Here is a 57,671-nt window from a genome sequence, read left to right on the forward strand (position 1 = left end):
TCAGTAGCTAAAATTTGGAAAGATGGAGTGCCAATTTCACTTAGTAATAGTAATTTAGACGAAATTGCAACTTCCGTATTTTTATACGGAGACGATGTTTATGCAGCAGGCACGGCTTCACAAAATTTATTTACATCAGCAAAAGCATGGAAAAACGGCATTGAAATTCCATTGCAAAACAGTCAAAATGCAGATGCAAATTCAATTTTCGTGTCTAACAATGATGTTTATATAACTGGAAATGAGAATACTGGCCAAAATATTATTGCTAAAGTTTGGAAAAATGGCATTCCAATAAGATTAACTGATAGTAACATAAATTCATATACAACCTCAATTTTTGTTAAAGGCAACGACGTATATATCACGGGGAAAGTATTTAATGGAGCCAAATATATCGCAACTCTATGGAAAAATGGAATAATTAATTCATTAACAAATGGTAACCAAGATGCATTGGCAAATTCAGTTTTTATTTCTGATAACAATGTTTATGTTACAGGTTACGAATCCTATGGAATAAAAAACATAACGAAAGTTTGGAAAAACGGCACAGTAATTTTATCTATTGATGGAACTTATGGAACATCTGCCTACTCAATTTTTGTAGATGGTAATGATATATATCTAGCAGGAAGAGAATTTACAGGTACTCATTACACCGCTCGAATTTGGAAAAATGGCGTCGCAACATCGCTAACTGATGGCAGTCAAGATTCAATCGCTTTAAGTGTTTATGTAAAAAATGGAGATGTATATGTAGCTGGAAGAGAGAAATTTGGCGCAAATAGTATGGCTAAATTATGGAAGAACGGTACAGAAATATTATCAACAAGTGGTAATCAAGCAGCAATGGCTACCTCAGTATTTGTAAAATAATAAAACTGTTAACGCGGATTTACAAACCGTTCACACAACAAGTATGCAAAAACACCCATAAAATTTTAGCAATTTATGAGAAAGATACAAAGTACCATTTCTCACATCTTAAACCAAACAGTAACCTAAAAACAAAAATGGATCTAAAAATTGCTACTGCTTTCAGATAGCGTTTTTTAGCGTAAATTGCTTGAAATAAAATTTTATATGCGATTATTACTTATTATTATCTGTTTGTGTTGTTTCAGTTGTAAAATTGAAAAAAATGTAAAAAATGCAGTACCAGACCTAACACTAGAAAAGAGCCTTAGGCCTGTGCATGATACGATTGGTTTTACAAAATACAATTGGCAATTAGATTCTATTTATAACCGTTTAGGGATTAAGGATTCTAAAAATAAGATGAAGTGGAAAGCAGCTATATGCCCGCATGACGATTATAAATACGCTGGACGTTGGTATTACGAATCGCTTAAAGGAATTAATGCCAACACGATTATTTTAATTGGTGTTGCACATCGCGCTCGAAACTTTAAACTTCAGGACAAAATCATCTTTGGAGATTTCACACATTGGCAATCGCCTTATGGTGATTTAAAAGTGTCTGATTTAAATGCTGAAATTATGGCGCAACTGCCAAAATCTTCCTACCTAGTTCATAACGATATGCAAGAGTTAGAACATTCTTTAGAAGCAATAGTACCTTTTTTACATCGCAAAAACAAGAACCTACAAATTATTCCAATACTGGTGCCGTATATCAATTACGAAACAATTGATAGCATAAGCGATGCACTTTCTGATGTGGTATCAAAAATTTTAAAAGAAAAGCATCTCAAGTATGGCAAGGACGTCGCAGTTGTCATTTCAAACGATGCAGTACATTATGGCAATGAAGAATGGAGTGGCGATTTAGCTCCTTTTGGAGTTGATGATGAAGGTACTAAAAAAGCTAGAGCTTTAGATATGGAGATCATTGAGAAGTGTTTAGTAAACGAAATTAATCCAGTAAAAGTGAAAACATTTACAGAATACACCGTACAAAATACGGATTACAAAGAATATAAATGGGTATGGTGTGGTCGTTATTCTGTGCCTTTTGGAGTGAGTTTTGCCAATAAATTAAACCAGGCATTATACAACAAACCTTTAACAGGGACTTTTTTAGGTTACGCATCAAGTATTGATCATGAACTTATAAAAGTAGAAGATTTAGGAATGGGAACTACAGCTATAGCCACTCAAAAACACTGGGTTGGATATGCAATTATAAAATATGAATAGAGCTGTAATTCTAAAGAGTAAAAACATCAATTAATAAAAATACGAACTGTATAAAAAAAATAGTCCCGACCGCACGAATTTTCAATCCTAGCCTCGAAAAGCATCCCTGCAAACACATAAATTTATCGTAAATGCTGTGCAAATGTTTCAGACTTTCAAAGATTTTTTAGTAAAAAGAATCCCTGTATTTATAACAAATGGATTGTATATCTTGTTTGAGTTATTTTTGAAAAAATAAGAAAACAACAACTTTTTTGTAAGCAAAATCGTTTATATTTACACACAAAGTTAGAATACTGTTTAATTCTAAAAAAAATATTATGAAAGAATACAAAGTAGAAAGTTTAATTTATTACTCTAAATTGACTCTAGATTCAAAGCATATTGCTAATGACTCAAAAAAAGAAATTCAGCAATTACTTGATAAATATGCCTCAAAAGGATACAGATTAACTACATCAACATCAACAAATTTTGGTTCTGCCATTTATATTCATTTGTATTTTGAAAAAGATGTTTAATTTAATTAAAGTAACTATATATTTTTCAAATTGATATCTGATATTATAAAGCCAATTCAAAGCATGCAAGCTTTAAATTGGCTTTATAATTGTAAAATAAATCCTTATTTTTAATCTAACTCTTTCTAAGGTTTTCCTCAAAATATCGCGCTTCGATTCTTATACTATCTTTAATTGAATTTTTAGCCCAAGCCAAACGCTTCTTCAAAATTTCAGTTTCGGATAAGTGCCAAACAATATTTGAATTGCGCAATCGATTCGTCAAGTTCTGAATGATGATTGCCGCCGAAACTGAAATGTTCAAACTTACGGTAAAACCAACCATCGGGATTTTAAGAAAACCATCGGCGCGTTGCAAAATTTCACTCGTCAACTATCAATATCTCGCTACACAAACAATAACACTATCGTAACGCAACCAAATCCTCTTTTTGATATCTTTATAAAAACATTTTGCAATGAAAAAAATAGTAGTTCTTATGTTGGTTTCATTTCTGTTCGTTTCCTGTTGGCCTACAACGGATTCCGGTGACTTTCCTCGTCAAGAATACAAACCGGTTATTATTACTCGGAGCGCCCTCGAAACCTCCATTGCTTTTCAAAATGCACAGCCTATTATTAAATCGGGAAAAATCTACATTAAGGACGATTTAATGTTTATCAACGATGTCAATAAAGGTTTTCATGTTTATGATTACACCGATCCTAAGAAACCTATCCGACTCCATTTTATAAAAGCTTCAGGCGCTACTGACTTAGCCATCAAAGGAAATACGGTGTACATCAATCAAGCAGTAGATTTAGTCACTGCCACTTTCGATCCTGCCACAAAAAAATTTACGGTTACTAACAGAAACAAAAATGTGTTTCCGCAAAAACAAGCTCCAAATGGTTCCGTGGCCAACACAAATCAAGATGAAATAATAATCGATTGGACTTTAACCAAGTAAAACATGAAAAAAATTATATCCTTAGTAATATTACTATTCATAATCGGTTGTTCACAAAGTGACAGCGCACAAAATGGCGACATAGGGCAAGGCGGTTCACTAGCTGTTTTTGCCATAAAAGGAAACTATTTATACGGTGTCGACCAGATGAAATTGAATGTATTCTCGCTAATTGACTCAGAAAAGCCCGTAAAAGTCAATGAGATTTTTATAGGTTTTGATATTGAAACCTTGTTTTCATACGGAGATAATTTGTTTATTGGATCTAGAAATGGAATGTTTATCTATTCGATCAGCAATCCTGAAAACCCAACAAAATTGTCAAGTGTACAGCACTTTACCGCTTGTGATCCTGTCATTGCCAATAGCACGCACTCCTATGTAACCTTAAATTCGAATACCACTTGCGGCAACAACACAAACGTTTTACAAGTTTATGACACCAAAGATTTAACGAATCCAAAATTAATTCATAGCAGAACACTCTCGCAACCTAAAGGCATTAGTTTTTATACCGCTGATTATTTATTGGTTTGCGATGATGTTATCAAGATATTCAATATTCAAAATCCTGCTGAACCTGTTTTAGTGCATGCCATTGACAAAAATTGCTTTGATTTAATTGTACGCGACAATACCTTATTTGCTATTGGGAACAACGGCGTATACCGCTATAAAATGAATCCGAGTAACATAAAAGACATACAACTGGAGAGTGAAACAACGTTTTAATGTTCCTCAAAATATCGCGCTTCGATTCGTTTAATATCTTTAATTGAATTTTTGGTCCAAGCCAAACGCTTCTCCAAAATTTCAGTTTCGGATAAGTGCCAATCGATGTTTGAATTGCGCAATCGATTCGTCAGGTTTTGAATGATGATTGCCGCCGAAACTGAAATGTTCAAACTTTCGGTAAAACCTACCATCGGGATTTTTAGAAAACCATCGGCACGTTGCAAAATTTCTTCGGATAATCCGTCTCTCTCTGTTCCAAAAAATAAAGCACTAGGTTTCGAAATATCAAAATCCTCCAACAAACAATCATTCTCATGTGGCGTAGTAGCTATGATTTGATACCCTTTACTTTTTAACGTATCTAGACAATTTGTAATGCTGTCGAAGGTATTGATGTCGACCCATTTTTGAGCGCCCATCGCAATTTCCTTGTCGATACTTTTCCCATAACGCTGTTCGATAACATTTAATTCCTGAATTCCGAAAATTTCACAACTCCGCATTACTGCGCTGGTATTGTGCATTTGAAAAATATCCTCCACAGCAATTGTAAAATGCTTGGTTCTGTTTTGCAATACTTTTTGAAATTTTTCTTTGCGATTATCGGTTAGGATATTTTCGAGGAAAGCGAGGTACTCTAAGTCAATCATTATGGATTGTTTTTTTGCAAAAATAGTGAAAATAAAAAATAGCCACAGATTCACTGATTTATCATTTGTTTAGTACAACATAAAAAAAGCAACAGAACAAAAATTAACCGCTAATTCGCAGATTTAATTGTTTGATTAATTTTAAAAAATCTTTAAGTATGTGGTAAAAAAAAGTGCAAATACTTAAATTCCCTGTTCTTTTTTAGTATTTTAACCTTCCAATATAAAGCCTAATTCAAAAATAATCTGTGAATCTGTGGCGAAAAAATATAACTATGAAAAAGAAATTAGTAGTATTGACCGGAGCAGGAATCAGCGCCGAAAGTGGCATAAAAACTTTTCGTGATAGTGACGGATTATGGGAAGGTCATAACGTACTAGATGTGGCCACGCCGGAAGGTTGGTATAAAAACCCGGCTTTGGTCTTGGACTTTTACAATCAAAGACGAAAACAATTGAAAGAAGTGGAACCTAATCTTGGGCATCTGATTCTGGCCGAATTAGAAATCGATTTTGAGGTGTACATAATCACACAAAATGTGGATGATTTACACGAACGTGCGGGAAGTTCTAATGTATTGCATTTGCATGGCGAATTATTGAAAGTAAGAAGCACTAAAAACCCAGATTACATCATGGATTGGCTGGACGATTTGAATTTTGGTGATTTTGACGAAAACAAGAATCAATTGCGCCCACATATCGTTTGGTTTGGCGAAGAAGTTCCTGCGCTTGATGAAGCTATAACACTTACTGAAAGTGCCGATTATTTTGCGGTAATCGGTACTTCTTTGCAAGTCTATCCTGCGGCTGGACTTATTGATTTCACACGTCGGGAAACACCTATTTTTTATATTGATCCAAAGCCAATAAAAATCCCAAATCTCAGAAATCCATTGGAGGTTATTCCTGAAGTGGCTTCAAAAGGCGTTGAAATCATGAGGAAGCATTTACTACATAAATTGCAATGAGAATGGCAATAGCAATGAAAATGGCAATGCCAATGCCAATGGCAAAAAATCAATTATAAGGGCAATAAAAGTCTATACTTATACTCCATTACTTGTAACTTATAACTATTTTTGTGACTTTCGAACAAACAACTAAACAATGACTACTTTAAACGAATTGAATGCTATATCGCCAATCGACGGAAGATATAGAAACAAGACTATTTCGCTGGCTCCCTTTTTCTCTGAAGAAGCCTTAATCAAATACCGCGTATTGGTTGAAATTGAATATTTCATTGCTTTGTGCGAGGTGCCTTTGCCTCAACTTGCAGGAGTACATTCGGATTTATTTGAAAGTTTACGCAACATTTATAAAAATTTCTCTACGGAAGATGCCCTTTGGATTAAAGAAACGGAGAAAGTAACCAACCACGATGTAAAAGCGGTGGAATACTTCATCAAAGATGCTTTTGAAAAATTAGGATTATCAGAATATAAAGAGTTTATCCACTTTGGATTAACATCTCAAGATATTAATAACACGGCGATACCGTTATCTACAAAAGAAGCTTTCGAGAAAGTGTACATGCCTTCTTTGATTACTTTGACATCAAAATTGAAAGATCTAAGTATCGAATGGAAGGACGTTCCAATGCTTGCACGCACGCACGGACAACCGGCTTCTCCTACTCGTTTGGGGAAAGAAATTGGTGTTTTTGTAGAACGTTTAGAGGAACAAATGCGTTTGTTGTTTAATATTCCTTTTGCAGCTAAATTTGGTGGAGCAACTGGAAATTATAACGCACATCACGTAGCGTATCCACAAATTGACTGGAGAAATTTTGGAGGGAAATTTGTGGAAGATATTTTAGGATTGCACCACTCCTTCCCTACTACACAAATTGAACACTACGATCATTTCGCAGCCTTTTTTGATGCGTTGAAAAGAATAAACACGATCATCATTGATTTAGACCGAGACATTTGGACCTATGTTTCGATGGAGTATTTTAAGCAAAAAATAAAAGCAGGTGAAATAGGATCATCAGCCATGCCGCATAAAGTAAACCCAATTGATTTTGAAAATTCCGAAGGGAATTTAGGAATTGCAAATGCGATATTCGAACATTTATCGGCTAAATTACCTTTGTCAAGATTACAACGTGATTTAACAGACAGTACGGTTTTAAGAAATATTGGTGTACCAATGGGACATACCTTAATCGCTTTTGAAGCTACTTTGAAAGGATTAAACAAATTGTTGTTGAACGAACCAAAATTTCACGAAGATTTAGAGAAAAACTGGGCAGTTGTAGCTGAAGCAATCCAAACGATCTTGCGTCGGGAAGGATATCCTAATCCGTATGAAGCCTTAAAAGGATTGACTAGAACCAATGAAGCGATTGATAAAAACGCCATTCACGGGTTTATTACAACCCTAGATGTTTCGGACGAAATAAAAGCAGAATTGATGCAAATTACACCTAGTAATTTTCTTGGCATATAAGTTTTAAGAAATTATTCAATTGAATTAAATCCCTTCGAAAGGAAGTCAAATTTCTTTCGAAGGGATTTTTTATTATCAAAAAATCGTAAAAACGAGGAGGAGTATCCTAAAAAATGAATACTATTTTATACCTTTCAATACACTTTTAAATTGAAGTAAATTGTTCGCCAAATTGATTACCTTATTTCTTGTTTAAAAATAAAAAGACAAATAACATTTCATGCCAAAAAATAAAATCTTAATCCTGTTTTCACATCCATTGTTCGAGAAATCACATGCGAACAAAGCGTTAGTGAATCATATTCCCGATTCAGAAAATATTACTTTTCATGATTTATACGAACAATATCCAAATTTTGATATTGACGTAAAATTCGAACAAGATTTATTGAGCAAACATGACATCATCATTTGGCATCATCCTATGTATTGGTACAGTTGCCCTCCTTTAATGAAGCAATGGATTGATATGGTTTTAGAACACAATTGGGCTTATGGAAAAAAGGGGAAAGCATTACAGAATAAAATAATTTTTCAAGTCATTACAACAGGTGGCGATAAAGAAAATTATTGTGAAACTGGCAGCGATCGCTACAGTATTCTAGAATTGCTAGAGCCCTTTAACCAAACCGCAAAAGTGTGTAACATGATTTATTTACCTCCTTTTGTGGTGCACGGAACACATAATATGAAGAGTGAAGATTATGAAAAAAATGGTTTGATTTATGGCTATTTTTTAGAGTATATAGAAAATTACGATTTAAATACAGATGAAATTTTGCAATTCCATTATTTGAACGAATGGTTTGCAACAATACAAACCTAATATGGATACTAATTTTTTACTTCAGGCTATTATCTACCTAACAGCATCTGTAATTTGTGTGCCAATTGCAAAAAAATTAGGCTTAAGTTCCATTCTAGGCTATTTGTTTGCTGGAATAATTATTGGCCCTTTTGTTCTTGGACTGATAGGTCAAGAAGGCCAGGATATAATGCATTTTGCAGAATTTGGAGTAGTCATGATGCTTTTTTTAATTGGTCTTGAACTAGAACCCAGTAAGTTTTGGAAAATGCGAAGGTTCATTCTTGGTATGGGTTCTATGCAACTAATAGGCACAACAGTACTAATGTTTGTAGGATGTCTCATTTTTATGGACTGGAAGTGGGAAAGTGCCTTGGCAATTTCGCTAGCACTCGCACTATCGTCAACAGCTATTGTCTTACAAACATTGAAAGAAAAAGGGCTGTCGAACAGCTCTGTAGGGAGTTCTTCTTTTGCGGTTTTACTTTTCCAAGATATTGCTGTAATCCCAATATTAGCCTTTTTACCACTACTATCCTCGGTCAATCTTGAGCTTAGCAATGACGCGCCTCAATCATTAATCACGGGTTATCAAAGTTGGTTGCAAACGGTAATTGTTTTCGGAATTCTTGCGACAATCTATTTTGCAGGTCGCTTTTTGTTTGTTCCGTTGTTACAAATCATTGCAAAAACGAGGTTGCAAGAATTGTTTACCGCTTCGGCATTATTGCTCGTTGTAGGTGTTTCCTATATGATGCAATTAATTGGCTTAAGTCCTGCACTTGGCGCATTTATGGCAGGTGTCGTACTGGCAAACTCTGAATTCCGTCATGAATTAGAAGGCGATATTGCGCCTTTCAAAGGACTGCTTCTTGGTTTGTTCTTTTTGGGAGTTGGTGCCTCAATCAATTTCCAGTTAATAATTGACAATCCGCTATTTATTTTTGCTTTTGGAGCCATTCTAACCATAGTGAAATTTATAGTTTTGTTTTTTACACGTCGATTTTATAAAAAAAAATTGGATCAAAATTTACTTTTCGCTTTTGGCTTAAGCCAAGCAGGTGAATTTGGTTTTGTGATTATGAGTTTTTGCATGCAATTGAATATCATACCTAATATTTTAGCCAACCAGATTATGGCTGTCATAGCGATGAGTATGGTTGCCACACCTTTTTTATTATTGATCAATGAGCGAATAATCTATCCCAACACCAGAACTAAAGAAAAGGAAACCAAAAAAGAGAATGATTACATCGATGAAGATAATCCAGTTATCATAGCAGGTTTTGGACATTTTGGAAGCACGGTTGGCCGACTGTTGAGAGCTAATAAAATAAAAACAACTATTTTAGATTATGATTCAGACCGTATCGATTTACTCCGAAAAATGGGTTTTAAAGTGTATTATGGAGATGCAACCCGATTGGAATTATTGAAAGCCGCAGGTTGCGAAAATGCGAAAGTTTTTATCGCTGCTATTGATAATCCTACTGTCAATCTCCAAGTAATTGAGGTATTAAAAAAACACTTCCCAAATTTAAAAGTATTAACTCGTGCTCGAAACAGAAATGATGCCTATGAACTCATCGATCATAAAGTCAAACATATTTATCGAGAAACCTTATACAGTGCTGTCAATATGGGTGTTGATGCGTTGGTAGAATTGGGACTTCGAAAATATACTGCAACTAGACAAGGGCAACAATTTATAAAATACGACGAAATTACGACTCGTAAATTAGCTGAAAAACGCCATGATAAAATGGCCTATATGATTACTGTTAAGGAAGAAATTGAGTTGCAAGAGCAACTACTTAAAGCCGACGTTTATTCTCAAGTGGCGGCAACAAACCACAGCTGGGACAGTCAGCATTTAAAAGACAACTTAGCAGATGTATCCGAATCAACTGAATCGTAGCACTACACTTTTTACCAACAAAAAAAGCATAATTACCATCCAAGAAAAGGAAGTAATTATGCTTTTTTTTATGATTTTGAAATAGGATTATCTCGAATAATTCGGTGCTTCTTTTGTAATAGTTACATTATGAGGGTGACTTTCATTAATTCCGCTTGCAGTAATGCGCACAAAACGTCCTGTATCTTGCAAAGTAGGAATATCTTTTGAACCACAATAGCCCATACCGGCACGAAGACCGCCAATGAACTGTTGCATACTTTCGTTTAATTCTCCTTTGTAAGGAACGCGACCCACAATTCCTTCTGGAACAAGTTTTTTTACATCATCTTCAACATCTTGAAAATAACGGTCTTTTGATCCTTCTTGCATCGCTTCAACAGAACCCATTCCGCGGTAGGATTTGAATTTTCTTCCTTCAAAAATAATTGTTTCACCGGGAGATTCCATTGTTCCAGCTAGCAAAGAACCTAGCATCACACAATCAGCTCCAGCAGCAATTGCTTTCGGGATATCACCAGTATACCGAATTCCACCATCTGCAATTACAGGTACACCTGAACCTTTAATGGCAGCAGCTACTTCAAGAACAGCAGAAAACTGAGGAAAACCTACACCCGCAACAATACGAGTAGTACAAATAGAACCTGGACCAATTCCTACCTTTACACCGTCTGCACCATTTTCAACTAAAAATTTAGCGGCCTCCGGAGTAGCGATATTACCGACGATAACATCTATTTGTGGAAATTTACTTTTAACTTCTTTTAATACATTGACAACACCTTGCGTATGCCCATGAGCAGTATCGATAATAATAGCATCAACGCCAGCATTTACCAAGGCTTCCGCTCTAAGAACAGCGTCACCTGTTACGCCAATAGCTGCAGCTACACGTAGACGACCAAAAACATCTTTATTAGCGATAGGTTTCTGGGTTAATTTAGTGATATCTCTAAAAGTAATTAAACCCACTAATTTGTACGACGCGTTTACGACTGGTAATTTTTCAATTTTATGGCCTTGCAAAACTACTTCTGCTTGTTCTAATGATGTACCTTCGGCAACAGTCACTAAATTTTCACTAGTCATTACCTCTACTATAGGTCTTGTATTATTTCTTTCAAAACGCAAATCCCTGTTGGTAACAATTCCTTTCAATATTTGGTTTTCATCTACGATTGGAATACCTCCAATACCAAATTCCTTCATTGCATTTTTAGCATCTGCAACTGTAGAAGTCAATGGTAAAGTAACGGGATCAATGATCATTCCTGACTCTGCACGTTTCACTTTACGAACCTTAGCAGCTTGTTGTTCAATAGTCATGTTTTTATGCAAAACACCTATTCCGCCCTCTTGTGCCATAGCAATTGCCATTGCACTTTCTGTTACTGTATCCATAGCAGCAGATACGATTGGAACGTTTAGCGTAATATTTCGAGAAAATTTAGATTTAATACTCACTTCGCGCGGAAGTACATTAGAGTAATTTGGGACTAATAGAACGTCATCGTAAGTTAATCCTTCGCCGATAATCTTGGTGTTGTGTGCGATCATTGCAATTGTAGTTGGAGTTTAATTGCGTGCAAATATAGACAATCTTAACCAAAAAAACGAGCATTAAATGCAATAAAGTATAAGTCACATCTGGAGCTATTCTTGCAAATCCTTAATTACTAAATTAATACTCAACTCATTGCGCTACGAAAGTCTAAACATCGTATAACACTAGAAAATTATGTTTCAATTGTACTGAGTTAAGTACTAGTTTTCATCACGTTATTTGTGAAAAAATTATAAAATTTTAGAACGAAACAGAACCCATGAAAGCAAACCGCTATTTTTTCTTATCCTTAAAAATAACATTAAGCCCCAATTGAAAGGATGCACTATTGGCTTTTGTGACATCCTTATACTCCAAAAGATTGTCCGCAAGTACATAAAAATTAACAGGTCCAATCATACTCGAAATCCCCAAACCAATATTTTTATAAGAATAGGAGTCAATAGTATATGTAGCCTTCATATCCAAGCCATCGAAAATTCTTCTTCGGTAATAAGTGGTCAATGCAAGCAAAGGGGTTTTAGGCGTTGACATTACAAATAATTGAGCACCGAGAGCGCTTTTATAAATGCTTTCGTTACTACTATTTGCGCAATTACAATCTTCAGCAACGTCTTCTTCAAATGAGTATTGGATCGAACTATTAAACTTGGTTGGGCGCCAAGTTGTGTATTTAGTGTATAAAGTATCTAAAGGAATCGCATCTTTAAATTCTTCAAAAACATCACCTACAGAACCTCCAGAGCTAAAACTTGGCGTTACTCCTTCGTATTTGTAGCTTCCTTTTAACGTCAAGCTTTCTACTTCTTTACTATGTTTTATAAAACCAAAATCAATTATACTTGCAGTAATCTGTAGGTTTTTTTTGGGGTAATACGTAAAACCTGCATCTAAACCCAAACCTAGATTACCACCTAACAACGCTCTTTTGGTAATGTCTTTGACCACATTAGGCTCATAATTGTCATCGTTGTAATTTGAAAGTCCAGAAGTGTTGAGTTCCAAGTTAGAAAAAATTTGCTGTTCATAGACACCTTGAGTTGATGGAACGGTATAAATGTAGCCTGAATTATTAACAGAACTAACATTATAAATACTGGAATAAATTTTTCCTCGCACACCCACAATCAATTTATCACTCACATTTTTATGAAATCCCAGATGAAATACGGATAGCATTTCTGCTTTAACATTAATATCTGCTAAACTAAAAACTTTACCTAAATAATCTCTATTGCCGTCTATAGCCAAAATTGCCAAATCCTTCGGCATATAACTTAAAAAATCAAATTCCTGATACATACCAAACGACACATACGAATCACTTTCTTGTCCTCTTAACTTAAAGCCTCCGCTGAATAATTCCAGCTGTTCGTTGACCGCAACATTGTCTTTATTAGTGGAAGATAATATCACATTACGCAGTTTTACATTAAAATCTACACCATCATTTGCCAGTAAATCATAAGCCGAAAAACCGCTTGAACCAACATTCGCAGAAATAGCAGACAAAAACGGAACCCCAAAATACCAGTTGTACTTGACATCGGCACCTGGATTAGTCATTAACGTCTGTGGGATCGAAGTGAAATTATAAAGTAATTGTTTATTTTGTGAATAGCTGATTGCCGTTAGCATTAGCACAAAAACTAAAATATTTTTTCTCATTCTACTACAAAATAAGCAGTTACACCTGAACGCAATTTCAAACTACCTGGACTATTTTCATTCAATTGTGGTCCGGACATCATTTGTAATATGAATGCAATTTTTGTAGTTCTTTTTAATAAATCAAGTTGCGTATTTTCGAATATTTCAGTTTTAGTTACTTTGTTTTCTGAACCAGAATACGGTGGTATAGTAAAGTTTGAAGTATAAAGCTGTTGATTGTTGTTATCTAGAAAAACTAAATCAATAGTATATCCCCTATTGATTGTATTGCTCACTTCAAAAAAAAGATCAACTCTTCTTAATTTATCTGTGAAAAATTTTTCAGTAAATATGTTTGTAGTTGATACATCAAAAAAAACGGGCTCTTCTATTCCGCCAGTTACAAATTGATTAGCTGGGACATCAAAATACGCCAAATTCGATACTAATACAGGTTCTAATTTCACATTATTCACTTGATCATAATCCAAATCACTCGCACATGAAAACGAAATTAAGACCAGTAAAATTGAACCTAAAATGCTGTAAATAGGTTGTTTTTTATGCATAAAAAGTAGTTTATAGGAGAATTAGTGACCGTTTATAGTTAACGTTCTAATCATAAATTTATTATTTTTAAGTTGAATAGTGCATCAATTATTTTGTATTAATTTTAATGAAATTCCCCAAATAATTTAGAAGCCTCATTATAAGCACTTTCAAAACTCATCGGGCTCATATCTGTCTTTTCTTTTTGTGCAGTAAAATACGATAATAACTTCTCAGTGGGCATATTCCCTGTTAAATGATCTGTCGCCATTGGGCATCCGCCAAAACCTTGAACAGCACCGTCAAATCGGCGACAACCGGCTTTATATGCTGCATCAATTTTTTCAAACCACTTATCCGGTGTGGTATGCAGGTGAGCGCCAAATTCAATTTCTGGGTACTTCGGAATCAAATTTGAAAACAAATAAGAGATTACTTCCGGTGTTGAAGTTCCTACAGTATCCGAAAGTGATAAAATTTTCACTCCCATAGAAGCTAATTTCTCCGTCCACTCTCCTACGATCTCTGTACTCCACAAATCGCCATAAGGATTGCCGAAACCCATTGAAAGATAGGCCACAACTTCTTTATTACTTGTATCAGCTATTTCTAAAATTTCTTGCAACGTTAGCAACGACTCTGCAATTGTTTTATGTGTATTCCGCATTTGAAAATTTTCAGAAATCGAAAATGGAAAACCTAAATATTGTATTTCAGCATGTTTTGAAGCCAAAGTAGCTCCTTGTGTATTTGCAATAACAGCTAACAATTTACTTGTTGTTTGTGATAAATCAAGTTGTGCTAAAACTTCTGCGGTATCCTGCATCTGCGGAATTGCTTTGGGAGAAACGAAACTTCCAAAATCGATAGAATCAAATCCTACACGCAATAAAGATTGGATATATGCTACTTTTCTTGCTGTAGGAATAAAAGGTTTTATGCCTTGCATGGCATCTCGTGGGCATTCGATAATTTTTATTGCTTCCATAGAAGTCCAAAGATAGGTAAAATCAGATTTCACGAAATCGTTTTTTAATAATTTTTCAAATCCAAAAAATATTCCACTTTTTAGGAATAAAAAATATTATTCCATATTTATGGAATAAATTAAAATATTCCACTTTTATGGAATATTTAAGCGAAAATTATTTTCTGATTCATTTTTTAATTATATTTGAAAAATGATAGGTATAATTACAGGAGATATCGTCAATTCAAGGAAACTGTCATCCGAAATATGGATGGATGGTTTGAAGGAATTATTGAATGTTTTTGGAGAAAACCCAACCGAATGGGAGATTTACAGAGGAGATGAATTTCAATTAGAAATTAAAAATCCAGAAGACGCGCTGCGAATTGCTTTGCGAATAAAAGCCTATTTTAAAACTTTGAAACTCGATGCTCGAATGAGTATTGGTTTTGGAGACAAAACATATACAGCAAATAAAATTTCTGAAAGTAACGGAACTGCTTTTTTGCGCTCGGGCGAAGTTTTTGCAACTTTAAAGAAACAAAAAATCAATTTAGCCATAAATTCTAGTGATGAAGCGTTTAATGCCGAAATCAATATGATGTTGCGATTGAGTCTAACTTTTATGGACAATTGGTTAGTGCAACAAGCAGAATTAGTATTAATATCTATAGAAAACCCATCACTTTCACAAGAGGAAATTGGCATAAAATTAGGGATTAACCAAGCAGCAGTTAGTAAAAGACAAAAACGTGCTCAATTTCATTTGGTGATGGAAATGGAACGTTATTTTAGAAATAAAATCAAAACCATCAACACATGATTATTTTTGTAAAACTGCTTTTGGCGCATTTATTAGGTGATTTTTTATTGCAACCTACTTTATGGGTTTTAGATAAAGAAAGTAAAAAACACAAGAGCAAATACCTTTACATCCATACTTTTTTACACGGAATAGTAGCTTGGATTTTCGTTGGAGAAATGGAATTTGGATGGTTTGCATTGGGATTAGCCTTAACACACGGAGGCATCGATTTGATGAAATTGCAATTCCAAAACAACAAAACAAAACGCACGTGGTTTGTGCTCGATCAAATTTTGCATTTAATATCCATTGCCATAATTGTTGGACTTTATAAAAATTTATCTGTTGACTTTACCGCTTTTAACATTCAATTTTGGGTACTGATGACCGGAATTTTATTGCTAACAAAACCCACTTCCATAGTAATCAAAAATGTCATTTCGATTTGGACACCCGAGAGCAAAAACAACAACGACGATTCGCTTGAAAATGCTGGAAATTATATTGGTATTCTGGAACGCCTATTTGTTTTTTGCTTCATACTGACAGCACATTTCGAAGCCATTGGCTTTTTATTGGCCGCCAAATCCATCTTCCGTTTTGGAGATTTGAAAGAAGCAAAGGACAGAAAACTGACAGAATACGTACTTATCGGTACACTGTTGAGTTTTGGAATCGCACTATTGACTGGCTTTTTAATACAATATGGATTACTGCATTTTAGCTAAAATCTTTTTATTTATGGCTTTCACCAAAGCGGGACCTTCATAAATAAAACCTGTGTAAAGCTGCACTAAACAAGCGCCTGCCTCTAACTTTTCAATCGCATCATCAGCAGAATGAATTCCACCCACTCCAATGATAGGAAAGGCTTTATTACTTTTTTCAGACAGGAACCGAATAACCTCAGTAGCTCGTTTTGCTAATGGTTTCCCGGATAATCCACCCATTTCTGTCTTATTTTCAGACTGCAAGCCGTCACGAGAAATAGTCGTATTTGTAGCAATTATGCCAGCTATTTTAGTTTCCTTAATAATATCAATAATGTCTAACAGTTGCTCATTGGTCAAATCTGGAGCAATTTTTAACAAAATTGGCTTTTGCTTTAGCTTAGCTAAATTTTTATTCTGCAACGTTTGAAGCAATTGTGTAAGCGGTTCTTTATCTTGTAAGGCGCGCAGATTTGGTGTGTTTGGAGAGCTGACATTTACCACAAAATAATCAACATAATCATACAAGGCATCAAAACATATTTCATAATCTGAAGTGGCCTCTTCGTTTGGCGTCAACTTATTTTTTCCAATGTTCCCACCTATCAATACGCCATTGTTTTTTTTCAAACGCTCAACAGCTGCAGTAACTCCGCCGTTATTGAATCCCATTCGGTTAATGATAGCGCTATCTGATTTCAAGCGAAACAATCGCTTTTTTGGATTCCCGTCTTGACTTTTTGGTGTTAATGTTCCTATTTCGATAAAACCAAAACCAAAATTGGACAGTTCTTTATACAACTTAGCATCCTTATCAAACCCAGCAGCTAAACCAACCGGATTTTTAAATTTCAATCCGAAGATTTCAGTCTCTAAACGGGGATCATTGCATTCATATAAAAATCTGAAAAGGAATGTAAATCCTGGGATTTTTGAAAAAAAGCGAATCAAAGAAAAAGTAAAATAATGAACTTTCTCTGGATCAAACAAAAAAAGGAAAGGACGAATAAGTGATTTGTACATAGTTGTTGTGTTGTTGTTGCAAAAATAGAACTATCTCAACAATAATTAAATACTTATAAAAAAAATACACAACATTTTTAACTGGGTAACCACTAAAAAGGCAGATAAACAGTTGCTAAATAAAACTTTAAAAAAACAAAAAAATAAAATACATTACACTGTTTTATAGTATTTTATGATTTTTAAATCCTACTTTAAAACTTCATCTAAAATAATAGGAGATGCTTTTCTCAATCATTTTTAGTACCTTGTACAAAATGATTAAGTGTAAAAAGCACTACATACAAATCTTAAATCTATGATCATGAAGAATAAATTAATTTTTACGGCAGTATTACTTTGCAATTTTCAACTTTTCTATGCACAAGAAACTAAATCAGACTCTACAAAAGTTGCCACGAAAACAACAATTACTACAGTTACAATAATTAAAGACACTGTTCAAGTTGCCGCTAAAGTCACTCCTAAAATAGCCACAGCTGCCGAAAAAGAAGCACTGGCAAATGAGTCTAAGGCACTACGGGATAAAATGAGGCAAGAAAAAAAAGCATTGAAAGAAGCCAAAGAAACTGAAAAAGAAAAAAAGGATTTTGAAAAAAAACAAAAAGCGTTCAACAAGCGCCAAGATAAAATCCTTTCTGGTGAAAAATCAGTAAGCAAGATCAAAACAAAAATATCCAACGAGGAAAAAAGTTTAATAAAACTTAAAGAACGATTTGAAGGAAAAAAAGCAAAAGGGAAATTAAGTCCGATACAGATTGAAAAAGAAAATATCAAAATCAGCAAAAGTCAAATAAAATTAAATAGACTAGAAGAAGATCTAAATAAAGCCGAAGCAAAACTCGCAAAAACAAGAGATTAATGCAAACCACCTTCGGGTGGTTTTTTTATTAGAAAGAGAGGATATCAAAGTATTCAAATAAAACTCAAGCCAATTAAACCCCATATAAAAAAACAAATTGGCGGTCATTTAGTTGCTGCTCTATTTCATAAAACCTCCTAAAAAAAAGTTTATATTTGCATCAAAACAAATCACAATGCAACATATAATAGACCGTTTCATAAGTTACGTAACAATTGATACAGAATCTGATGCTAGTTCAGAAACTACACCTAGCACAAAAAAACAATGGGATTTAGCCCATAAATTAGTTGAAGAACTTAAAACAATAGGATTACAAGACGTTACTATAGATGACAAAGCCTATATCATGGCAACTTTACCCAGTAATGTCAGTCATGAAGTTCCAGTAATTGGGTTTATTTCGCATTTTGACACCACACCAGATTTTACCGGAGCCAATGTAAAACCTCAAATCGTCTCCAACTATGACGGGAATGATATTGTATTAAATGCTGAGAAAAATATTATTCTATCTCCAAGTTATTTCAAAGATTTATTGCAGTACAAAGGGCAAACCTTAATTACAACTGACGGAACTACACTCCTAGGTGCCGATGATAAAGCAGGCATTACCGAGATTGTTACTGCAATGGAATTTCTTGTAAACAATCCCGATATCAAGCACGGGAAAATCAGAATTGGCTTTACACCCGATGAAGAAATTGGACGTGGTGCGCATCATTTTGATGTGGCTAAATTTGGAGCAGACTGGGCGTACACTATGGATGGCAGCCAGATCGGCGAATTAGAATATGAAAATTTTAATGCGGCTGGAGCCAAAATTACTTTCAAAGGAAAAAGCGTACATCCTGGCTATGCCAAAGGAAAAATGATCAATTCGATGTTGATTGCTAATGACTTTATAAATGAATTACCGGCTGGCGAAACTCCAGAAGAAACCAAAGGATATGAAGGTTTCTTTCATGTACACCACCTGACTGGAAGTATAGAAGAAACTGTTTTGGAATTAATCATTCGCGATCATAACAAGAAAAAATTTGAGAAACGCAAAGAACTAATCGAGAAAATTACTCGTAAAATCAATAAGAAATTTGCGAAACAATTTGGTGAAGATATTGTTATTACGGAAATTAAAGATCAGTATTACAATATGAAAGAAAAGGTACTTCCTGTAAAACATATTGTTGATATTGCCGAAAAAGCAATGAAAGAACTCGGAATTAAACCGCTAATAAAACCTATTCGTGGCGGAACAGACGGTTCTCAATTATCCTACAAAGGATTGCCATGCCCAAATATTTTTGCTGGTGGACATAATTTTCATGGCAAATATGAATACGTTCCCGTAGAAAGTATGCAAAAAGCAATTGAAGTAATTGTGAAAATTGCCGAATTAACTGCGATAGAAGATACATTAATAAAATAGTACATTGGAATCCATCAAACAAAGCCATTCGTGGGAGAAAACAACAATTGATTGGAAGAAATAGGGTTTCTAAAATTATATATTAGAAGCAATTGCCAATGAAAAGCCTGGAAAGAAGACTAAGCCTCAAAAAATGAGGCTTAGTTACTAAACTGCTTCAAGAAGAATTAATACAGATCCTAATTTAGCACAAGCATTTGAAAAATTCTCCTCTTCAAAACAATATGAATTCTTAGAATATATTGAAACTGCTAAACTGAAAGAAACCAAACTCTCTCAGATTGAGAAAATTAAACCAATGATTAAAGAAAGCATTGGTTTAAATGATAAATACCGATATAATTAAGTCCCAACTCTGACGCTCAGATTTGGGACTTTTTTTATGTAAAAAATCTTGACAAAATGCTTCTTACTTTAATCCAATTTAACTTCGTTCTATCTAGAAGTATTTAATAATTTATTTAAAGTGTTATCAAAATTACATCCGTTTTAACAGATAATTATTTAATACATTAAAAAACTTAACATTGGCCGATTGATAAAATCATTACATTTACTTACAATGAAATAACAATTTCATAACATTAAAAAAAATACAAATTAAATATTTATAAAAACTACACTAAAAATACATCTTATGGCACTAAATGAAGAACAAGACACAACACCATCGGCTCCGCTACAACCTGAGATCAAGAAGCCCACACGAGCTAAAAGAACAGTAGTGGCAAAACCAACGGTTTCGGAACCAGTGGAAATAACACCACCCGTAATGGAAGAAGTACTGCTCGAAACTATAGAAATAGCGACTTTTACCTTAGATAACAACAGTGATGACAATGCCGACTTAATACAGAAAAAAAGTAAAAAGGAAACTAAAAACAAAGTAAAAATGAAAGACAAAGACAAGAAAAAGGCTAAAAAAGCCGATGCAAAAGAAAAAGCGAAACAAAAAGCAAAAGCAAAAGCCAAAAAGGCTAAAAAAGCCAAAAAAGATAAAGCGAAGAAAGAAAAATTAAAAACAAAGATAAAAGCTAAAAAAGCCAAAGCAAAATCAAAAAAAGCAAAGAAGAATAAAAAAAATAAAAAATAGAAATCCTATTTTTAAGAAAAAGTCCCAACTTGAAAGTTACAAGTTGGGACTTTTTTTATACTGAAAAAGTTAAATTATTTTTTATTCAAGGCTGCACTCATTTCCATTGAAATAGCAGAACGCTCCATTTTTAATTTACCTGACATGGTTTCTACCACTACAGTAGTCTCTGCTAGTTCAGAAACTTTTCCGTGAAGACCACTTTTTGTGATGATTTTATCACCTACTTTCAAAGCGCTTTCAAATTCTTTTTCATTTTTAGCTTTTTTCTGTTGTGGTCTAATCATAAAAAAATAGATGACTACAAACATTAATAAAAACGGTGCAAATTGAGTTAATTGTTCCATGATTTAATTTATTTTTTTAATTGGTTATTACATTAAACCACGACCGGCTTTAATGATTCTTTTGTTGGCCTCTAATTCTTTTACTAAATTATCTAAAATTCCGTTGATAAAAATACTGCTTTTAGGCGTAGAATATTCTTTGGCAACTTCTAAATACTCATTCAATGTTACTTTTACGGGAATGGATGGGAATTTCAAAAATTCACAAATGGCCATTTTCAGGATTATAGTGTCAATCTCAGCAATACGTTCTGTATCCCAGTTGGGTGTTTTATCCAAATATTCTTTGGCCAAATCTGCTTCGTTTAAAACCGTTTTCCGGAACAAATCCTTAACAAAATCCTTATCCTCATTGTCTTTGTACAACTTTGGCACTCTAAAATTATCGTTCTCTCCAGATTTAATGGCTTTCAATTGCTTGATGATGTGCGTATTCACTACTGGAATATCATCTACCCAAGTCAATTTGTCGTCCTCTAAATATTCGTATAATTTTTCATTAGGAACAATTACTTCCATAAATAAATCAACGATGAATTGTCTATCTTCTTCAAATGTATTTACTGAATTGCTCATGTAATTTGTATACAAATCACTCGCTTTCACATCATTCAAAAGCAATAAAATATAATCATCGTTTAAGGACCAATTATTGATTTTACGATTTTCAAGCGCAATACTTAGTGAATTGTTTTCGGAAAGAATTTGAAAAATTTGATTTTTGATAAACTTTTCGTTGGGTTTACGTTCCTCAGGAGTTGCAAGATGCTTTAAACTTGATTTGTGCAAAAAGATAGTTTCTGTTTTACATATTTCAATCAAAGACGAAAGCATAATAAGGTATAAATCTTGAATGTTATCGATGCTGTAAAAAAGGAATTTTTCTTCTTTTTCCAGATTATCTGAACCACTTTGATGCATTGCATAAATGGACTGCATAACTTTAACGCGAATGTGTCTTCTATTTACCACCTTGTAAGAACTTTTTTAATTAGGGCGCAAAAATAAGAATTTCATTTTTTAAAATAAAATATATAAATGCTTATTTTAAAAAGTTATCAGTATTCAGCCTGAGTTTTCAGCACTAGCTGAGCCCTTCGACTGAATACTGAATACCAACTATTTTCTATTTATTCTCTAATTTTCTTTGATCAATTCTGTTTTGAGCTATCGTCAAAGCTGCCTGATGTGTTGTTATTTTATTGGCAAGTGCAAAATCAAAAATTTCTAAAGTTGTATTGTAAATATTTTCTGTTTTACGCATGATTTCTGCTCTGTCATAATGCGCTAATTCAGCATAAACATTTATAATACCCCCAGCATTAATCAAGAAATCAGGTGCATAAAGTATGCCTCTTTCTTGTAGAATGGCTCCGTGAACATTTTCATCTGCCAATTGATTATTAGCAGCACCAGCTATTACCTTTGCTTTTAATTTGTAAACAGTATCATTATTGATGGTAGCCCCCATAGCACAAGGCGCATAAATATCAACATCAGCACTGTACAAATCGTCCCCTCTAAAAATTTGGGCATTGTATTTTGTACCTACTTCATTCAATTTCTCCTCATTGATATCGGCAATAGTGACTAGCGCACCTTCTTTAGTCAAATAATCGACTAACGTTTCTCCCACGTGACCTATTCCTTGTACTAATACTTTTTTTCCGCTTAAAACATCCGAACCAAATTGTTGTTTTGCAGCAGCTTTCATACCTACATACACACCATACGCTGTGACAGGTGATGGGTTTCCAGCTCCACCTCTTTCCTCTGAAATTCCAGTAACATAAGGGGTAACATCTCTTACAATATCCATGTCTGCGGTTTCCATGCCTACATCTTCAGCAGTAATATATCTTCCGCTTAACGAATGTACAAATTCACCAAACTTGCGCATCAACTCTGGTGTTTTTTGTGTTTTAGCATCACCAATGATTACCGCTTTACCTCCACCAATGTTTAATCCAGTAATTGCTGCCTTATAAGTCATACCCCTAGAAAGACGCAAAACATCATTTAATGCTTCCCATTCATTGGCATAATTAAACATTCGTGTACCGCCCAAAGCAGGCCCCATTACCGAATTATGAATACCAATAATTGCTTTTAAACCTGTATCTTTGTCGTTGCAAAATACAATTTGTTCGTGATCATCAAATGATAATTGACCAAAAACGGGATCCATTTTTTGAAGTTCCTTTCCAGTTGTGAAAGCTGCATTCATAGTATCAGTTTTTATAGTTTTAAATTATGAATTTGTCAAAAAGACATTTCAAATTTACATAAAATTTAAATATACACTAATGATTTGTGTAAAATTCATTAAATCAATAAAATACATACTTAAGGATTTAGTAATCAAAATATTAAAATTAAAGATTTATCCTAAAATAAAAATAGTTCAACAAAGCATATCTCAAACAAAATGAAAGAATTACGTTATTTAAATAAATACTTCGTTAAATACAAATACAGTTTTCTCTTAGGAATTATTTTTACAATTATCGCTCAAATCTTTATGCTTTTCACGCCAAAGTTGATCAGCAAATCGTTTAAAGTTATTGAGGCTTTCGCCAAAGACAATACAGTATCCAAATCTGTTATTCACGAAGAATTATTATCGAATATCTTGTTGGTCATTGCCACCACTATTATCGCTGGTTTTCTGACTTTTTTGATGCGACAAACTTTGATTGTAATGTCACGCCACATTGAATTTGATTTGAAAAACGAAGTATTTCGTCAATATGAAAATTTGTCTCAGAATTTCTATAAACAAAATCGCACTGGTGATTTGATGAACCGTATTAGCGAAGACGTTTCAAAAGTAAGAATGTATGTAGGTCCTGCGGTAATGTACACAATAAATACTGTCATTCGATTTGCTATCGTAATAGTGTATATGTACAATGTCTCGCCAATATTAACTTTATACACGCTGCTACCGCTTCCTATTTTATCCTATGCCATTTTTAAATTGAGCTCAGAAATCAATGTACGAAGTACTATTTTTCAGCAATATTTATCTAAAGTGTCTAGTTTTTCTCAAGAGATATTTTCCGGGATCCGGGTAATAAAAGCCTATTCACTCGAAAATCAACATCAAAATAACATGGTTGCTTTAGCCAATGAAAGCAAAAGTAAAAGCTTAAATCTAGCCAAAGTACAGTCTTTATTTGGACCTTTAATGCTTGCGTTGATAGGAATTAGCAACTTAGTGGTAATATATTTTGGTGGTTTAATGTACATCAACGGTTCTATAAAAAGCATTGGAACAATTGCTGAATTTATTTTGTACGTTAATATGCTCACTTGGCCTGTTGCCTCTTTAGGTTGGGTTTCGTCTATGGTTCAGGAGGCCGAAGCTTCTCAAAAAAGACTCAATGAATTCCTTAAAATTGAACCGGAGATAAAAAATCAAAACCAAAACAAATCAGTCATTGAAGGGTCTATTTCTTTCGAAAATGTAAAGTATACCTATGAAGACACAAATATTACCGCCTTACAAAACATTTCTTTTACCGTAAAAAAAGGTGAGACTCTGGCCATTTTAGGAAAAACAGGTTCTGGGAAATCAACGATTTTATCTTTGATATCGAGAATGTATGATGTAACCGAAGGAAAAATTACCATTGACGGGAACGAAATAAGCAGTGTCAATCTTTTTGATTTACGAAATAGTATTGGAATAGTGCCACAAGATGCTTTCCTGTTTTCGGATAGTATTAAAAACAATATCATGTTTGGCAAAGAAAATGCAACTACTCAAGAAGTGGAATCAGCTGCTAAAAGTGCCGTTGTTCATAATAATATTATGGGCTTCAACAAACAGTATGAAACAATTTTAGGAGAAAGAGGAATCACACTTTCTGGAGGTCAAAAACAACGCGTTTCTATTGCCAGAGCGATTATCAAAAACCCACCAATTTTACTTTTTGACGATTGTTTATCAGCAGTAGATACTGAAACCGAAGAAACTATATTGAATAACTTATTTGAAATTTGCAAAGACAAAACTACTATAATTGTAAGTCATCGTGTCTCCTCGGCTAAAAATGCTGATCGAATTATTATCATAGAGAATGGTCAAATTATACAACAAGGTTCTCATAATCAATTGATAAATGAAGAAGGCTACTATGCTGCTTTATACTTAAAACAACTTTCAGAAAAAGAAATGCTTTAAATGTTGGAAAATAGATATTTTTTATAGATTTTTGATTGCTAGTTAACAACCATAAATTGAAAGAAAGGATTATGAGAGAACATGACATGTTAGAAAAAGAAGAGATTTTTTCGAAAGTTTTAAGAGCTGGAAGAAGAACCTATTTCTTTGATGTAAGAGCGACCAAGGCAGATGATTACTATATTACCATTACTGAAAGTAAAAAATTTACAGAAGAAGATGGCTCTTTCCATTTTAAAAAACATAAAATCTATTTGTACAAAGAAGATTTTGTAGCTTTTGCAGAAATTTTAGGTGAAATGACCTCTTATGTATTGAACCACAAAGGAGAAGAAGTAATTTCAGAACGTCACCAAAAAGATTTCAAAAAAGAATACGCTCAAGAAAAATCAGACGATGATGAGATACCACAAACCTCAACATTTACAGATATAGAATTTGACGATATTTAATGTAATAAAACAACCTACTTAAACGAAAGTTAAAAGCCTGAAATTCAAATGAGTTTTAGGCTTTTTTCATTATTTTTAATTCAATATTAAAAATATGACAGAAACTAAATCATTGTCCGACATTGTTTACGACAAACTTTTATCTGAAAAAACGAAAAAGAAAACTGAAATCTTCTTTATATCGTTGGCTATAATAAGTTTCATATTGCATTTGCTAATCATTACATTAGTTGATCTCAAAATAATTCTTATCAATGATTACTCTAAATTATTGAACGACCCAATATCTGCTATTTACACTCCCTTTTCCTTTATTTTGATTTATGAAGTGTATCTTCTAGTGTACTATTTGCCAAAATCAACTACCATATACATTGGCAAACAATATGAAATCATCACTTTAATCATTATTAGGAGAATTTTTAAAGACTTAACAAAATTAGAAATCAATTCCAATTGGTTTAATGTTAAGACCAATGTGAATTTTACACTTGACATCTTGGCTACTGTCATTTTATTTTTCCTGATTTTTTTATTTTATAAGCTCAACAGACAAAATGAAATCAATCAAGCCAAAATTCAAAAACATATAGAAGTAACTAAATTCATCAATCTTAAAAATATTTTTGCCATCGTACTCATTCCAATATTTCTGGTATTATCGATATACAGTTTGGGTCACTGGATTTACGAAAGTTTCTTTTCATTGAAAGAGATAGTAAACAACATTAAGGATATTAATAAAATTTTCTTCGAAAAATTTTTTACAATTTTAATCCTAACAGAGGTGCTTTTACTATTATTCTCTTTTTTTCTTTCGGATAAATTCAATAGAGTCATCAGGAACTCCGGATTTATAATTTCTACAATCTTGATCAAACTTTCTTTTGGAACAGAAGGAATAATGAATACAATCCTTATTGTAACTGCTGTTTTATTTGGCGTTATCATTCTAGCAATTCACAATAAATACGAAACATTAGAAGTAAAAAAAGAGAGCACTTTAGTGCCCTAATTTATCCAATTCGCAATCCGTTCTCGATTTTAAAATCGGGTGCCAATAAAATCACATCGCCTTCTGCACCTACTGCTCCAAGTACGAGACATTCACTCATGAATTTACCGATTTGTTTTTTTGGAAAATTGACAACTGCTACAATTTGCCTCTGGAGTAAATCTTCTTTTTGATACCGTTTTGTTATTTGCGCCGATGTTTTTAGAATTCCAATTGCAGCACCAAAATCAATTGTCAATTGATAGGCAGGTTTTCTCGCTTCTGGAAAATCATTTACTTCAAGTATCGTTCCTACGCGCATTTCTGCTTTTTCAAATTCAGTCCAAGTAAGGTTTTCCATAGTTAGTTTTATAAATAAAGTATTGAATAGCAAACCTCTAAATTATACAAATATTTGCACTAATTCTATAATACTATTTTTAGTTTATGATGTTAATTTTACAAAAGAGGAATAGTAAATTCATCATTTAAATAGTAAATATCATGGAAATGAATCAGATAAACAGCAGCGAATCAAGAAAGGAAAATAATACTGGATTAGACCTGTACATTGAAACAGCACCAAATGTCAAATTATATGTTAAAGATTATGGCGAAGGAAAACCTGTAATACTTATTCATGGATGGCCACTATCTAATGAAATGTGGGAGTATCAAATTGATACTTTAATTCAAAATAATTACAGAGTAATTGCGTATGATCGTCGTGGTTTTGGTAAATCCTCACAACCTTGGGATGGTTATGATTATGACACTTTAGCAGACGACTTAAAGGCAATTATTGACCAATTGGATTTAAATAAAGTCACTCTTGTTGGATTTTCAATGGGAGGCGGAGAAGTAGTTCGCTATTTCAGTCGTCATGGCGGAAAAGGAGTTTCTAAAGCGGTTCTTATCGCTTCAGTTACACCATTTCAACTGCAAACAGACTCCAATCCAAAAGGTGTTCCCCAAGAAAAGTATGATGGTATGGCAAAGCTAATTAAAGAAGACCGAATCAGTTTTCTGGATAATTTTGGGAAAACTTTTTTCGGTGTGAGCTTTATCAGCAAACCAATCAGTACTCCTTTATTAGACTATTATAGAATGCTATGCTCTTTAGCATCCCCACGTGCTACTTTAGAATGTGCCAAATCATTTTCGGCAACCGATTTTCGAAGTGAAATGGCTTCTGTAAATGTTCCTACATTAATTATTCATGGAGACGAAGATAAAACGGTTCCCATCGAAATCACTTCTGAGATAGCAGCTAAACTAATACCAGACAATAAATTTATTGTTTATGAAGGAGCTCCTCACGGTTTATTTTACATTGAAAAAGATAAATTAAACAAGGATTTGCTTGAATTCTTACATTCATAAATTCGAAATTAACACCTTTTATAAGCCACAATTTATTCTATACAAAAAATCCCAAAACTTTCGTTTTGGGATTTTTAAATTTTATTGGTTCTATAACTAGTTCTAGACTATTTAACCTCCATCAATTCTACGTCAAAAATCAAAGTGGCATTTGGTGGAATTGCTCCTCCTGCACCACGAGATCCATATCCTAAGTGAGAGGGAATCACAAAACGTGCTTTATCACCAACTTGTAGCAATGCAATTCCTTCATCCCAACCTTCAATAACCTGACCTTGACCTAATCTAAATTCGATAGGTTTTTTTCTTGGGTAAGAGGAGTCAAAAACTTTACCATTTTCTAATGAACCTTCATAATGAACAGCAACTGTTTTTCCGCTTTCTGCTTTTTTACCTTCACCTCTTTGGATGAATTGGTAACGCAAACCACTTTCTGTTTTTTCAAACCCAGCAGCTAACTTTTCCATTGCTGCTTCGGCGTCGGCTTTTAGTGCAATATCACGTTTGTTTCGCGCTCCTTTGAAAGTGATAAAAGCTTCAATTGCATTCCAATTTGCAGCTTCATCTCCTTCTCTAATAATTTCAATAGATTCTAAAACATCTCCTTGCTCGACTGAATCAACAATATCTTGTCCTTCCACCACGTGACCAAAAACAGTATGCTTATTATCCAGCCAATCCGTAGGAATATGTGTGATGTAAAATTGTGAGCCATTTGTTCCAGGTCCTGAATTAGCCATTGCTAAAACTCCCGGACGATTGTGTTTTAAACTTGGGTGAAATTCATCATCAAATTTATATCCAGGATCTCCAGTTCCTGTTCCTTGTGGACAACCACCTTGAATCATAAAATCAGGAATTACTCTGTGAAATTTTAGACCGTTATAAAATTTTGTTCCTTGAGGTTTTACTTTATTCTCTATATTTCCTTCTGCTAATCCTACAAAATTCCCAACCGTTCCCGGCGTCAAATCGTGTGTAAGTTTTACTAAAATAGCACCTTTTGCAGTATTGAATTTAGCATATATTCCGTTTTCCATGTGTTTTAATTTTTATTGAATTGCAAATTTACAAATTAAATTTATTTCAACCTATTGCATCAAACTTTTGATTTGCAAATGAAAAGTTAAATAAGTATGCAGTTTGCAGCCAGGCAGACAATAATCAAATTTCCATTTATAGCAACTGAAATATCAAAAAAAAGAACAATTTAATAAAATAGCATCTATTTTTTAACAGCAAAATACTAAAATGGCAATACAATACTTTTTATATTTACACCTCAAACTAATACCAAACCACATGAAATTAATGTATTCCTTTTTGCTATGTATTCCTTTTTTGAGTATTGGGCAAAAAATGTCATTAGATTATTATTTACCTCAAAACGGTAGTTACAATACAAAAATCCCAACACCAAAAAGCATTCTTAATTTTGAATTGGGAGAAATGCATACCGATCATACTCAAGTTGTCAACTATATGAGGGAAGTTGCAAAAGCATCGGATAGGATTCAAATTGAAACCACAGGCTATACGTTTGAAAATCGCCCGTTGCAATTATTGACTATTTCTAGTCCAAAAAACTTGGCTAACATTGACGAAATTCTTAAAAGACATGCCGCCATTACTGATGCTAATGCTAATAATAGTGATTTATCAGACTTACCGATAGTAGTTTATTTAGGGTATTCCATTCACGGAAATGAGTCTAGCGGTACAGGTGCTGCAATCGCTTTGACTTATTATCTTGCAGCAAATGATAGTCCTGAACTAATGAAAACATTAGATAAAACGATAATATTATTGGACCCTTCCTTTAATCCAGATGGCTTGCATCGTTTTTCGACTTGGGTTAACAGTAATAAAAGTGCCAACTTAGTAACTGACCCTAACGATCGCGAGTTCAATGAAGTCTGGCCAAGAGGACGTTTTAATCATTACTGGTTTGACATGAATAGAGATTGGTTGCCAGTACAGCTACCGGAAAGTCAGGCACGAATAAAAACCTTTAGAAAGTGGATGCCAAATGTCCTGTGTGACTTTCATGAAATGGGAACAAATTCTACCTACTTTTTCCAACCAGGTGAACCCACTCGAACCAATCCGCTTACTCCGGAACTAAACCAGGTGTTAACTCGTAAAATTGCAGGATACCACGCCAAAGCATTAGATAAAATAGGCAGTTCCTATTTTGTTGAAGAAAACTATGACGATTTTTATTACGGCAAAGGATCCTCCTACCCTGACATCAATGGTACCATAGGAATATTATTTGAACAAGCCAGCTCTAGAGGACATGCGCAGGAAAGTGCTAATGGTATTTTGACGTTTCCATTTACGATCCGAAATCAATTTACAACCAGTTTATCAACCTTGCAGGCAACAACTGAAATGCGTGAAGAGCTACTGGCATACCAAAGAGATTTTTACAAAAATGCTAAAACAGAAAGTAGTAAAAGCAAAGTGAAAGGCTATGTTTTTGGTGATGAAAAAGATGCTTCAAGAGTACATGAATTAGCCAAGATTCTAAGTCAGCACAAAATAAAAATGCAAGAATTAAAAGAGGATGTTATCATCAACAAAAAGAAATTTTCTAAAAGTTTAAGTTATTTTATTCCCGTTGCACAACAAAACACCAAATTGATAAATGCGATTTTTGACCGTCAATTACAATTTAAAGACAGTTTATTTTATGACATTTCAGCGTGGAGCTTTGATTTGGCTTTTAACCTCAACTTTGAAAGCGTAAATATACTAGACAATGCCGGTAATGATTATGAACCAAATCTGAAAAAAGGTTTTGTTTCGAAGAAAAGTGACATTGGCTATTTGATGGAGTGGACAGATCATAAAGCTCCAAAATTATTAAACCAATTACTTGCTAAGGGATTGCGTGTAAGAACTACCAAAAAACCATTTACGCACATTGGAAAAACATTTTCATATGGTTCTTTATTTATTCCTGTCCAAAATCAAGAATTAAGTAGTCAAGAAATTTTTAACTATTTGAATCAAATTATTACTGATTATGCTATCGAAATTACAGCCGTAGAAACTGGCTTAACGGACGGTATCAATTTAGGCAATCCAAATTTCGTGACATTGACACCACCAAAAGTCGCCATTATTGTAGGACAAGGTGTCGATCCCGCTGATGCTGGAGAAATATGGCACATGTTTGACCAAAAAGCCGCGATGCCATTGACCAAAATTGACATGGAGCAACTTGAAGGTGTTACCTTAAGTAAGTACACCACTTTAATTTTAGTAAATGGTTCTTATTCTAAAATTTCAGATAAAACAGCAACTAAAATTGGGCAATGGGTGCAAAACGGCGGGACTTTAATTGCTTATCAAGACGCCATTAAATGGCTGAATAAAAATGAGTTAACCGCATTGACTCTTAAAGATTCTAAGCTGGAAGCTAAGGAAATTACATTCGAGCAAACAGATGACTATAAAGGAGCGCAAGAAATTGCAGGAGCCATATTTGAAACTAAACTAGACTTATCGCATCCTATCAATTTTGGAATGCCTCGCAATACGTTGCCTATTTTCAGAAATACTTCAATCATGATTGAACCCAACAAAAATAGTTATAACAACCCTATTCAATACACGAAAACACCACTGATTAGTGGTTATATTTCTAAAGAAAAACTCGCACTTTTAAAAGAAACAGTTCCTTTTCAATCCATTAAAAAAGGAGATGGAAACATAATTGTATTTACAGACAACACCAATTTTAGAGCATTTTGGTTGGGAACTGAAAAGCTATTGTGGAATGCTATTTTCTTCGGTATATTGATGTAAAAAGTGCTGATTTCTCTCGAACAGGTTAAGGCCCAGGGTAAGTAATGATTCTCGACTTCGCTCGAACAGATAAGTGTTCATAAAAAATCTAGTATAAAATCAGCTCTAAAAAAAAATGACATTCTTTCGAATGTCATTTTTTTTAAAATAGAATCAAACTTTATTATTTTTCTAGCAAGCCAGCGTTTCTCAAGTACGGTTCGATTTGCATATCGTGCCCAATGAAATCTTTGAAAGCTTTGTTCAAATCCACACTGTTACCCACTGATAAAATGTACTTTTTAAAACGTTCACAATTGGCTCTTGTCATACCACCATTGGCTTGCATCCAGTCAAACGCGTTATAATCTAAAGTTTTAGACCAAGTATACGCATAATATCCCGCAGAATATCCTCCGCCCCAAATGTGAGCAAAATATGGCGTATGGTATCTGGTGGGAACCTCATTTACTAATAATCCGTATTTAGTAAGTGCTTCTTTTTCAAACTCTAAAACGGGTTTAAAATCAGATTCCTTAGTAACACTATGCCAAGCCATATCAAGTGTTGCTGCAGCCAAAAGCTCTGTTACAACATATCCTTTATTGAAAGTGTCTGCTTTTTTAATTTTATCAATCAATTCTTGTGGAATGGCCTGTTTGGTTTGATAATGTATGGCATAATTTTTTAAAACTGCTGGATCTAAAGCCGCGTGCTCGTTGATCTGCGAAGGAAACTCTACGTAATCTCTAGGCACAGCCGTACCAGAAAGCGTTACATACTGCTGATTTGCAAACAACCCATGTAACGTATGCCCGAATTCATGAAACAGTGTCGTCACATCATCAAAACTGATCAAAGACGGGTTTCCCGAAGTTGGTTTTGCAAAATTATACACATTCACAATCACTGGTTTTTGTTTTAAGTAGTGCGACTGACTGACAAAATTACTCATCCAAGCGCCGCCATTTTTGTTGTCTCGCGTATAAAAGTCCAAATAATAAATCGCAATTGATTTTCCATCAGTATCATATACTTCATACGCTTTTACATCAGGATGATAAACCGGTAAATCATTTCTCTCTTTAAATGTTAGTCCATACATTTGCTTTGCAGCAAAAAATACGCCTTTTTCCAATACTGAGGAAATTTCGAAATACGGTTTTATTTGACTCTCATCTAAATCATATTTGGCTTTGCGAACTTGCTCTGAATAAAAATCCCAATCCCAAGGTTCTAGTTTAAAGCCTCCGTTTTGAGAATCGATAAGGTCTTGTATTTCTTTGGCTTCTTTTTTAGCTTTAGCAACAGCCGGTGTAGCAATTTTTGCCAACAAATCCATTGCAGATGCTGGTGATTGTGCCATTTGGTCTTGCAACTTCCATTCGGCAAAACTCTTTTTACCCATCAAATTTGCTTTTTGCAAACGCAATTTTGCCATTCGCTCAATTACGTCTCGAGTATCTCCATCATCATTTTTTTCTGCACGGTACCACGATGCTTTGAATATTTTTTCTCTACTAACTCTATTGGTAAGACTTTTTAATACGGGTTGCTGCGTGGTGTTTTGTAATCCTATTACATATTTTCCATCTTGACCTGCCTCTGTCGCTTTTGCTTTAGCAGCAGCAACTTCGGCGGCATTTAAACCTGCTAGATCATTTGCATTCTCAAAAAAAACAGCTCCATTTTTTCGAGCAATTAAAAGTTTATTTCCAAAAAGTGTGCTTAAAGTTGCCAGCTCTTCATTTATTTTTTTCATTTTTACTTTATCCGCTGCTGATAAATTGGCTCCAGCCAACTCAAACTGCTGTAAGTAATACTGTGTCAATTTCTTATCCTCTCCTTTCAAAGTTGCTAAATTAATTGCTTTAAAACGACTGTAAAGTTTGCTATTCAAGTAAATTTTATCATTGTGTCCTGAAAAAATAGGCGCATACTCTTCATCAATAGCTTGCAAGGTTGGATTGGTATTCGACCCTGTTAAATTGTAAAAAATACCTACTGCTCTATTAAAATCTACTCCACTTGTCTCTAATGCCAAAACTGTATTTTGGAAAGTAGGCTTAGAAGGATTATTGGCAATCTTGTCTATTTCTTGATCGTGCACTTTTAAACCATATTCAAAAGCAGGCTTAAAATGTTCGTCTTTAATCAAGTTGAAATTGGGCGCCTGATATTGCAGCGTACTTTTTTGTAGAAGCGGATTTGTCATCTTAACCGATTTATTTTGTGCATATCCTGTTTGAGTTTGCATACCAGCTACTAAAAACAGCGAACTAGCAACGATTATTTTCGAAAAAATTTGCATAGTAATGTGATTTATTTTTGAGGTATAAAAGTAGTCGAAAAAAGTGTGGTTTGAAAAAGTATCTAAAATTAGTAATGCTTCTGAAAAACAATTCGACACTACAAATCCAAAAAAAGTTTTTATCCAAGATTAACTTATTTGAAAACGGAATCAACTTTGTACCTTTGCTCCCGAATCCTCGGGATTAAAACCTATAAAAGAAATGATGCGCATCGATATTGTTACCGTTCTCCCAGAATTATTGCGAAGCCCCTTTGAAGCTTCAATTATGAAACGTGCTATCGACAAAGGATTGGTGGAGGTTCATTTTCATAACCTGCGTGATTATACGACCAACAGACAGAAAAGCGTAGACGATTATCCTTATGGGGGCGGGGCTGGCATGGTCATGACCGTACAACCTATTGACGCTTGCATTACCCATCTGAAAAGTGAAAGATCCTATGATGAAATTATTTACATGTCGCCTGACGGAGAAACTTTGAACCAGAAAATGGCAAATACGATGTCGATGTATGAGAATATCATTATCCTTTGCGGACATTATAAAGGAGTAGATCAACGGGTACGCGATCATTTTATTACCAAAGAAATCTCTATTGGAGACTATGTTTTAAGTGGTGGAGAACTGGGTGCATTGGTTTTATCAGATGCTTTAATCCGATTGATTCCTGGGGTTTTGAGTGACGAAACTTCTGCGTTAACAGACAGTTTTCAAGATGGATTATTATCGGGTCCCATATACACCCGTCCAGCAGATTACAACGGTTGGAAAGTTCCTGAAGTTTTAACGAGTGGAAATTTTGCCAAAATTGATAAATGGCGCGAGGATATGGCATACGAGCACACTAAAAACAGACGCCCTGATTTGCTGTCTTTCGACTCCGCTCAAGATGACATGTAACACAAAAGCACCATTTTTAAATTATAAGTGACTCATTATAAGCCATCAAATAATTCATAATTTATAATTTATAATTCAAAATAATTACATACTTTTGCGCCCACATTAAGTTAACCTCTGGCGAGATCCGTGAATGTTGATTTAATACAAACCATAATTAAAAAATATCATGGCAGATTTAATGAAATTCGTTCAAGACGAATTCGTAACAAGAAAAGAATTTCCAGTTTTTGCAGCTGGAGACACAATCACTGTTTACTACGAAATTAGAGAGGGTGAAAAAACGAGAACACAGTTTTTCAAAGGTGTTGTAATCCAAAGAAGAGGTTCTGCTAACACAGAAACTTTTACAATCCGTAAAATGTCTGGTGCAATTGGAGTAGAGCGTATCTTTCCAGTAAACTTGCCAGCTTTACAGAAAATTGAAATCAACAAAAAAGGTGCAGTTCGTAGAGCTAGAATTTTCTACTTCAGAGAACTTACTGGTAAAAAAGCTAAGATTAAAGATAAAAGAAGATAGTCAACTATCTTTTTATCACAAAAGTCCCAACAATGTTGGGACTTTTTTTTGTTTGTATTTTTACTTATAAATTCCTAATTTAATAGTATTGACCCCTTAAAACTAACAATTTAGAAATAAGAAGTTCAGAATCCTAAAATTAGCGCTTTTCTCTGTTAAATCCACCTTCTTTTACATCTGATTTTCATATATTTGCCCGCCTTATTTCAGGAAAAAAAGCCTTGAATAAGCTACATTTAACGCGATTCGATTATAAAAATAAAAAAATGACACAGAAATCAAAAATTTTTTACACGCTTACTGATGAAGCACCTTTATTAGCAACCTATTCATTTTTACCTATTGTACAAGCATTTACAGGAACTTCTGACATTGAAATTGAAACTAGAGATATTTCTTTAGCCGGAAGAATCTTATCCAATTTTCCAGAATTTTTGACAGAAGAGCAAAAAACTGGCGATTCGTTACTTGAACTGGGACAATTAGCAACAACACCAGAAGCTAATATTATAAAATTACCAAACGTTTCGGCATCTGTTCCCCAATTAAAAACAGCAATTGCTGAGTTGCAATCACATGGTTACAACTTACCAAACTTTCCAGAAGAACCTCAAAACGATGAGGAAAAAACGATACAAGCCAAATATTCTAAAATTTTAGGTTCAGCTGTTAATCCTGTACTACGCGAAGGAAACTCCGATCGTAGAGCACCAAAAGCGGTTAAAAATTATGCTAAAGCAAACCCACATGCTATGGGCGCGTGGTCAGCTGATTCAAAAACACACGTAGCTTCTATGGAAAGTGGCGATTTTTACGGAAGTGAAATATCCCTTACTGTTACTGAACCCACTGATGTTAAAATCGAATTCATAGCAAAAGATGGAACAACAACTGTATTAAAAGAAAGTACCCCACTAAAAGAAGGTGAGATCATTGACAGTTCTGTCATGAACTTAAAAGCTTTAAAAACGTTTGTCGCTAAAACAATTGCAGAAGCTAAAAAATTAAATGTACTCCTTTCTGTTCACTTGAAAGCGACGATGATGAAAGTATCGGATCCAATTATTTTTGGAGCTATTGTCGAAGTATATTTTGCAACCGTTTTCGAAAAGTATGCTGTCCTATTCAATGAATTGAATATCGACACCAGAAATGGTTTAGGTGATGTGTATGCTAAAATTGCTGGACACCCTATGCAAACTGAAGTGGAAGCAGCATTAAATGAAGCCATTGCAAACGGACCAGCATTGGCTATGGTCAATTCAGAAAAAGGTATTACAAACCTTCATGTTCCATCGGATGTTATTGTAGATGCATCTATGCCCGCTATGATTCGTACCTCAGGACAGATGTACGATAAAGACGGCAAACAACACGATACTGTAGCCATGATCCCGGACAGATGTTATGCCGGTGTGTATACTGCAACTATTGATTTTTGCAAAAAACATGGCGCTTTTGACCCAACTACAATGGGAAGTGTTCCAAACGTAGGTTTGATGGCTCAAAAAGCCGAAGAATACGGTTCGCATGACAAGACATTTCAAATAGCTGCTGAAGGAATTGTTCGTGTAGTAGATGCTAAAGGAACTGTTTTGATGGAACAAGACGTTGAGACAAATGACATTTTTAGAATGTGTCAAGCAAAAGATGCGCCAATTCAAGACTGGGTAAAATTAGCAGTAAACAGAGCACGTTTATCTAATACACCTGCTATTTTCTGGTTGGATAACAACAGAGCACACGATAGAGAGCTAATTTTGAAAGTCACTACATATTTAAAAAATTACGACACTACTGGTTTAAATATTCAAATTTTAAATCCTGTTGAAGCGACCAACTTCACTTTAGATAGAATAGTAAAAGGACTCGATACCATTTCTGTAACAGGTAATGTTTTGCGTGATTATCTTACGGATTTGTTTCCAATTCTTGAAGTAGGAACATCAGCAAAAATGTTATCTATCGTTCCGTTAATGAATGGTGGAGGTTTGTTTGAAACTGGTGCTGGCGGATCAGCTCCAAAACACGTGGAGCAATTTATCGCAGAAGGCTACTTGCGTTGGGATTCTCTTGGAGAATTCTTAGCTCTTGGAGCATCATTAGAGCATTTAGGACAAACCTTAAAAAATCCTAAAGCAATGGTTTTGGCTGAAACCCTTGATGTAGCTACCGAGAAATTCTTAGCAACAGATAAATCACCAGCACGTAAACTAGGCGGAATAGACAATCGTGGTTCCCAATTTTATTTGGCAATGTACTGGGCAGAAGCATTGGCAGCACAGCATAAAGAAATAGCTTTGAAAACCATTTTTACTCCAATAGCAGCTGAATTATTAGCGAATGAAGCAATAATTAATACTGAATTGATCGCTGCGCAAGGGAAACCACAGCATATCAATGGTCATTACCAACCTGATCCAAAATTAACAAGCAGCGCCATGCGTCCTAGTAAAACTTTCAATGCAATCCTTGCGAAAATCAATGCTTAGATCAACTGCAACATAATGAATACTAAAAGACAACCTTCATCCGTTGTCTTTTTTTTATCTTAGCAATACCTTAACATCTGTTGTAAGTCATTAACCATTCAATTTGAAGTACTTTGCACGTTTTTATTTTGATAAACTGTAATCCATGAATTCAAAAAAAGTTATTCCTCTTTTAATCCTATTTTTTTGTTCAATAACACTCTTTGCACAAGAAAAATTCACACTCAGTGGTACTATCATTGACGCCAATAGCAACGAAACCTTAATTGGTGTAAATGTGGTACTACCAGAACTAAAAACTGGTGTAACCACAAATGAATACGGGTTTTATTCCATAACGCTTCCAAAAGGCGTGTACACCGTGCAAATCAGTTATTTGGGTTATCAAACTTTACAAGAATCCATAACATTGGATCAAAATGTAAAAAACAACTTTAAATTATTCAGTAATGAAACTGCCTTAAAAGAAGTTGTTATCACAGATAATAAAACCAAAACCGATATCAGAAAACCAGAAATGAGTGTCAACAAACTCTCTATTTCGACTATAAAAAAAATGCCAGTAGTCTTGGGTGAAGTCGATGTTTTAAAATCAATTCTATTACTTCCTGGAGTTACCAATGCTGGCGAAGGAGCTTCCGGATTTAATGTACGGGGCGGTGGAGCAGACCAGAACTTAATATTACTAGACGAGGCAACCATTTTTAATTCCTCACACGTTTTTGGTTTTTTCTCGGTTTTCAATCCTGATGCTATCAAAGATTTAAAATTGTACAAAGGCGGAATTCCAGCGCGTTACGGCGGTCGTGCCTCTTCAGTTTTAGATATTTATCAAAAAGACGGTAACAGTAAGGAATTTCATGTCAATGGTGGAATCGGATTAATTTCCAGTAGAATTTTAGCCGAAGGTCCGCTAGTAAAAGACAAAGGATCATTCCTTATTGGTGGTCGTAGTTCGTATGCACATTTATTCCTAAAACTTTCAGAGGAACAAAAAGACAATTCGGCATATTTTTATGATTTAAACACCAAGCTGAGTTATAAATTAGACACCAACAACAGTTTGTACTTATCCGGTTATTTTGGTCGAGACGTTTTTAGCCTAAGCAAAAGCTTTACTAATATATATGGTAATGCTATTGTGAATTTACGCTGGAACCACTTGTTTTCAGAAAAATTATTTTCGAATTTATCGCTGATCTACAGTGATTATTATTATGGTTTAGATTTAGATTTTGTAGGGTTCAAATGGGATTCTGGTATAAAAAATTACAATATCAAGTACGATTTTAAAAATTATATTTCAGACAAATTCAAGCTAAATTATGGGGTAAACGGAATTTACTATGAGTTCAATCCGGGTACTATCAAGCCATCTGATGAAAATTCCGGTATCAACTTTGATCAATTGGATAAAAAATATGCTTTTGAATCGGCACTTTACATCAATGCCGATCATGATATATCCAATAAAATAGCGCTTTCTTACGGATTACGATATAGTATGTTTTACCGCTTAGGACAATCTACGGTAAATATTTATGAAAATGATAATCCAGTGTTTTTCAATTCAGATTTACAGATTTACGAAAAAGCAACTCCCATAGACACCAAGTTTTATGACCGAAACAAAGTGATGAAAAGCTACAACTATCTAGAACCTCGCCTATCAGTTGCCTACCAAATCAACGATGATCAATCTATAAAAGCGAGCTATAACAGAATGGTGCAGTATTTACAACTGATATCAAATACCTCATCGCCTACTCCGCTTGATGTCTGGACGCCAAGCGATCGTTTTATTAAACCACAAATTGCAGATCAGGTGGCTTTGGGATATTTCAAAAACTTTAAAGACGATATGTATTCCCTAGAAATAGAAACGTACTACAAAGAAGTCCAGAACCGATTGGATTATATTGATGGTGCAAATTTAATAGCCAACAAAGCCATTGAGCAAATCATTCTAAACGGCCAATTGCGTTCCTATGGATTAGAAATACTTCTCCGAAAAAACGAAGGAAAACTGAATGGTTGGATTTCGTATACATTATCCAAATCTGAGCAACAAACTCCAGGAAGAACGGCACAAGAATTAGGAATTAACAATGGTCAATGGTACAATTCTGTATATGATAAATTGCATAATATTGCCATTACAAGTTCGTATAATCTAAATGAAAAGTGGTCGTTTGGGGCTAATTTTGCTTTACAAACTGGTCAACCCGTCACCTATCCAGTGGGTAAATATGAATACTTAGAAATGAGCGTTCCTAGTTACGGACTGCGAAACGAAAATCGCCTTCCTACCTACCATCACTTGGATCTAGCAGCGACATTAACACCCACAAAAAACAAGAATAGAGATTGGAAAGGCGAATGGGTTTTTAGTATTTACAATGTGTACAATCGAAAAAACGCTGCTTCTATCAGTTTTAGACAAAACAATGACACAGGCAGTAACGAAGCAGTTAAGACTTCCATTTTTGGTGTGGTTCCTGCGGTGAGTTACAACTTTAAATTTTAAACCTTTTATCTTAAAGAGAGGAAATAAATAAAACATCATGAAAAAAATAACACTTTATCTGATAGCAATCATCGCATTTTTTACAACAAGTTGTGAAGATGTGATCGACGTAAATTTAGAAAATGCAGCACCAAAACTGGTTATTGAAGCGGCTATCAACTGGAGAAAAGGCACTGCTGGAAACCAACAAAAAATAAAACTAACTACTACTTCTGGATTTTACAGTACTGAAATCCCAAAAGTATCAGGCGCAACTGTATCTATAAAAAATAGCGCCAATATTGTTTTCAACTTTGTTGAAATTCCAAATACAGGCGAATATGTTTGTTCAAATTTTGTCCCAACGATCAACGAGAAATACACACTCACGGTTATCAGTAAAGGCAATACCTACACTGCTTCAGAAACCTTGCAGGCTGTTGCTAGTATTACTAAAATCGTTCAAAACAATCAAGGAGGCTTTACAGGAACTAATAAAGAAATCAAAACATATTATCAAGATCCCGCTGGTGTAAGCAATTATTACCTTTATAAATATGTCTATTCCAATAGAAAAAAATCAGATTTTTACGTAGATGAAGATGAGTTTTTTAACGGAAACGAATTCTTTAGTATATCACAAAATGACGAGCTAAAAAAAGAGGATACTATCGAAGTGAGCCACTTTGGAATTTCAAAAGCCTACTACAATTACATGAGTATTTTAGTAAGCATTGCTGGTAATAGCGGCGGCGGACCCTTTCAATCACCGTCTGCAACAGTTAGAGGAAATATTGTCAATATTACAGATTCGGCTAATTATCCACTGGGCTATTTTTCCCTAAGTGAAGTCGATGTTAGAAATTATACTGTTCAATAATTGGGAGCTTATCCAGCTGTTCACTTCAACAAAAACAGGTTTTAAACAGTTTTTTAGTCCGTATAAGGAGCTTCCTTTGGTCGCTCTTCTACAGTCAAAAAACTAAAGTTTACAACCTGTTTTTGGTTTTCATTCCCATCTGGGCTAAAGTGAAGTTGCCGTTTCCTGTTTACATATTTTAACTAACTTTAAAGTCAAAAATTTATCGTGTAAACGTACCAGAAAATCAAAATTCAAAATTCATAAAATATAAATTCTCATGTCTTCACACCATATCGTACGCGACGATCAAGAACCTGCATTAATTATTGCCAATGGTGCTTCCTGTAATCCAGAATTATTAGGGCAGCTTTTAGAATGGTCTCCACTCGTTATCGTTTTGGATTCAGCGATGGTTCGCGTGATGGAATTAGATATAAAAGTCGATGTTCTTTTAGGCGATTTTGACAGAGGATTTGATCCTGAAATTTACAAAACATCGCAATATCCTATTGAAATTATTCACACGCCTGATCAAAACAAAACCGACTTAGAAAAGGCCTTTGATTATTTAATAGAAAGAAAAATCCCGGCAGTAAATGTAGTTTGGGCAACTGGCCGAAGAGCAGATCACACGATTACAAATCTCACCAACATTACCAGATACAGAAATCTATTAAAAATTGTCATTCTAGACGATCATTCTAAGGTTTTTTTATTACCCAAAAAATTCGAAAAATGGTATACTGCCAATACGCCTATTTCGTTAATTCCAATTGGTAATGTGACGGGCATTCATTCTGAAAATTTATTTTATCCATTAAAAAACGACAGCCTAACTATAGGATATCGCACAGGAAGCAGCAACCACGTTGCACAAGATGGACTCGTTACCATATCACATGATGAAGGAGATTTATTGATGATGGAATGTCTGGATTAGCATCTACTCTAGTTTCAATAATGCATTTCTCACTATTTCATAATGACTCCACGGAATAAAATGATTGGCCTCATCAATAACTATGGTATCAATTGATTGGGCTGCTACAAAGCTTTTTTTCATGTAATCCACATTGCTAAACGGCACTAAAGCATCTTTGGTTCCATGAATAATTGTGACAGCACTTGTTATTTTTTTCAAGTCAGGCGCTAAGCTAAATAAATCTTTTTTTAACCACCACAATTCATCATTTGAAGGGCGCAAAGCACCAGGGATTAAATATCGCAGCGGAACTGATTTCACGACCGTGCGCCATTGCTCTGGGTTTTCGGCCTTAGGGTCTAATGATCCAGAGAGTATCACAACATGTTTATACCATGAAGGATGATCCGCAGCTAGCTTTGCCACCATTGGACCACCATAGCTATGTCCTACAAGAATAATCGGTTGTTTATTATCGATTTGTTTGATGAAGGAGCCTATTATTTGAGATTGCTCAGTTAAATTTTGAGCATCCCCAAAATCACTATACCCAAAACCCGGCCGATCAATAGCAATCATACGGTATTTCTTCAACAAGGTGGTGTCCTGTAAATATTCTTTAAAAGCATTCCAACTTCCTGGCGATCCGTGTACAAAAATCAACGTGGGCTTTTGAGCATTACCCGTTTCTATATAATGTAGATTGTGTCCGTCAACTAGAGCATTCTTATCTAAAAAAACGGTTTTCGAAGCTCCAAAAAAGGCAATCGTTTCCTTACTGGAATAGCGCATCGTCATACAAGCTTGACACATTATGATATAAAAGACCAAAAAACTATAAACGATGTAGCGTTTCTTGAAACGAAATTTTGCAGGAATAAAAACCATATTTACTGATATTTTTTATAAAAGTAACCGTTTTTAAGCTTCAAAAAAACCACGTTGTTTTATTTTATGATTTATTTCTGAGCTATTTATCGTGTCAATATAGCCTTTAAGCATTTACAACTTTGGAATCCCTATATTTGCATCGAAATAAAGAAAATGAAAGCGAAAACGATTACCGAAAAGACGAATTTACACCCAAGAAATCTTGATAAATTTGGATATGATTTTGAGCAATTAATCATAAAATCACCAGAATTAAAAACTTTTGTCGCTGTAAATGAACACCAAATAGAAACCATCAATTTCAGTAATCCTGATGCTGTAAAAGCACTTAACAAAGCGTTGTTATTGTACCATTACAATATTCAAAATTGGGATATCCCTAAAAACTATTTGTGTCCGCCAATTCCAGGAAGAGCTGATTACATTCACTACTTAGCAGATTTATTGGCTTCAAGCAACAACGGAAACATTCCTCAAGGCGAAACCGTTCAAGGATTAGATATTGGTGTAGGTGCCAACTGCATTTATCCTATTATAGGAAATTCAGCTTACGGTTGGAGTTTTGTGGGAACCGATATTGATGTGCTTGCTATAGAAAACTGTAGCGCGATCATTGAAGAAAATCCAAAATTAATTGATGCAATCAGTTTGCAGCAACAAACGGAAGCTCGTTTTATTTTCAAAAATATAATTACGCCCGAGGATAAATTTACCTTCACGATTTGTAACCCGCCTTTTCATGCGTCACAAGATGAGGCTACCAAAAGTACATTGCGAAAAATAAATAATTTAGAATCCCAGAGTGCTGCTACTAAAACAACTAAACCTATTTTAAATTTTGGTGGTCATAATGCCGAATTGTGGTGTGAAGGTGGCGAATTGGGTTTCGTGACTCAGATGATATATGAAAGTGCCAAATATCCAATGCAATGTTTGTGGTTTACGACTTTAGTCTCAAAAAAAGAAAATCTCTCTAGTCTATACAAAACATTAAACAAAGTCAGCGCTGTCGAAATTAAAACCATTGATATGGCTCAAGGCCAAAAAACAAGCCGAATTGTAGCTTGGACTTTTTTAAGTGCAGCACAGCAAAAAGCCTGGAAATTCGAATAAAAACGCCTTATCACCTGAATATTTCATCCCACCAATCATATTTGATAGTCTTGAAAATCAATTTGTAACGATACATTTTCTAATTATTCATTTAAAAGGAAGCCCTTTAAAAACTTCTATTTTTAAATCAATATTTAAATTTTCCAAAATTTATTTTCCAAAAAAAAATAACTATTCCTAAATAGTTATTTTTTTTTACAATATATTAAACAAAAATCAATTATTAACATAATTTTAATTAGATTTGATACGTATTTATTTAAATAATTATAAATACATTTCTATAACGATGCATCAAAAAGACAACTAAAAATCACACTATTACACCTAAAAAAACTTAAGTACTCTTTTAAGATTATTTATTTTAAAAAATGATCTAAATTAAACTAAATGGTAGAAAAGCAACTATTACTTACCGAAATACTTGATGATTCCACACTTTGGAACATCCTGAAAGAAGGGAATAAAGATGCGTTTTCAGTACTTTTTAAAAGACATTATTCTCATTTAGTACGGTATGGAAACTCCTTATTTCCTTATCCTGAAAAAGTACAAGACTGTGTGCAAGATGTTTTTACAGATCTATGGATTTACAGAGACAAATTGAGTGATAAAGTGGTTGTAAAAGCCTACTTATTAGCCTGTGTTCGCAAGCGAATTACCAGATCACAAGAACGAGATCGTATTTTTAGGCTAAGCTCTTCTGTAGATACGATTGAATTTTTATTTGATTTTTCAATAGAACACGAACTTATTTCTGATGAAACTACAGCTTCTAAAGTGTCACATCTCAATCAACTGATTAATGATTTGCCTTCTCGACAAAAAGAGGCTTTATACCTTCGTTACACCCAAGAACTCTCAGTAGACCAAATTGCTGATACACTTAACATTAATTATCAATCAGCAAACAATCTTTTGCACCGGGCACTGTTAAGCTTACGCAAAGATTGGAAAGGAACAATCTGTTGCATTTTAATGCTGTTTTCATTGGCGTTCTAGTCTTCCAAAAATAAATCCAAAAAAAAATACCATTTAGTGAGTATCAATTAAAAAAATTGTCCTCTATATAATTGTAACCCTTTTTTTGATGCAACACCGTAATAATTATACCGAGATAGAACACTTTTTAGCTGATGAATCATTCCGATTATGGGTGTGTTTTAAAGACGACCAACTAGAATGGGAAGAATGGACTTTAGAAAATTCCAGTCGTGCTAAATTGGTTGAAGAATCCAGATTATGGCTTTTAGCGATGAACGTTCCTAATGATGATTTAGCTGAGGATGACGTTCAATATGCTCTAGAAGCTACTTGGGGAAAAATTGAAAGAACAGAAGGAAATAAAAAGGAGAAACCAGTTCTTAAACTTTTGAGAAAAAGATGGTTTAATGGAGTAGCCGCAGTTTTGATTATAAGCCTTTTAACAGGCTGGCTATACAATCAAAGCAACACTTCTGAAAACGCTGCACTGACATACAGTGAACTTATAAACGAAAATGACGAAGGTTTGGTTGAGCAAACTAACAATTCAGACAAACCACAAATTATAACATTATCCGATGGTAGTTCTGTTTTACTTCAACCCAACAGTAAACTAAGTTATCCTAAAATATTTGTGGGCAATGAAAGAAAAGTATACCTCTCTGGTGAAGGTTTTTTCGAAATCAGTAAAGATCCTAAAAAACCATTTTTCGTCTTTGCGAATGAAATAGTTACAAAAGTAGTAGGAACCAGTTTTAAAATAAAAGCATACGCTAATCAGCCGAATGTGGAAGTGGTGGTTCGAACTGGAAAAGTAAAAGTAAGATCTAATGAATTAATCTCCAACCCAAAAGACCAACTGATTGTTTTATTACCGAATCAAGCTTTGCGATTCGTTCGAAAAAGCTTAAGTTTTAATAAGATTACTGACATCACACAGGATGAATCATTGAGTCGTTCCACAAGTAATATAGAGCAATTAGGATTTGAATTTACAGACATTCCTGTTTCACAAATTTTCAAAACTATTGAGCAGGCGTATTTAGTGAAAATTGATTTCCCTCAAACAAAATTAAATAATTGCTACCTCACTACCTCTTTAAGCGATCAGCCTTTACCAGAAAAATTAAAAATCATTTGCAAAAGCATTGGTAACAATACGAGTTATGAAATGAATGGAAACCAAATTAAAATTATATCTGACGGATGTAACGAATAGCAACTCGCCAATGAATTAAAACAATACAATAAAAAAGCGCCGAAAATGCTGTAACATTCTCGACGCCTAGAATAAAATCAATTCGCTCTCTGTAAAGAGTAATTGCAGTGTTCTATCAATACCCTAACTAACAAATATTAATAAAAACAGACCAAAACTATGAAAAAAACCGTCCTTAAACAACGACTACTAATTCGAATTATGAAAATAACCTTATTTCAATTTGTTTTAGCGCTTGTCTTTTCAAGTGTAACAATAGCGAACAATATCAGAGGTCAAAAAAAACTGGACACAAAGGTAACTATTACCGTGACCGATTTGAACTTAAATACTGCATTGACTAAACTTGAAAAATTAGCACATGTGAAATTTTCGTTTAATTCGAGAATGTCACAATTGAACCAAAAAGTGAGTGTTTATGCTAATAATGAAGCATTATCAAGTGTACTAAATCGCATTTTAAAACCATTAAAAATTAATTATACTGAAGTTAGCAATCAAATTATTTTACAAAAAGAAGAAATTGCTAAAACAGGAAGTAATGGAGAATTTATCTCAATTTTAAATCAAAACGCAGTGGTTGAAATCATTAAAGGCCGCGTTGTTGATGAAAAAGGAGAATCTTTACCTGGCGTAACCGTTCTTGTAAAAGGAACTAAAAAAGGCACAACAACAGATATCGATGGGAGTTACACCATCAATGCTGAAATTGGAGACGTTTTGCAATTTTCTTATGTGGGATTAGAAACTAAATCCGTAACCGTAACCGGAACAACATTAAATGTTACTTTGACGGGAAGTGGAGAAACGTTGCAAGATGTTGTCGTAATCGGTTCCCGGAATGCCGCCAGAACAGTAACAGAATCTGCAGTGCCAATTGATGTTATCAGCATGAAAGAGATCGCTTCACAAGGTGCTCAAACGAATTTGAATCAGATTTTAAATATGGTTGCGCCTTCTTTTACATCAAATACAACCACTGTAGCTGATGGAACAGATCACATTGACCCTGCGCAATTAAGAGGTTTAGGTCCAGACCAAGTTTTAGTTTTGTTAAATGGAAAACGACGTCATACCTCTTCTTTAGTAAATATCAATGGATCACCAGGTAGAGGTGCTGTAGGTACCGACTTGAATTCCATTCCTGCTTTTGCTATCGAAAAAATTGAAGTATTAAGAGATGGGGCTTCAGCTCAATATGGCTCAGATGCTATTGCTGGTGTAATCAACATCAACATGAAAAAAGACACTAAAAAATTAGAAATAAATCTTTTTGGTGGGAGTCATTTTTCTAAAAATGCTAACGACCATACCGGTGGAAATGATGGAAACAACATCCAAATTGACTTGAACTACGGAACAAATTTAGGAAAGGAAAAAAGTTTCATTAATGTTACGGCAAGTGCTCAGTTAAGAGGTCAAACAAGTCGTGCTAAAGAAGTTACAGGAAATTTATTTAACAGATACAATGCTGTTGAAGAAAGAGCCAGAATTGCAGGTATTAACATTAATAGTTTGTATGCAAATACGTTAAACCCTACCCCTGGTTTTTACAACGGTTTGCTGAACACAATTAATACGTATGCGCAACAAGTAAGTTATTTTGATGCAGCAACAAAAACTGCAATCCAAAATGCTGCTACATCAGGGAATTTACCGGGAATGAGAACTTTATTAGGAATTGATGCCACAACTGACGAACTAGCCTTTAGAGGTTTAGTACGAAATGGTTTTAATATGCGAGTAGGTCAATCATCACTACAAAGCTCACAATTCTTTGTTAATGCTGCTTATCCAATAAATGACAAGCTAGAGCTATACGCTTTTGGAGGTAGCAGCTATAGAACTGGTGAAGCTGCTGGATTTTACAGAAGACCAAATCAAGCCAGATCGTATACCGGTTTGTATCCAAATGGTTTTTTACCTGAAATCCATTCTACAATTAACGACATTTCAGCAGCAGCAGGGTTGAGAGGTACTATCTTTGGTAATTGGAATTTTGACTTAAGTAATACTTTTGGTAGAAACAGTTTTGATTATGGCGTTGAAAATACCGTCAATTCTTCCATGAGAGAAAACTCTCCAACTACTTTTGATGCAGGTGGATTAGCCTTTAACCAAAACACAACTAATTTTGACATGAATCAAAAATTTGGTGATTTGAACGTTGCTTTTGGAGCTGAATACCGCAATGAAAACTATAGTATTAGTGCAGGACAACCAGAATCATATAATTTATATGATATAAACGGTAATGTAGCTTTACCAGGAGTAACTCCTGCTAATTTGATCGTAACTGATTTCTTTGGATCTATTAGAGGAAATGGCTCCCAAGTATTTCCAGGTTTCAGGCCAGCAAATGCTGTTGACAAAGGTCGTAACAGTGCCGCTATCTATGGAGATCTTGAATATGATGTTACAGAAAAATGGTTAGTGAACGGAGCCGTTCGTTTTGAAAACTATTCTGATTTTGGAAACACTACTAATTTTAAAGTTGCCAGTCGTTATAAACTAACAGACAACATTAATGTGCGTGGTGCCGTTTCCACTGGTTTTCGCGCTCCTTCTTTACATCAAATAAATTTTAACGCTACCGCGACACAATTTGTTGGTGGTGTACCATTTGAAGTAAGTACATTTAGTAATGATTCCCCAGCAGCTAAAGCCCTTGGAATTCCGCAATTGAAACAAGAAGAATCTAAAAGTGCTAGTATTGGTTTTACCGCTAAGATTCCAGAGGGAAACATTACTTTGACTGCCGATGCTTATATTGTAAGAATAGATGACCGAGTAACTTTGACGGATCAATTTTCTCGTCCATCGGGCACATTTGCTGACGGAACACCACAGAGAGAACTTCAATTACAATTTGATCTCGCTGGAGCAAATGCGGCAACCTTTTTTGCCAATGCTATTAGTACAGAATCTAAAGGAATTGATATCATTATAACACATAAACTAAATTTAGGAGCCATAGTGATCAAATCTGATTTAGCTACTACTTTTTCTCAAACAAGACAAGTAGGTACTATACAAGGATCGCCTACCTTGGTTGCTAATGGTCAAATAAACCGCTATTTCTCTGAAATGAGCAGAATCTATTTAGAAGAAGCCATTCCAAGAGTTAAAGGAAATTTAACCAACTCATTTACATACAAAAAATTCGATTTCTTTTTGAGAAATGTATATTTTGGTAAAGTGACAGACCCAAATACTGTTGATGTCAATGGTGACGGATCCGTTGGAGCAATAGTGGTAAATGGAAGAGCAGTAGAAAACGAGCATCCTACTTGGGCAGCAAAAATCATTACTGATTTATCTGTAGGCTTCAAAATAACTGAGGCAGCGAAAATTGTAATTGGAGCTAATAATATTTTTGATATTTATCCCGATATGAATTTAGGTCCAATTTCAGCAAAAAGACCTACAAACATTGCAAATCCTAATTTAACTGGTTTGGATTCAAATGGTAATGTTGCCTATAATCCAGCTACTACAATCGATTTATCAAATGCAAATCAATTTGCATATTCAAGAAACACCTCTCAATTTGGTCAAAACGGAAGATTTCTTTTCGCTAGGTTAAGCTTCAGTTTCTAATAATTTATATTTCTCTAATGAAACCATCCTGTGATATCGGGATGGTTTTTTTTTGGCAAAAAGTTTAGAAAAAAAAGAATCCAAACTTTGTACCTTTGTATCTCTCTTAACCTTTGTCCCTTGTTTTAAATGAATTTCCAAGTAGTATCTGATTACCAGCCAAAAGGCGACCAACCGCAAGCCATCGCCAAATTAGCACAAGGAATAGTTGATGGAGATCAGTTCCAAACGCTTTTAGGAGTTACAGGATCCGGAAAAACATTTACGGTGGCCAATGTGATCCAAGAAGTACAAAGACCAACATTAGTTTTGGCACATAACAAAACTTTGGCAGCACAATTATACTCGGAATTCAAGCAATTTTTCCCGAATAATGCTGTCGAATATTTTGTTTCATACTACGACTATTACCAACCCGAAGCTTTTATGCCCGTTACAGGCGTTTTCATTGAAAAAGATTTATCCATCAATGAAGAGCTGGAAAAAATGCGAATGTCAACCACCGCTTCACTACTTTCTGGACGTAGAGATATTTTAGTGGTAGCATCGGTTTCTTGTTTGTACGGTATTGGAAACCCGATAGAATTTCAAAAAAATCTAATTCCAATTGAGAAAGGCCAGATTATTTCTCGTACCAAATTATTACATCAATTGGTGCAAAGTTTATATTCTAGAACTGAAGCCGATTTTAATCCTGGAAGTTTCAGGATTAAAGGAGACACTGTTGATGTGTACCCTAGTTACGCTGATGAAGCCTACCGTATTCATTTTTTTGGTGATGAAATTGAGGAGATCGAAAGCTTTGACACCAAGAATTCTCAAGTACTTGAGAAATTTGAAAGACTGACTATTTATCCCGCTAATATGTTTGTGACTTCGCCAGATGTATTGCAAAATGCAATTTGGGAAATCCAACAAGATTTAGTCAAACAAGTGGATTATTTTAAGGAAATAGGAAAACATCTAGAAGCGAAACGTTTGGAAGAACGTACCAATTTTGATTTAGAAATGATCCGAGAATTGGGGTATTGTTCGGGTATCGAAAATTACTCCCGTTATCTTGACGGACGTTTGCCTGGAACTAGACCGTTTTGCTTGCTAGACTATTTCCCAAAAGATTATTTGATGGTGGTCGATGAAAGCCATGTAACGCTTTCACAAGTAAGCGCTATGTATGGCGGAGACAGAAGCCGAAAAGAAAATTTAGTTGAATATGGTTTTCGACTTCCTGCTGCGATGGACAATCGTCCGTTGAAGTTTGAAGAGTTCGAAGCCATGCAGAATCAAGTCATATACGTATCCGCAACGCCAGCTGATTATGAATTACAGAAAACCGAAGGAGTGGTTGTCGAGCAGGTAATTCGTCCTACAGGTTTATTAGATCCCATTATTGAAATTCGACCAAGCTTAAACCAAATAGATGATTTAATTGAAGAAATTCAGGTTCGAGCCGAAATTGACGAGCGTGTTTTAGTGACGACTTTAACCAAAAGAATGGCCGAAGAACTAGCCAAATATTTAACTAAAGTCAATATTCGTTGCCGTTACATTCACTCTGAAGTAGATACTTTGGAACGAATAGAAATTATGCAAGATTTACGAAAAGGAATTTTTGATGTGCTAATTGGTGTCAATTTACTTCGTGAAGGTCTGGATCTACCGGAAGTTTCGTTGGTGGCCATTTTAGACGCAGATAAAGAGGGTTTTCTAAGAAGCCATCGCTCGCTTACACAAACCATTGGCCGTGCTGCGAGAAATTTGAATGGAAAAGCAATTATGTATGCTGATAAAATTACCAATAGTATGCAAAAAACGATTGATGAAACTACCTATCGCAGAACCAAACAGATTAATTACAATACTGCAAATAATTTAACTCCGCAGGCTTTAAACAAAAAGATAGAAAGTGCCTTTACAAAAAACCCGCTAGTGGATTACGAGTTAGGAAACTCCTTGAACGCTGCCGCAGAACCAGAAAACCTATACCTATCAAAACCTGAAATTGAAAAACTGATTCGTGAAAAAAGGAAATCAATGGAAAAATCTGCTAAAGAATTAGACTTTATGCAAGCGGCTAAATTACGTGATGAAATAAAAGCGTTGCAAGGACAATTGACTTAATTATACTGCTCCTGAAAAACATTCAACAAAACTGCTCCGTCAATAATTGCGTTTGGTGCGTTTTGCATCAATTTAAGAACTCTTTTTGTTGCTGTCGGATTCAATCCCATATTTATTGCAATTTGCTGAAGAGTAATCATTTCTTTTTCATGCAAAATTCCGTCACAGTACATTAATAATGCTAGTCTGTAAAACTGTTGAATACGCAAAAACTCTGTTTTAATAGGTATTTGTGGTGCCTCTTCATGAAAAAACTGATTAAATTCGTCTTTATTTATCTGTAATTCTTGAGCAATAATGACTAAGAAATCATATTCTCGTTTGTGCAATTGTCCATCAACAGTAGAAAACGCAATCATCTCTAAAAGTAAACTTCTCTTTTCTTCGAATGTATTCATCAAATTATTATTTTTAGCTAAAATATTGTTTTTAATTTAAAACACAAAAACTAATAATGATCCGAAATACGTTCCTACTCCTATTCTTTATTTTAATACCCGTAATAATAAATGCACAAGAGGCACTGCAAAATATTGGGAGCACTGCTACAAAGCAAGTTTCCACTTTTACAATTGACGCTCCACAATTGAATGGTACAAAGAAAATTTGGATGTATTTGCCTAAAAATTATGCCAATTCAAAAAAGAAATTCTCAGTCATTTACATGCATGACGCGCAAAATTTATTTGATGCCAAAACATCGTATGCTGGCGAATGGAACGTTGATGAAAAATTAGACAGTCTAAATGCACCCGTTATTATTATAGGAATCGAGCATGGAAATGATACCCGTATGGAAGAATTAACGCCTTTCAAGAATGAAAAATATGGCGGTGGAAAAGCAGATAATTATTTAGCTTTTATCGTAAAAACGTTAAAACCATACGTAGACAAAAACTACAAAACCAAACCCGACAAAAAGCATACGCTTATCATGGGAAGTTCGCTCGGTGGTTTGAATTCTTTTTATGCGGTTTTAAAATACCCAGAAATATTTGGCAAAGCAGGAGTGTTTTCGCCTTCTTTTTGGTTCTCGAAAGACATTTATACCCTGATGGAACAATCAAAAAAGACAAAAGCAAAAATCTATTTTCTTTGCGGTGACAAGGAAAGTGACGATATGGTTTCTGATTTGAACAAAATGGAATACCTGCTGAATTCCAACAGATGCTATTGTTTGAACTTGAACCATAAAAAAATTGTAAAAGACGGTCAACACAATGAAAAACTATGGCGCGATGGATTTGTTCAAGCGATTTTATGGCTTGGTTATTAATGACATCAACATAAAACAGACACTTTATGGAACTGATTTTAAGAGAGTACAACCTAAAATTAAAACATACCTTCACGATTTCGAGAAAATCAATCGACTTTCAGCCATCTTTAATTATTGAATTAAAGAGCGATGGGTTTTCTGGTTTCGGCGAATCCACATCCAACCCTTATTACCACACTACCGTTACAATGATGCGTGCTGATTTAGAAAAAATCAGACCATTAATTGAAGCGAGTACCACCGATACTCCAGAAGAATTTTGGACAAAAATTCATCCCTATTTGCAGAATAATATGTTTGCTCTATGCGCACTCGATGTGGCCTACACGGATTGGTATGCGCGTAAAAAAGGAAAAAAACTATACGAATTGTGGAATTATACTATCGATAAAAATCCATTGACAGATTATACCATTGGCATTGCTTCTATCGAAAAAATGATTGCAAAAATGAAAGAGCTGCCGTGGCCAATTTATAAAATAAAACTAGGAACGCCAGAGGATATTGCTATTGTTACTGCTCTTAGAAAACATACTGATGCTGTTTTTCGTATAGACGCTAATTGCGGCTGGACAGTTGATGAGACTATCACTAACGCCATCGAATTAAAAAAATTAGGTGTCGAATTTTTAGAACAACCATTAAAAGCTGATGATTGGGCAGGACACAAGGAAGTTTACAAGCATACTGTTTTACCAATCATCGCTGATGAAAGCTGTATCATTGAAACGGATGTCGCAAAGTGTCAACATCATTTTCATGGAGTGAATATAAAATTAGCCAAATGTGGCGGCTTAACTCCAGGCAGACGCATGATTCAAGAAGCCAAACAGCTAGGCATGAAAACAATGGTAGGTTGCATGACGGAATCTACGGTGGGGATATCAGCAATAGCTCACTTATTACCGCAATTGGATTACGTAGATATGGACGGCGCATTGCTTTTAGCCGAAGATATTGCTACCGGAATTACGCTCAATTTTGGAAAAACTATCTATTCTGAACACAATGGGACCGGCGTAATTTTACTTTAAATATTTTATCATCAAACCAATTCTAAAACTAAAATTGTGTTGTAATTGCTTTTAAAACGTACCTTTGTAAAAAATTATGATGATGACAAATAACGATATCTTTAAAAAACTTCGCGTTGCACTTATGTTGCGTGACGATCAAATAGTTGAAATATTAGAATTAGTAGATTTTAGAATAACCAAATCAGAGCTAGGTGCTTTTTTTCGGGATGAAAAACATGAAAATTACATGGAATGTGGTGATCAAGTGTTGCGTAATTTTCTGAATGGATTGGTTATTCACTTGCGTGGAACCAAAGAAAATCCAAAAAATCCAAATGATGTTTTAGCCAAGCACAAAGCACAAATTCCAGCGAAAGACAGTGTAAAAGAGCGACCAGAATTTAAAGCCAAACCAAGAGACGAAGAGCGTTCTCGAGGTGATGAAGCGCCTTCCAAGAAAAAACCTGCAACCAAGAATAATTCAAAAAAACAATATCCCAAAGGTAATTCTAAAATACAAGTTGTAGAGAAAGTGAAATTTAATTTCGGTAAAGGCAGCAAATCCTAACCGTGAAAACGGCGTTAGTAATTGGTAGCACTGGTCTAATAGGCTCTGAACTATTGAAAATTCTTTTAAAGAGTCCAGAGTATACTCAGGTGGTGACTTTCGTAAAAAGAGATTTAGGAATCCGTCATCCCAAATTAACACAATACGGTATTGATTTTGATAAGCCAGAAACTTATGAAAATCTTGTTATAGGGGACGATTTCTTTTGCACGATTGGCACAACGATCAAAAAAGCAGGAAGTCAAAGCGCATTCAGAAAAGTAGATTATGAATATCCGCGACAGTTTGCCAATTTTGCAAGACAAAACAAGGTTAAAAATTTTCTGATAATTTCCTCTTTAAATGCCAATCCAAAATCAAGTAATTTCTATTTGAAAACCAAAGGAGACATTCAACATTTTCTCAAAAATTGCGAATTCCAAAGCGTTGCTGTACTGCAGCCTTCTCTTCTTTTAGGAAACCGAGCAGAATTTAGATTCGGTGAAAAAGTAGGTGCCTTTTTCATGCAAACGTTTTCATTTGTGTTTCAAGGCAACTTGAAAAAATATAAGGCGATTGAAGGTAAAACTGTTGCAAAAGCAATGTTTAAAATAGCTCAAAGAAACGACACTGGTTTCAAAATATATGAATCGGATGCGATTCAAGAAATTGGAAAGTAATACAATTGCAAAATCCTGAATGAGAGTTCAGGATTTTTTGTATATTTAGTATGTATCAAAGAATTCACACCTTCCAATATGAAATGCCTCTTTATCCTTAACACATTATTTTTTACAACACTATTTTTTGGACAAAACACTAAAACTGAAGAACCAGCGGTGTTTATTGATTCTAACTTAATTGCAAGAAATGCAATTGAATATATCAACCCAAATGAAATTGAATCTGTGAATGTTATTAAAAAGGACACCATAATAAATGCTGTTTTGTTTCATGGTCAGCTTTACATTACTTCTAAAAACTCTAAGAAATACGACTTTCTAACTTTAGAAAAAATCAAAACTGAATTTACAAAAATTAAAAGTAACGACGTCATTTATATGGTAAATGGAGCATTTATAAAAGACAATATTGATACTTTCAAATTAGACCGCAACTATATTTTAAAAGTTGAAGTTACTAATTCAGAAGAATTTTATAACCTAAGAGAGAGTACTGCCAAATTTGACATTATCAACATCTTGGGTAAAACCAAAGAAAATTTAGAAAATAAAAATAAGATTTTATTAAGAGGTCATGAAGCCATAGGAGTTAAATAGAATCTGTTTTAAATAATTTTTAAATCCCATTTTAAGAACTACAACTTAACATCGAACATCCTACTTTATCTCTAGCCCAATCGGGTCTTTTGGCAAACCATTTTTGAAGATGGGGTTGTTCGTCATATGGATTTTTGAGCATTTCGAATAATTCTTTCAATAAGTCATAATCTCCTTTATCCGCGTCATCAATACACAACTGCGACATATAATTTCGCAGGACGTATTTTGGATTAACTAAATTCATCTGCTCTTTTCTTTCTGTATCTAAAAGTTTTTCTTCATTAATTCGAATGCTGTACCGCTCCAACCAATCGTACCATTCCTTCATTACATTTTCATTTAAATCCTTTTCATTGTAAAAAGCATCTTTGATAGCATTGAAAGCGATTGTAACGGAATCATCTTTTGAAACAGTACTCAAATTTCTAAAGAAAATTGTCATATCTGTTTCTACTTTTTCCAATAATTCTACCAAAACGCCAACTAAAAGCAAGTCACTTTCTTTCTTGTCTTGAAGGCCAAGTTTATTTTGCATCATTATCAAATATTCGCTCTCATAATCAATGCTAAACTTTTCCAGAATATTTTCTAGCGGTTTTGCATCTTCAATCAGTGGATACAAAGCATTCGCCAATTGGTACAAATTCCACAAAGCAATTTCAGGTTGGTTGCCAAAGCGGTATCTTTTATGTTGTCTGTCGGTAGTATTTGGCGTCCAGCCAGCATTGTAATCTTCTAACCAGCCGTACGGTCCATAATCTATCGTGATACCGTGAATAGACATATTATCGGTATTCATTACACCATGAACGAAGCCTACGCGTTGCCATTCGATAATCATTTTTCTTGTAGATTCAGCAACTGCAGCAAAAAACGCAAGATATTTCTCGGCTCCTTCACTTGTGATAGCTGGAAAATGGTGTTTAATGGTAAAATCAGTAAGTAATTTGAGATTAACAAGATCATTTTGCGAAGCCAATATTTCGAAACTTCCAAAACGAATAAACGATGGCGCCACTCTACAAACAATAGCACCTTTTTCATACGCTGGATTTCCGTTATACAACACATCGCGCAACACAGG

The 57,671-nt window shown here is 34.5% G+C and carries 51 protein-coding genes and 1 pseudogene (2 of these 52 cut by a window edge); 36 read left to right on the plus strand and 16 right to left on the minus strand.

Annotated features, from left to right (window positions below; all coding sequences use genetic code 11):
* The 3 genes from AC061C_RS04875 to AC061C_RS04885 all read left to right on the plus strand — a co-directional run.
* On the plus strand, positions 1-879 hold the 3' portion of the coding sequence (locus tag AC061C_RS04875; RefSeq protein WP_478290256.1) for a hypothetical protein. The gene continues 141 nt to the left of window position 1, outside the view; 879 of the gene's 1,020 nt are visible here — the last part of the coding sequence; its start codon lies beyond the left edge, outside the window; its stop codon occupies positions 877-879.
* A 315-nt stretch (positions 880-1,194) separates the two neighbouring features.
* Positions 1,195-2,163 (plus strand): AmmeMemoRadiSam system protein B, encoded by a 969-nt coding sequence (gene amrB, locus AC061C_RS04880; protein ID WP_478290257.1) that lies wholly within the window; start codon positions 1,195-1,197, stop codon positions 2,161-2,163.
* 320 nt (positions 2,164-2,483) lie between these two features.
* The gene (locus AC061C_RS04885; protein ID WP_478290258.1) at positions 2,484-2,684 is read left to right on the plus strand and encodes a DUF4177 domain-containing protein; all 201 of its coding nucleotides are present in this window, start codon (positions 2,484-2,486) and stop codon (positions 2,682-2,684) included.
* 115 nt (positions 2,685-2,799) lie between these two features.
* Here AC061C_RS04885 and AC061C_RS04890 read toward each other — a convergent pair.
* Positions 2,800-3,057: pseudogene (locus AC061C_RS04890) on the minus strand (TrmH family RNA methyltransferase); the annotation flags it as partial.
* Between the two features lie 85 nt (positions 3,058-3,142).
* Here AC061C_RS04890 and AC061C_RS04895 point away from each other — a divergent pair.
* Both AC061C_RS04895 and AC061C_RS04900 read left to right on the plus strand, forming a co-directional pair.
* Positions 3,143-3,634: a hypothetical protein gene (locus AC061C_RS04895; protein ID WP_478290259.1), complete on the plus strand. Its 492-nt coding sequence runs from the start codon at positions 3,143-3,145 to the stop codon at positions 3,632-3,634.
* 3 nt (positions 3,635-3,637) lie between these two features.
* Positions 3,638-4,366: an LVIVD repeat-containing protein gene (locus AC061C_RS04900; RefSeq protein WP_478290260.1), complete on the plus strand. Its 729-nt coding sequence runs from the start codon at positions 3,638-3,640 to the stop codon at positions 4,364-4,366.
* Here the strand turns inward: AC061C_RS04900 and AC061C_RS04905 are convergent.
* On the minus strand, positions 4,363-5,019 hold the full coding sequence (locus AC061C_RS04905) for a TrmH family RNA methyltransferase (protein ID WP_478290261.1): 657 nt from the start codon (positions 5,017-5,019) through the stop codon (positions 4,363-4,365). The genes AC061C_RS04900 and AC061C_RS04905 overlap by 4 nt on opposite strands.
* Before the next feature lie 275 nt (positions 5,020-5,294).
* Here AC061C_RS04905 and AC061C_RS04910 point away from each other — a divergent pair, with 275 nt between their 5' ends.
* From AC061C_RS04910 to AC061C_RS04925, 4 genes are all read left to right on the plus strand, one after another.
* Positions 5,295-5,990 carry an SIR2 family NAD-dependent protein deacylase gene (locus tag AC061C_RS04910; protein ID WP_478290262.1) on the plus strand — a complete coding sequence of 232 codons (696 nt, stop codon included), beginning with the start codon at positions 5,295-5,297 and terminating at the stop codon, positions 5,988-5,990.
* Positions 5,991-6,129: 139 nt separating this feature from the next.
* Positions 6,130-7,476, plus strand: coding sequence for an adenylosuccinate lyase (gene purB, locus AC061C_RS04915; RefSeq protein WP_478290263.1), 1,347 nt, complete (start codon positions 6,130-6,132; stop codon positions 7,474-7,476).
* Positions 7,477-7,696: 220 nt separating this feature from the next.
* Positions 7,697-8,302, plus strand: coding sequence for an NAD(P)H-dependent oxidoreductase (locus AC061C_RS04920; RefSeq protein WP_309756980.1), 606 nt, complete (start codon positions 7,697-7,699; stop codon positions 8,300-8,302).
* Between the two features lies 1 nt (position 8,303).
* Positions 8,304-10,199, plus strand: a complete 1,896-nt coding sequence (locus AC061C_RS04925; protein ID WP_478290264.1) for a monovalent cation:proton antiporter-2 (CPA2) family protein — start codon at positions 8,304-8,306, stop codon at positions 10,197-10,199.
* An 87-nt stretch (positions 10,200-10,286) separates the two neighbouring features.
* On the opposite strand, the gene guaB is transcribed toward AC061C_RS04925, so the two are convergent.
* The 4 genes from guaB to AC061C_RS04945 form a co-directional block, all read right to left on the minus strand.
* Entirely contained in the window at positions 10,287-11,759 is a 1,473-nt protein-coding gene (gene guaB, locus AC061C_RS04930; RefSeq protein WP_417979221.1) for an IMP dehydrogenase, read from the minus strand.
* Between the two features lie 280 nt (positions 11,760-12,039).
* Entirely contained in the window at positions 12,040-13,434 is a 1,395-nt protein-coding gene (locus AC061C_RS04935) for a DUF5723 family protein (protein WP_478290265.1), read from the minus strand.
* Positions 13,431-13,985, minus strand: a complete 555-nt coding sequence (locus AC061C_RS04940; RefSeq protein ID WP_478290266.1) for a hypothetical protein — start codon at positions 13,983-13,985, stop codon at positions 13,431-13,433. The genes AC061C_RS04935 and AC061C_RS04940 overlap by 4 nt, the downstream gene beginning before the upstream one ends.
* A 104-nt stretch (positions 13,986-14,089) precedes the next feature.
* Positions 14,090-14,953 (minus strand): hydroxymethylglutaryl-CoA lyase, encoded by an 864-nt coding sequence (locus AC061C_RS04945; protein WP_417970750.1) that lies wholly within the window; start codon positions 14,951-14,953, stop codon positions 14,090-14,092.
* A 193-nt stretch (positions 14,954-15,146) separates the two neighbouring features.
* Between AC061C_RS04945 and AC061C_RS04950 the strand changes: the two genes are divergently transcribed.
* The gene (locus tag AC061C_RS04950; RefSeq protein WP_478290267.1) at positions 15,147-15,758 is read left to right on the plus strand and encodes a SatD family protein; all 612 of its coding nucleotides are present in this window, start codon (positions 15,147-15,149) and stop codon (positions 15,756-15,758) included.
* Positions 15,755-16,468, plus strand: a complete 714-nt coding sequence (locus tag AC061C_RS04955) for a DUF3307 domain-containing protein (protein ID WP_478290268.1) — start codon at positions 15,755-15,757, stop codon at positions 16,466-16,468. Before AC061C_RS04950 ends, AC061C_RS04955 begins: the two co-directional genes overlap by 4 nt.
* On the opposite strand, the gene AC061C_RS04960 is transcribed toward AC061C_RS04955, so the two are convergent.
* Complete coding sequence (locus AC061C_RS04960; RefSeq protein ID WP_478290269.1) at positions 16,451-17,473, minus strand: quinone-dependent dihydroorotate dehydrogenase; 1,023 nt, start codon at positions 17,471-17,473, stop codon at positions 16,451-16,453. The two genes, AC061C_RS04955 and AC061C_RS04960, sit on opposite strands and share 18 nt — an antisense overlap.
* Before the next feature lie 304 nt (positions 17,474-17,777).
* Between AC061C_RS04960 and AC061C_RS04965 the strand changes: the two genes are divergently transcribed.
* From AC061C_RS04965 to AC061C_RS04980, 4 genes are all read left to right on the plus strand, one after another.
* A complete protein-coding gene (locus tag AC061C_RS04965; RefSeq protein WP_478290270.1) occupies positions 17,778-18,335 on the plus strand; it encodes a hypothetical protein in 558 nt (185 codons plus the stop codon).
* A gap of 175 nt (positions 18,336-18,510) precedes the next feature.
* Positions 18,511-19,764 carry a peptidase T gene (gene pepT / locus AC061C_RS04970; RefSeq protein ID WP_478290271.1) on the plus strand — a complete coding sequence of 418 codons (1,254 nt, stop codon included), beginning with the start codon at positions 18,511-18,513 and terminating at the stop codon, positions 19,762-19,764.
* A gap of 166 nt (positions 19,765-19,930) precedes the next feature.
* Entirely contained in the window at positions 19,931-20,110 is a 180-nt protein-coding gene (locus AC061C_RS04975) for a YdeI/OmpD-associated family protein (RefSeq protein WP_478290298.1), read from the plus strand.
* Positions 20,111-20,401: 291 nt separating this feature from the next.
* Positions 20,402-20,857, plus strand: a complete 456-nt coding sequence (locus AC061C_RS04980; protein WP_417944370.1) for a hypothetical protein — start codon at positions 20,402-20,404, stop codon at positions 20,855-20,857.
* Positions 20,858-20,931: 74 nt separating this feature from the next.
* Here the strand turns inward: AC061C_RS04980 and yajC are convergent, their stop codons facing one another.
* The 3 genes from yajC to AC061C_RS04995 form a co-directional block, all read right to left on the minus strand.
* On the minus strand, positions 20,932-21,204 hold the full coding sequence (yajC, locus tag AC061C_RS04985) for a preprotein translocase subunit YajC (RefSeq protein ID WP_417944369.1): 273 nt from the start codon (positions 21,202-21,204) through the stop codon (positions 20,932-20,934).
* 27 nt (positions 21,205-21,231) lie between these two features.
* Complete coding sequence (nusB, locus tag AC061C_RS04990; RefSeq protein ID WP_478290272.1) at positions 21,232-22,143, minus strand: transcription antitermination factor NusB; 912 nt, start codon at positions 22,141-22,143, stop codon at positions 21,232-21,234.
* A gap of 187 nt (positions 22,144-22,330) precedes the next feature.
* Positions 22,331-23,431 (minus strand): Glu/Leu/Phe/Val family dehydrogenase, encoded by a 1,101-nt coding sequence (locus AC061C_RS04995; RefSeq protein ID WP_417944368.1) that lies wholly within the window; start codon positions 23,429-23,431, stop codon positions 22,331-22,333.
* Positions 23,432-23,632: 201 nt separating this feature from the next.
* On the opposite strand from AC061C_RS04995, the gene AC061C_RS05000 reads away from it, so the two are divergent.
* The 3 genes from AC061C_RS05000 to AC061C_RS05010 all read left to right on the plus strand — a co-directional run bounded on the left by AC061C_RS05000 (position 23,633) and on the right by AC061C_RS05010 (position 26,860).
* On the plus strand, positions 23,633-25,393 hold the full coding sequence (locus AC061C_RS05000; protein ID WP_478290273.1) for an ABC transporter ATP-binding protein: 1,761 nt from the start codon (positions 23,633-23,635) through the stop codon (positions 25,391-25,393).
* Positions 25,394-25,464: 71 nt separating this feature from the next.
* The gene (locus AC061C_RS05005) at positions 25,465-25,845 is read left to right on the plus strand and encodes a PUR family DNA/RNA-binding protein (RefSeq protein ID WP_478290299.1); all 381 of its coding nucleotides are present in this window, start codon (positions 25,465-25,467) and stop codon (positions 25,843-25,845) included.
* Positions 25,846-25,939: 94 nt separating this feature from the next.
* Positions 25,940-26,860 carry a hypothetical protein gene (locus AC061C_RS05010; protein WP_478290274.1) on the plus strand — a complete coding sequence of 307 codons (921 nt, stop codon included), beginning with the start codon at positions 25,940-25,942 and terminating at the stop codon, positions 26,858-26,860.
* 1 nt (position 26,861) lies between these two features.
* On the opposite strand, the gene AC061C_RS05015 is transcribed toward AC061C_RS05010, so the two are convergent.
* Positions 26,862-27,200 carry a tRNA-binding protein gene (locus AC061C_RS05015; RefSeq protein ID WP_478290275.1) on the minus strand — a complete coding sequence of 113 codons (339 nt, stop codon included), beginning with the start codon at positions 27,198-27,200 and terminating at the stop codon, positions 26,862-26,864.
* Between the two features lie 149 nt (positions 27,201-27,349).
* Here AC061C_RS05015 and AC061C_RS05020 point away from each other — a divergent pair, with 149 nt between their 5' ends.
* The gene (locus AC061C_RS05020) at positions 27,350-28,222 is read left to right on the plus strand and encodes an alpha/beta fold hydrolase (protein ID WP_478290276.1); all 873 of its coding nucleotides are present in this window, start codon (positions 27,350-27,352) and stop codon (positions 28,220-28,222) included.
* A 107-nt stretch (positions 28,223-28,329) separates the two neighbouring features.
* Here the strand turns inward: AC061C_RS05020 and AC061C_RS05025 are convergent, their stop codons facing one another.
* A complete protein-coding gene (locus tag AC061C_RS05025; RefSeq protein ID WP_478290277.1) occupies positions 28,330-29,262 on the minus strand; it encodes a peptidylprolyl isomerase in 933 nt (310 codons plus the stop codon).
* Between the two features lie 319 nt (positions 29,263-29,581).
* Here AC061C_RS05025 and AC061C_RS05030 point away from each other — a divergent pair, with 319 nt between their 5' ends.
* Positions 29,582-32,038, plus strand: coding sequence for a M14 family metallopeptidase (locus AC061C_RS05030; protein ID WP_478290278.1), 2,457 nt, complete (start codon positions 29,582-29,584; stop codon positions 32,036-32,038).
* Positions 32,039-32,201: 163 nt separating this feature from the next.
* On the opposite strand, the gene AC061C_RS05035 is transcribed toward AC061C_RS05030, so the two are convergent.
* A complete protein-coding gene (locus tag AC061C_RS05035) occupies positions 32,202-34,274 on the minus strand; it encodes a M3 family metallopeptidase (protein WP_478290300.1) in 2,073 nt (690 codons plus the stop codon).
* Positions 34,275-34,533: 259 nt separating this feature from the next.
* Here AC061C_RS05035 and trmD point away from each other — a divergent pair, with 259 nt between their 5' ends.
* From trmD to AC061C_RS05065, 6 genes are all read left to right on the plus strand, one after another.
* On the plus strand, positions 34,534-35,232 hold the full coding sequence (gene trmD, locus AC061C_RS05040) for a tRNA (guanosine(37)-N1)-methyltransferase TrmD (RefSeq protein WP_417970756.1): 699 nt from the start codon (positions 34,534-34,536) through the stop codon (positions 35,230-35,232).
* Between the two features lie 169 nt (positions 35,233-35,401).
* Positions 35,402-35,752, plus strand: coding sequence for a 50S ribosomal protein L19 (gene rplS, locus AC061C_RS05045; RefSeq protein ID WP_073354306.1), 351 nt, complete (start codon positions 35,402-35,404; stop codon positions 35,750-35,752).
* 266 nt (positions 35,753-36,018) lie between these two features.
* Positions 36,019-38,244, plus strand: a complete 2,226-nt coding sequence (locus AC061C_RS05050; protein WP_478290279.1) for an NADP-dependent isocitrate dehydrogenase — start codon at positions 36,019-36,021, stop codon at positions 38,242-38,244.
* A 145-nt stretch (positions 38,245-38,389) separates the two neighbouring features.
* A complete protein-coding gene (locus AC061C_RS05055) occupies positions 38,390-40,771 on the plus strand; it encodes a TonB-dependent receptor (RefSeq protein WP_478290280.1) in 2,382 nt (793 codons plus the stop codon).
* 37 nt (positions 40,772-40,808) lie between these two features.
* The gene (locus AC061C_RS05060; protein ID WP_478290281.1) at positions 40,809-41,630 is read left to right on the plus strand and encodes a DUF4249 domain-containing protein; all 822 of its coding nucleotides are present in this window, start codon (positions 40,809-40,811) and stop codon (positions 41,628-41,630) included.
* Between the two features lie 259 nt (positions 41,631-41,889).
* Complete coding sequence (locus AC061C_RS05065; protein ID WP_309757700.1) at positions 41,890-42,552, plus strand: thiamine diphosphokinase; 663 nt, start codon at positions 41,890-41,892, stop codon at positions 42,550-42,552.
* A gap of 3 nt (positions 42,553-42,555) precedes the next feature.
* On the opposite strand, the gene AC061C_RS05070 is transcribed toward AC061C_RS05065, so the two are convergent.
* Positions 42,556-43,422 (minus strand): alpha/beta fold hydrolase, encoded by an 867-nt coding sequence (locus tag AC061C_RS05070; RefSeq protein WP_478290282.1) that lies wholly within the window; start codon positions 43,420-43,422, stop codon positions 42,556-42,558.
* Between the two features lie 156 nt (positions 43,423-43,578).
* Here AC061C_RS05070 and rlmF point away from each other — a divergent pair, with 156 nt between their 5' ends.
* From rlmF to uvrB, 5 genes are all read left to right on the plus strand, one after another.
* Positions 43,579-44,538 (plus strand): 23S rRNA (adenine(1618)-N(6))-methyltransferase RlmF, encoded by a 960-nt coding sequence (gene rlmF, locus AC061C_RS05075; protein WP_478290283.1) that lies wholly within the window; start codon positions 43,579-43,581, stop codon positions 44,536-44,538.
* Between the two features lie 390 nt (positions 44,539-44,928).
* The gene (locus AC061C_RS05080) at positions 44,929-45,540 is read left to right on the plus strand and encodes an RNA polymerase sigma factor (protein ID WP_478290284.1); all 612 of its coding nucleotides are present in this window, start codon (positions 44,929-44,931) and stop codon (positions 45,538-45,540) included.
* Positions 45,541-45,628: 88 nt separating this feature from the next.
* The gene (locus tag AC061C_RS05085; protein WP_478290285.1) at positions 45,629-46,741 is read left to right on the plus strand and encodes a FecR family protein; all 1,113 of its coding nucleotides are present in this window, start codon (positions 45,629-45,631) and stop codon (positions 46,739-46,741) included.
* A 159-nt stretch (positions 46,742-46,900) separates the two neighbouring features.
* Positions 46,901-50,341 (plus strand): TonB-dependent receptor domain-containing protein, encoded by a 3,441-nt coding sequence (locus AC061C_RS05090; RefSeq protein WP_478290286.1) that lies wholly within the window; start codon positions 46,901-46,903, stop codon positions 50,339-50,341.
* Positions 50,342-50,470: 129 nt separating this feature from the next.
* Entirely contained in the window at positions 50,471-52,462 is a 1,992-nt protein-coding gene (uvrB, locus tag AC061C_RS05095; protein ID WP_417972081.1) for an excinuclease ABC subunit UvrB, read from the plus strand.
* On the opposite strand, the gene AC061C_RS05100 is transcribed toward uvrB, so the two are convergent.
* Positions 52,459-52,860: an excinuclease ABC subunit B gene (locus AC061C_RS05100; protein ID WP_478290287.1), complete on the minus strand. Its 402-nt coding sequence runs from the start codon at positions 52,858-52,860 to the stop codon at positions 52,459-52,461. The two genes, uvrB and AC061C_RS05100, sit on opposite strands and share 4 nt — an antisense overlap.
* 56 nt (positions 52,861-52,916) lie before the next feature.
* Between AC061C_RS05100 and AC061C_RS05105 the strand changes: the two genes are divergently transcribed.
* From AC061C_RS05105 to AC061C_RS05125, 5 genes are all read left to right on the plus strand, one after another.
* On the plus strand, positions 52,917-53,738 hold the full coding sequence (locus AC061C_RS05105) for an alpha/beta hydrolase (protein ID WP_478290288.1): 822 nt from the start codon (positions 52,917-52,919) through the stop codon (positions 53,736-53,738).
* A 26-nt stretch (positions 53,739-53,764) separates the two neighbouring features.
* Positions 53,765-54,775: a dipeptide epimerase gene (locus AC061C_RS05110; protein WP_478290289.1), complete on the plus strand. Its 1,011-nt coding sequence runs from the start codon at positions 53,765-53,767 to the stop codon at positions 54,773-54,775.
* An 82-nt stretch (positions 54,776-54,857) separates the two neighbouring features.
* A complete protein-coding gene (locus AC061C_RS05115; RefSeq protein WP_309760843.1) occupies positions 54,858-55,325 on the plus strand; it encodes a DUF1456 family protein in 468 nt (155 codons plus the stop codon).
* A 2-nt stretch (positions 55,326-55,327) separates the two neighbouring features.
* On the plus strand, positions 55,328-55,984 hold the full coding sequence (locus tag AC061C_RS05120; protein WP_478290290.1) for a Rossmann-fold NAD(P)-binding domain-containing protein: 657 nt from the start codon (positions 55,328-55,330) through the stop codon (positions 55,982-55,984).
* Positions 55,985-56,062: 78 nt separating this feature from the next.
* Positions 56,063-56,584, plus strand: coding sequence for a hypothetical protein (locus tag AC061C_RS05125; RefSeq protein ID WP_478290291.1), 522 nt, complete (start codon positions 56,063-56,065; stop codon positions 56,582-56,584).
* Between the two features lie 31 nt (positions 56,585-56,615).
* On the opposite strand, the gene AC061C_RS05130 is transcribed toward AC061C_RS05125, so the two are convergent.
* On the minus strand, positions 56,616-57,671 hold the 3' portion of the coding sequence (locus tag AC061C_RS05130) for a protein adenylyltransferase SelO (protein WP_478290292.1). 510 nt of this gene lie beyond the right edge of the window; the window shows 1,056 of its 1,566 coding nt (coding positions 511-1,566); its start codon lies beyond the right edge, outside the window — the gene reads right to left on this strand; the stop codon is at positions 56,616-56,618.

Source organism: Flavobacterium sp. GNP010 (assembly GCF_056428945.1).

What these genes read in the sequence shown, in the direction of transcription:
- AC061C_RS04885 (WP_478290258.1), top strand. Translation starts at nt 2,484, where the DNA reads ATGAAAGAATACAAAGTAGAAAGTTTAATTTATTACTCTAAATTGACT.
- AC061C_RS04895 (WP_478290259.1), top strand. Translation starts at nt 3,143, where the DNA reads ATGAAAAAAATAGTAGTTCTTATGTTGGTTTCATTTCTGTTCGTTTCC.
- AC061C_RS04900 (WP_478290260.1), top strand. Translation starts at nt 3,638, where the DNA reads ATGAAAAAAATTATATCCTTAGTAATATTACTATTCATAATCGGTTGT.
- AC061C_RS04905 (WP_478290261.1), bottom strand. Translation starts at nt 5,019, where the DNA reads ATGATTGACTTAGAGTACCTCGCTTTCCTCGAAAATATCCTAACCGAT.
- AC061C_RS04910 (WP_478290262.1), top strand. Translation starts at nt 5,295, where the DNA reads ATGAAAAAGAAATTAGTAGTATTGACCGGAGCAGGAATCAGCGCCGAA.
- purB (WP_478290263.1), top strand. Translation starts at nt 6,130, where the DNA reads ATGACTACTTTAAACGAATTGAATGCTATATCGCCAATCGACGGAAGA.
- AC061C_RS04920 (WP_309756980.1), top strand. Translation starts at nt 7,697, where the DNA reads ATGCCAAAAAATAAAATCTTAATCCTGTTTTCACATCCATTGTTCGAG.
- AC061C_RS04925 (WP_478290264.1), top strand. Translation starts at nt 8,304, where the DNA reads ATGGATACTAATTTTTTACTTCAGGCTATTATCTACCTAACAGCATCT.
- guaB (WP_417979221.1), bottom strand. Translation starts at nt 11,759, where the DNA reads ATGATCGCACACAACACCAAGATTATCGGCGAAGGATTAACTTACGAT.
- AC061C_RS04935 (WP_478290265.1), bottom strand. Translation starts at nt 13,434, where the DNA reads ATGAGAAAAAATATTTTAGTTTTTGTGCTAATGCTAACGGCAATCAGC.
- AC061C_RS04940 (WP_478290266.1), bottom strand. Translation starts at nt 13,985, where the DNA reads ATGCATAAAAAACAACCTATTTACAGCATTTTAGGTTCAATTTTACTG.
- AC061C_RS04945 (WP_417970750.1), bottom strand. Translation starts at nt 14,953, where the DNA reads ATGGAAGCAATAAAAATTATCGAATGCCCACGAGATGCCATGCAAGGC.
- AC061C_RS04950 (WP_478290267.1), top strand. Translation starts at nt 15,147, where the DNA reads ATGATAGGTATAATTACAGGAGATATCGTCAATTCAAGGAAACTGTCA.
- AC061C_RS04955 (WP_478290268.1), top strand. Translation starts at nt 15,755, where the DNA reads ATGATTATTTTTGTAAAACTGCTTTTGGCGCATTTATTAGGTGATTTT.
- AC061C_RS04960 (WP_478290269.1), bottom strand. Translation starts at nt 17,473, where the DNA reads ATGTACAAATCACTTATTCGTCCTTTCCTTTTTTTGTTTGATCCAGAG.
- AC061C_RS04965 (WP_478290270.1), top strand. Translation starts at nt 17,778, where the DNA reads ATGAAGAATAAATTAATTTTTACGGCAGTATTACTTTGCAATTTTCAA.
- pepT (WP_478290271.1), top strand. Translation starts at nt 18,511, where the DNA reads ATGCAACATATAATAGACCGTTTCATAAGTTACGTAACAATTGATACA.
- AC061C_RS04980 (WP_417944370.1), top strand. Translation starts at nt 20,402, where the DNA reads ATGGCACTAAATGAAGAACAAGACACAACACCATCGGCTCCGCTACAA.
- yajC (WP_417944369.1), bottom strand. Translation starts at nt 21,204, where the DNA reads ATGGAACAATTAACTCAATTTGCACCGTTTTTATTAATGTTTGTAGTC.
- nusB (WP_478290272.1), bottom strand. Translation starts at nt 22,143, where the DNA reads ATGCAGTCCATTTATGCAATGCATCAAAGTGGTTCAGATAATCTGGAA.
- AC061C_RS04995 (WP_417944368.1), bottom strand. Translation starts at nt 23,431, where the DNA reads ATGAATGCAGCTTTCACAACTGGAAAGGAACTTCAAAAAATGGATCCC.
- AC061C_RS05000 (WP_478290273.1), top strand. Translation starts at nt 23,633, where the DNA reads ATGAAAGAATTACGTTATTTAAATAAATACTTCGTTAAATACAAATAC.
- AC061C_RS05005 (WP_478290299.1), top strand. Translation starts at nt 25,465, where the DNA reads ATGAGAGAACATGACATGTTAGAAAAAGAAGAGATTTTTTCGAAAGTT.
- AC061C_RS05010 (WP_478290274.1), top strand. Translation starts at nt 25,940, where the DNA reads ATGACAGAAACTAAATCATTGTCCGACATTGTTTACGACAAACTTTTA.
- AC061C_RS05015 (WP_478290275.1), bottom strand. Translation starts at nt 27,200, where the DNA reads ATGGAAAACCTTACTTGGACTGAATTTGAAAAAGCAGAAATGCGCGTA.
- AC061C_RS05020 (WP_478290276.1), top strand. Translation starts at nt 27,350, where the DNA reads ATGAATCAGATAAACAGCAGCGAATCAAGAAAGGAAAATAATACTGGA.
- AC061C_RS05025 (WP_478290277.1), bottom strand. Translation starts at nt 29,262, where the DNA reads ATGGAAAACGGAATATATGCTAAATTCAATACTGCAAAAGGTGCTATT.
- AC061C_RS05030 (WP_478290278.1), top strand. Translation starts at nt 29,582, where the DNA reads ATGTCATTAGATTATTATTTACCTCAAAACGGTAGTTACAATACAAAA.
- AC061C_RS05035 (WP_478290300.1), bottom strand. Translation starts at nt 34,274, where the DNA reads ATGCAAACTCAAACAGGATATGCACAAAATAAATCGGTTAAGATGACA.
- trmD (WP_417970756.1), top strand. Translation starts at nt 34,534, where the DNA reads ATGCGCATCGATATTGTTACCGTTCTCCCAGAATTATTGCGAAGCCCC.
- rplS (WP_073354306.1), top strand. Translation starts at nt 35,402, where the DNA reads ATGGCAGATTTAATGAAATTCGTTCAAGACGAATTCGTAACAAGAAAA.
- AC061C_RS05050 (WP_478290279.1), top strand. Translation starts at nt 36,019, where the DNA reads ATGACACAGAAATCAAAAATTTTTTACACGCTTACTGATGAAGCACCT.
- AC061C_RS05055 (WP_478290280.1), top strand. Translation starts at nt 38,390, where the DNA reads ATGAATTCAAAAAAAGTTATTCCTCTTTTAATCCTATTTTTTTGTTCA.
- AC061C_RS05060 (WP_478290281.1), top strand. Translation starts at nt 40,809, where the DNA reads ATGAAAAAAATAACACTTTATCTGATAGCAATCATCGCATTTTTTACA.
- AC061C_RS05065 (WP_309757700.1), top strand. Translation starts at nt 41,890, where the DNA reads ATGTCTTCACACCATATCGTACGCGACGATCAAGAACCTGCATTAATT.
- AC061C_RS05070 (WP_478290282.1), bottom strand. Translation starts at nt 43,422, where the DNA reads ATGGTTTTTATTCCTGCAAAATTTCGTTTCAAGAAACGCTACATCGTT.
- rlmF (WP_478290283.1), top strand. Translation starts at nt 43,579, where the DNA reads ATGAAAGCGAAAACGATTACCGAAAAGACGAATTTACACCCAAGAAAT.
- AC061C_RS05080 (WP_478290284.1), top strand. Translation starts at nt 44,929, where the DNA reads ATGGTAGAAAAGCAACTATTACTTACCGAAATACTTGATGATTCCACA.
- AC061C_RS05085 (WP_478290285.1), top strand. Translation starts at nt 45,629, where the DNA reads ATGCAACACCGTAATAATTATACCGAGATAGAACACTTTTTAGCTGAT.
- AC061C_RS05090 (WP_478290286.1), top strand. Translation starts at nt 46,901, where the DNA reads ATGAAAAAAACCGTCCTTAAACAACGACTACTAATTCGAATTATGAAA.
- uvrB (WP_417972081.1), top strand. Translation starts at nt 50,471, where the DNA reads ATGAATTTCCAAGTAGTATCTGATTACCAGCCAAAAGGCGACCAACCG.
- AC061C_RS05100 (WP_478290287.1), bottom strand. Translation starts at nt 52,860, where the DNA reads ATGAATACATTCGAAGAAAAGAGAAGTTTACTTTTAGAGATGATTGCG.
- AC061C_RS05105 (WP_478290288.1), top strand. Translation starts at nt 52,917, where the DNA reads ATGATCCGAAATACGTTCCTACTCCTATTCTTTATTTTAATACCCGTA.
- AC061C_RS05110 (WP_478290289.1), top strand. Translation starts at nt 53,765, where the DNA reads ATGGAACTGATTTTAAGAGAGTACAACCTAAAATTAAAACATACCTTC.
- AC061C_RS05115 (WP_309760843.1), top strand. Translation starts at nt 54,858, where the DNA reads ATGACAAATAACGATATCTTTAAAAAACTTCGCGTTGCACTTATGTTG.
- AC061C_RS05125 (WP_478290291.1), top strand. Translation starts at nt 56,063, where the DNA reads ATGAAATGCCTCTTTATCCTTAACACATTATTTTTTACAACACTATTT.